39 protein-coding genes, 3 tRNA genes and 1 pseudogene (1 of these 43 running past the window's edge) are annotated in these 57,671 nt (G+C 70.3%); 23 read left to right on the top strand and 20 right to left on the bottom strand.

Annotated features, from left to right (window positions below):
* Positions 1 to 244: the 3' portion of a M14 family zinc carboxypeptidase gene (locus tag OG214_RS27065; protein ID WP_405986205.1), read on the top strand. It extends 2,357 nt beyond the left edge of the window; only the last 244 of its 2,601 coding nucleotides appear in the window; its start codon lies beyond the left edge, outside the window; the stop codon is at positions 242 to 244.
* Positions 245 to 340: 96 nt separating this feature from the next.
* On the opposite strand, the gene OG214_RS27060 is transcribed toward OG214_RS27065, so the two are convergent.
* Together OG214_RS27060 and OG214_RS27055 are read right to left on the bottom strand one after the other, a co-directional pair.
* Positions 341 to 769 (bottom strand): organic hydroperoxide resistance protein, encoded by a 429-nt coding sequence (locus tag OG214_RS27060; protein WP_405986204.1) that lies wholly within the window; start codon positions 767 to 769, stop codon positions 341 to 343.
* A gap of 243 nt (positions 770 to 1,012) precedes the next feature.
* Positions 1,013 to 2,032, bottom strand: coding sequence for an NADP-dependent oxidoreductase (locus OG214_RS27055; RefSeq protein ID WP_405986203.1), 1,020 nt, complete (start codon positions 2,030 to 2,032; stop codon positions 1,013 to 1,015).
* A gap of 149 nt (positions 2,033 to 2,181) precedes the next feature.
* Between OG214_RS27055 and OG214_RS27050 the strand changes: the two genes are divergently transcribed.
* Positions 2,182 to 2,616 carry a MarR family transcriptional regulator gene (locus OG214_RS27050; protein WP_363081663.1) on the top strand — a complete coding sequence of 145 codons (435 nt, stop codon included), beginning with the start codon at positions 2,182 to 2,184 and terminating at the stop codon, positions 2,614 to 2,616.
* Between the two features lie 115 nt (positions 2,617 to 2,731).
* Here OG214_RS27050 and OG214_RS27045 read toward each other — a convergent pair whose 3' ends face one another.
* Positions 2,732 to 3,553: a hypothetical protein gene (locus OG214_RS27045; protein WP_405986202.1), complete on the bottom strand. Its 822-nt coding sequence runs from the start codon at positions 3,551 to 3,553 to the stop codon at positions 2,732 to 2,734.
* A gap of 120 nt (positions 3,554 to 3,673) precedes the next feature.
* Here OG214_RS27045 and OG214_RS27040 point away from each other — a divergent pair, with 120 nt between their 5' ends.
* The 3 genes from OG214_RS27040 to OG214_RS27030 all read left to right on the top strand — a co-directional run bounded on the left by OG214_RS27040 (position 3,674) and on the right by OG214_RS27030 (position 7,324).
* On the top strand, positions 3,674 to 4,240 hold the full coding sequence (locus tag OG214_RS27040; protein WP_405986201.1) for a hypothetical protein: 567 nt from the start codon (positions 3,674 to 3,676) through the stop codon (positions 4,238 to 4,240).
* Positions 4,241 to 4,500: 260 nt separating this feature from the next.
* The gene (locus OG214_RS27035; RefSeq protein ID WP_363081666.1) at positions 4,501 to 5,544 is read left to right on the top strand and encodes a rod shape-determining protein; all 1,044 of its coding nucleotides are present in this window, start codon (positions 4,501 to 4,503) and stop codon (positions 5,542 to 5,544) included.
* Between the two features lie 226 nt (positions 5,545 to 5,770).
* Positions 5,771 to 7,324: a GAF domain-containing protein gene (locus OG214_RS27030; RefSeq protein ID WP_405986200.1), complete on the top strand. Its 1,554-nt coding sequence runs from the start codon at positions 5,771 to 5,773 to the stop codon at positions 7,322 to 7,324.
* Between the two features lie 63 nt (positions 7,325 to 7,387).
* Here the strand turns inward: OG214_RS27030 and OG214_RS27025 are convergent, their stop codons facing one another.
* The 4 genes from OG214_RS27025 to OG214_RS27010 form a co-directional block, all read right to left on the bottom strand.
* Positions 7,388 to 8,209 (bottom strand): hypothetical protein, encoded by an 822-nt coding sequence (locus OG214_RS27025; RefSeq protein ID WP_363081668.1) that lies wholly within the window; start codon positions 8,207 to 8,209, stop codon positions 7,388 to 7,390.
* Positions 8,210 to 8,274: 65 nt separating this feature from the next.
* Complete coding sequence (locus OG214_RS27020; RefSeq protein ID WP_363081669.1) at positions 8,275 to 9,657, bottom strand: tannase/feruloyl esterase family alpha/beta hydrolase; 1,383 nt, start codon at positions 9,655 to 9,657, stop codon at positions 8,275 to 8,277.
* 178 nt (positions 9,658 to 9,835) lie between these two features.
* Entirely contained in the window at positions 9,836 to 10,381 is a 546-nt protein-coding gene (locus OG214_RS27015; protein WP_363081670.1) for a hypothetical protein, read from the bottom strand.
* Positions 10,382 to 10,591: 210 nt separating this feature from the next.
* Positions 10,592 to 13,279 carry an NACHT domain-containing protein gene (locus OG214_RS27010; RefSeq protein WP_363081671.1) on the bottom strand — a complete coding sequence of 896 codons (2,688 nt, stop codon included), beginning with the start codon at positions 13,277 to 13,279 and terminating at the stop codon, positions 10,592 to 10,594.
* A gap of 1,032 nt (positions 13,280 to 14,311) precedes the next feature.
* Between OG214_RS27010 and hsdR the strand changes: the two genes are divergently transcribed.
* From hsdR to OG214_RS26985, 5 genes are all read left to right on the top strand, one after another.
* Positions 14,312 to 16,768, top strand: a complete 2,457-nt coding sequence (gene hsdR / locus OG214_RS27005) for an EcoAI/FtnUII family type I restriction enzme subunit R (protein ID WP_363081672.1) — start codon at positions 14,312 to 14,314, stop codon at positions 16,766 to 16,768.
* Positions 16,769 to 16,851: 83 nt separating this feature from the next.
* The gene (locus tag OG214_RS27000; RefSeq protein WP_363081673.1) at positions 16,852 to 17,451 is read left to right on the top strand and encodes a hypothetical protein; all 600 of its coding nucleotides are present in this window, start codon (positions 16,852 to 16,854) and stop codon (positions 17,449 to 17,451) included.
* A gap of 107 nt (positions 17,452 to 17,558) precedes the next feature.
* Positions 17,559 to 18,329, top strand: coding sequence for a nucleotidyl transferase AbiEii/AbiGii toxin family protein (locus tag OG214_RS26995; RefSeq protein WP_405986199.1), 771 nt, complete (start codon positions 17,559 to 17,561; stop codon positions 18,327 to 18,329).
* A complete protein-coding gene (locus OG214_RS26990; protein WP_363081675.1) occupies positions 18,329 to 19,849 on the top strand; it encodes a class I SAM-dependent DNA methyltransferase in 1,521 nt (506 codons plus the stop codon). Before OG214_RS26995 ends, OG214_RS26990 begins: the two co-directional genes overlap by 1 nt.
* Positions 19,846 to 21,000 carry a hypothetical protein gene (locus tag OG214_RS26985; protein WP_363081677.1) on the top strand — a complete coding sequence of 385 codons (1,155 nt, stop codon included), beginning with the start codon at positions 19,846 to 19,848 and terminating at the stop codon, positions 20,998 to 21,000. The genes OG214_RS26990 and OG214_RS26985 overlap by 4 nt, the downstream gene beginning before the upstream one ends.
* Here the strand turns inward: OG214_RS26985 and OG214_RS26980 are convergent.
* From OG214_RS26980 to OG214_RS26960, 5 genes are all read right to left on the bottom strand, one after another.
* Entirely contained in the window at positions 20,984 to 21,637 is a 654-nt protein-coding gene (locus tag OG214_RS26980; RefSeq protein ID WP_363081678.1) for a RadC family protein, read from the bottom strand. The two genes, OG214_RS26985 and OG214_RS26980, sit on opposite strands and share 17 nt — an antisense overlap.
* A 28-nt stretch (positions 21,638 to 21,665) precedes the next feature.
* A complete protein-coding gene (locus OG214_RS26975; RefSeq protein ID WP_363081679.1) occupies positions 21,666 to 23,378 on the bottom strand; it encodes a DUF262 domain-containing protein in 1,713 nt (570 codons plus the stop codon).
* 597 nt (positions 23,379 to 23,975) lie between these two features.
* Positions 23,976 to 24,052: transfer RNA gene (locus tag OG214_RS26970), tRNA-Ile, on the bottom strand.
* 180 nt (positions 24,053 to 24,232) lie between these two features.
* Positions 24,233 to 24,305 (bottom strand) — tRNA-Asn (locus tag OG214_RS26965).
* A gap of 5 nt (positions 24,306 to 24,310) precedes the next feature.
* A tRNA-Asn gene (locus OG214_RS26960) sits at positions 24,311 to 24,383 on the bottom strand.
* Positions 24,384 to 24,591: 208 nt separating this feature from the next.
* On the opposite strand from OG214_RS26960, the gene OG214_RS26955 reads away from it, so the two are divergent.
* The 4 genes from OG214_RS26955 to OG214_RS26940 all read left to right on the top strand — a co-directional run bounded on the left by OG214_RS26955 (position 24,592) and on the right by OG214_RS26940 (position 30,574).
* Positions 24,592 to 24,900, top strand: coding sequence for a YtxH domain-containing protein (locus tag OG214_RS26955; protein ID WP_363081680.1), 309 nt, complete (start codon positions 24,592 to 24,594; stop codon positions 24,898 to 24,900).
* A gap of 69 nt (positions 24,901 to 24,969) precedes the next feature.
* The gene (locus tag OG214_RS26950; RefSeq protein WP_363081681.1) at positions 24,970 to 26,415 is read left to right on the top strand and encodes an FGGY family carbohydrate kinase; all 1,446 of its coding nucleotides are present in this window, start codon (positions 24,970 to 24,972) and stop codon (positions 26,413 to 26,415) included.
* A gap of 497 nt (positions 26,416 to 26,912) precedes the next feature.
* A complete protein-coding gene (locus tag OG214_RS26945; RefSeq protein WP_405986198.1) occupies positions 26,913 to 28,646 on the top strand; it encodes an ABC transporter ATP-binding protein in 1,734 nt (577 codons plus the stop codon).
* The gene (locus OG214_RS26940; protein WP_405986197.1) at positions 28,646 to 30,574 is read left to right on the top strand and encodes an ABC transporter ATP-binding protein; all 1,929 of its coding nucleotides are present in this window, start codon (positions 28,646 to 28,648) and stop codon (positions 30,572 to 30,574) included. Before OG214_RS26945 ends, OG214_RS26940 begins: the two co-directional genes overlap by 1 nt.
* Positions 30,575 to 30,752: 178 nt before the next feature.
* Here OG214_RS26940 and OG214_RS26935 read toward each other — a convergent pair whose 3' ends face one another.
* The 4 genes from OG214_RS26935 to OG214_RS26920 all read right to left on the bottom strand — a co-directional run bounded on the left by OG214_RS26935 (position 30,753) and on the right by OG214_RS26920 (position 37,333).
* Positions 30,753 to 31,904, bottom strand: a complete 1,152-nt coding sequence (locus tag OG214_RS26935) for an RNA polymerase sigma factor (protein WP_405986196.1) — start codon at positions 31,902 to 31,904, stop codon at positions 30,753 to 30,755.
* 344 nt (positions 31,905 to 32,248) lie between these two features.
* A complete protein-coding gene (dnaG, locus tag OG214_RS26930; protein WP_382860353.1) occupies positions 32,249 to 34,207 on the bottom strand; it encodes a DNA primase in 1,959 nt (652 codons plus the stop codon).
* A gap of 194 nt (positions 34,208 to 34,401) precedes the next feature.
* The gene (locus OG214_RS26925) at positions 34,402 to 35,736 is read right to left on the bottom strand and encodes an FAD-dependent oxidoreductase (RefSeq protein WP_363080382.1); all 1,335 of its coding nucleotides are present in this window, start codon (positions 35,734 to 35,736) and stop codon (positions 34,402 to 34,404) included.
* A gap of 277 nt (positions 35,737 to 36,013) precedes the next feature.
* Complete coding sequence (locus OG214_RS26920; RefSeq protein ID WP_405986195.1) at positions 36,014 to 37,333, bottom strand: deoxyguanosinetriphosphate triphosphohydrolase; 1,320 nt, start codon at positions 37,331 to 37,333, stop codon at positions 36,014 to 36,016.
* Positions 37,334 to 37,661: 328 nt separating this feature from the next.
* Here OG214_RS26920 and OG214_RS26915 point away from each other — a divergent pair, with 328 nt between their 5' ends.
* The 6 genes from OG214_RS26915 to OG214_RS26890 all read left to right on the top strand — a co-directional run bounded on the left by OG214_RS26915 (position 37,662) and on the right by OG214_RS26890 (position 51,433).
* Entirely contained in the window at positions 37,662 to 38,564 is a 903-nt protein-coding gene (locus OG214_RS26915) for a DUF4132 domain-containing protein (protein ID WP_405986194.1), read from the top strand.
* Positions 38,561 to 43,678, top strand: coding sequence for a hypothetical protein (locus tag OG214_RS26910; RefSeq protein ID WP_405986193.1), 5,118 nt, complete (start codon positions 38,561 to 38,563; stop codon positions 43,676 to 43,678). The genes OG214_RS26915 and OG214_RS26910 overlap by 4 nt, the downstream gene beginning before the upstream one ends.
* Positions 43,679 to 43,701: 23 nt before the next feature.
* Entirely contained in the window at positions 43,702 to 44,883 is a 1,182-nt protein-coding gene (locus tag OG214_RS26905) for an AAA family ATPase (RefSeq protein WP_363080390.1), read from the top strand.
* Entirely contained in the window at positions 44,870 to 48,691 is a 3,822-nt protein-coding gene (locus tag OG214_RS26900; protein ID WP_405986192.1) for a vWA domain-containing protein, read from the top strand. Before OG214_RS26905 ends, OG214_RS26900 begins: the two co-directional genes overlap by 14 nt.
* Positions 48,688 to 50,544, top strand: a complete 1,857-nt coding sequence (locus OG214_RS26895) for a hypothetical protein (protein WP_405986191.1) — start codon at positions 48,688 to 48,690, stop codon at positions 50,542 to 50,544. The genes OG214_RS26900 and OG214_RS26895 overlap by 4 nt, the downstream gene beginning before the upstream one ends.
* 79 nt (positions 50,545 to 50,623) lie before the next feature.
* Positions 50,624 to 51,433, top strand: coding sequence for a vancomycin high temperature exclusion protein (locus OG214_RS26890; protein ID WP_405987627.1), 810 nt, complete (start codon positions 50,624 to 50,626; stop codon positions 51,431 to 51,433).
* 202 nt (positions 51,434 to 51,635) lie between these two features.
* Here the strand turns inward: OG214_RS26890 and OG214_RS26885 are convergent.
* Positions 51,636 to 52,076, bottom strand: a pseudogene (locus OG214_RS26885) (gamma-glutamylcyclotransferase family protein); the annotation flags it as partial.
* Positions 52,073 to 52,402: a divalent-cation tolerance protein CutA gene (gene cutA, locus OG214_RS26880; RefSeq protein ID WP_405986190.1), complete on the bottom strand. Its 330-nt coding sequence runs from the start codon at positions 52,400 to 52,402 to the stop codon at positions 52,073 to 52,075. The pseudogene OG214_RS26885 and the gene cutA, both read right to left, overlap by 4 nt.
* 231 nt (positions 52,403 to 52,633) lie before the next feature.
* Between cutA and OG214_RS26875 the strand changes: the two genes are divergently transcribed.
* From OG214_RS26875 to OG214_RS26865, 3 genes are all read left to right on the top strand, one after another.
* Complete coding sequence (locus OG214_RS26875) at positions 52,634 to 53,524, top strand: aminotransferase class IV (RefSeq protein ID WP_405986189.1); 891 nt, start codon at positions 52,634 to 52,636, stop codon at positions 53,522 to 53,524.
* Between the two features lie 218 nt (positions 53,525 to 53,742).
* Entirely contained in the window at positions 53,743 to 54,342 is a 600-nt protein-coding gene (locus OG214_RS26870; RefSeq protein WP_405986188.1) for a hypothetical protein, read from the top strand.
* Positions 54,343 to 54,647: 305 nt separating this feature from the next.
* On the top strand, positions 54,648 to 55,280 hold the full coding sequence (locus OG214_RS26865) for a class F sortase (RefSeq protein ID WP_405987626.1): 633 nt from the start codon (positions 54,648 to 54,650) through the stop codon (positions 55,278 to 55,280).
* A gap of 11 nt (positions 55,281 to 55,291) precedes the next feature.
* Here the strand turns inward: OG214_RS26865 and OG214_RS26860 are convergent, their stop codons facing one another.
* Together OG214_RS26860 and OG214_RS26855 are read right to left on the bottom strand one after the other, a co-directional pair.
* Positions 55,292 to 56,071 carry a TSUP family transporter gene (locus OG214_RS26860; RefSeq protein WP_363080373.1) on the bottom strand — a complete coding sequence of 260 codons (780 nt, stop codon included), beginning with the start codon at positions 56,069 to 56,071 and terminating at the stop codon, positions 55,292 to 55,294.
* 87 nt (positions 56,072 to 56,158) lie between these two features.
* Positions 56,159 to 57,553 (bottom strand): endo-1,4-beta-xylanase, encoded by a 1,395-nt coding sequence (locus OG214_RS26855; protein ID WP_405986187.1) that lies wholly within the window; start codon positions 57,551 to 57,553, stop codon positions 56,159 to 56,161.
* Between the last annotated feature and the right edge of the window lie 118 nt (positions 57,554 to 57,671).

Below are 57,671 nucleotides of genomic sequence, written 5' to 3'. Positions count from 1 at the left end.
GGGCCCCGGAGTGCGGGCCGATCAGTCGTACGGCACCGGCAATCCGCTGGTCTCGGGCCACTGGCGCGCGAACGGAAGCGGTACGGGCGGGCCCACGGACGCGGCGGGCAAGGCCTCGATCGTGAGCGGAACGTCCGCGCAGGGCGCGCCGGTCGTGCTGTTCGGCACCGAGCCGCTCTTCCGTGACCACCCCAAGGGAGTGTTCGCGCAGCTCGGCCGCGCGCTGCTCGCCTCCGCGAAGTAGTACCCGGCGGACAGAGCCCGAGGGCCGGACCCCGCGCGGGGTCCGGCCCTCGGTCGTTCAGGTCGTTCAGGTCGTGCTGTGCGCCGCGCTGTGCGATCAGGCGACCGACAGCTCGACCTTGATGTTGCCGCGGGTCGCGTTGGAGTAGGGGCACACCTGGTGCGCCTTCTCCAGCAGGTCCTTGGCGGTGGCCTCGTCGACGTTCGGGATGGACGCCGTCAGCTCGACCTCAAGACCGAAGCCGCCGGCCTCCGTCTTGCCGATGCTGACCTTGGCGGTCACCGTCGAACCGGAGATGTCGGCCTTCTCCCTGCGGGCGACCACACCGAGCGCACCCTGGAAGCAGGCGCTGTACCCGGCGGCGAAGAGCTGCTCCGGGTTGGTCCCGGCGCCGCTGCCACCCATCTCCTTGGGCGGGTTGACGACGACGTCGAGCTTGCCGTCGTCGCTGGAGACGCGGCCGTCACGGCCGTTCTCCGCGGTGGCGACGGCGGTGTAGAGGACATCGATATTCTGGATGCTCATACGGTGCGTTCCTCCTGTTGTACGCCGCGGCTCGCGCCCACGGACCACGACGGTCTGAGTCGAGCCTAACGGCTGGCGCTAGGTCCTGTCCGGTCGATCTTCGTGGGCCCGGAACGCCTGGCACGGCACCTCGCCGCGTTGTCGGAGTCACCCGAGTACATCCAGTACACGGGCGATCCTCCGCCTTGCGATGCACCGCGCCAGACGCCCCGGGCTGATCCACGAAGATCGACCGGACAGGACCTAGTTGTTGAGTGTGACGATCATCTTTCCGGTGTTGTCACCGCGCAGTACTCCCAGGAACGCGTCGAAGGCGTTCTCGATGCCCTCGACCACGGTCTCGTGGTACTTGAGCTCACCGGAGGCCAGCCAACCCGCGACGTCCTTGACGAATTCCGGCAGCAGTCCGTAGTGATCGGTGACGATCATGCCCTGGAGGCGCAGCCGCCTGCCGATCGCGAGGGCGAGATTGCGCGGGCCCGGGGTCGGCTCCGTGCTGTTGTACTGCGAGATCGCGCCGCACAGGACGACCCGGCCGAAGACATTGAGCGAGGAGATCGCGGCTTCGAGATGCTCGCCGCCGACATTGTCGAAGTAGAGGTCGACACCGTCCGGCGCGGCCGCCTTGAGCTGGTCCCTGACCGGGCCGTTCCTGTAATTGAACGCCGCGTCGAAGCCGTACTCCTCGACCAGGAGCTTGACCTTCTCGTCCGAGCCCGCGGAGCCGATCACCCGGGCGGCGCCCTTGATCCTGGCGAGCTGGCCGGCCTGGCTGCCGACGGCTCCGGCCGCGCCCGAGACGAAGACGGTGTCGCCCTCCTTGAGGGAACCGATCTCCAAGAGGCCCGCGTAGGCGGTGAGACCGGTGCCGCCGAGCACCCCGAGATAGGCGGAGAGCGGAGCGAGGGAGGCATCGACCCTGACCGCGCGCCCGGCCGGGAACTCCGCGTACTCACGCCAGCCCAGACCGTGCGTGACATGGTCGCCGACGGCGAAGTCCGCACTGCCGGAGGCGATCACCTCGCCCACCGCCGCGCCGTCCATCGGCCGGTCGAGCTGGTACGGAGGCACATACGACTTGGCGTCGTTCATCCTGCCGCGCATGTACGGGTCGACCGAGAAGTGCAGATTGCGGACCAGGATCCGGCCCTCACCGGGCTCGGTCACCGGCACCTCGCGCAGAGCGACATCCTCCGGCCGCGGCAGGCCATGGGGACGGGCGACGAGATGCCAGACACGGCCGGACTCGGGAAGTGCGGTCATGGAGCGGGGCCTCCTCAGTTGATTCCTCGGATTCCTCGACGGTGAGCCGGGACCGGGGCCGATGGCCTCACGGCATAAAGCTTCACCACCTGAAAGAACCATGCTCCTGAATATTTCATGTTGTCAAGCAACTGGCTATGCTCGTGTCCATGGCCACTCCACGCGCGGACCCGCTGACCCTCGAAGTAGTCGAGCTGATCGGCAGCGTCGTGGCCCGCTACTACGAGGAGTACGACCAGGCCGCGGCCGAACACTCCCTCACCGGCGCGCAGGCGCGCGTCCTGCGACTCCTTTCCCTGGAGCCCATGCCCATGCGCCGGATCGCCCGGAAGCTGAAGTGCGAGCCGTCCAATGTCACCGGCATCGTGGACCGGCTCGAAGCGCGTGGCCTGGTGGAGCGGCGTCCGGACCCCGCCGACCGCCGGGTGAAGCTCGCCGCTCCGACCGAGAAGGGGCGGGCGACGGCGGCGCTGCTGCGGAACTCACTGGACTTCGCGCGGGAGCCGCTCGCGGAGCTGTCCGAGGAGGAGCGCGGAGTGCTGCGCGATCTGCTCAAGCGGATGCTGGGCGAGAACGCGGAATAGCGCCCGCGTGCGGAAAATCGCGTACGCGGATCAGCGGATCACATGAGCGGACGGCGTAGGCGGACAGATACACGGATCAGGCACACGGACCAGGCAGACGGATCAGGTGCGGCGATCAGGAGCAGAAGATCCACAGGATGCAGGTCTCGGTCGGCTCGGGGGCCGGCGGGGGCGGCGGTGGAGGCGCCTGTGTCGTCGGGCTTCCCGAGGTGGGCTCCCCGGTGGGCCCGGAAGGACCGGTCGTCCCCGGTGTGGAACCGTCGGGACCGGGTGAGCCGGACTCGGACGGATCCGGGCTGTCCTCCCCCGTGTCATCCGCCGGGGCGGAGGATGACACGGCCGCCTCGCCGGACGCCTGCGTACCGGGTTCACCGCTGCCACCGGGTCTCGCCGAGCCGCTCGTACCGGGGTCCGCGGACGGCGCGGGTCCTGGATCGTCGGGGGCCTCGGGCCGCTCCGTGTCCCGCGGTCCGCCCTCGAAGTCGACCGGGGTCTCCTCCTTGACGGCGGTGGCGTCGTCCTTGCCCGGGGACTCCATGGCCAGCTCGGCCAGGCTCAGCGTGGCGAGCGAGAGCAGTACGCCGAAGGTCGCTATCAGCACCTTGCGCCGGCGCTTGCCGCGCGCCCGGCGCGGTTTGGTACGCCCACGAGGCCGGGACTGGCCCTTGCGGCGGCGCGAGGACGAGCCGCGCCGTCCCGGGCCCGGCTCGGGGTGGCGGCCGGTCAGTACGAGTTCGTCCAGGACGATCTCACCGTCCGGCGCGTCCTCGTACTCTCCGTGATCTTCGGTGCCTTCGCTCTCCCGGTCCGGGCGGCGGCTGTGTTGCGGCCCGGGGGATGGCGGGGCTTGCTGCCGCAGCTCCTCGGCGGGGGTGCCGCATCCGGCGCACGCCAGTGCTCCGTTGAGGTGCCGTCGGCACTGGTCGCAGTAGTCCATGGCGCCCCGCACATTATGCGGCGGCGGGGCGACGCGCATAGACGAGCCTGTGAGGGTCTTGTGTGGACTCCCGTGTCACACGTGTCCCAGGCGGCCCACGTGTACCGGCAAGATGGCGGTATGACGTCCAATGGACCGTTCGGTCCGCTCGAATTCCAGCTCGTCCTGCTGCGGCGGATGGCCGACCATCAGCCGGAGCTGGTCGACGACGCCCGCCGTGAACTGGGGGTGTCACTGTCGGAGATGCGTGAGGCGAACCGCCGCTGGCAGGCGATGGTGCGCGCGCCCCGGGGCCGCGGCGCGCTGTCCCGCTACCGCTCCGTCCTCGGCGAACCGGAGCTGACCTTCCGTCGGGCGGTCGGCGATCTGGAGTGCGACGCCCTGCTCTGGCCCGTACCGCTCTGGCCCGGACTGCGGTTCGAGGTGATGGTGGCGCCGGGCGGGGCCGTATGGAACGAATGGCTGGTACGCGCGCCGGGGGCGGCCGGTCCCGAGCCGCGTACGGCGGAGGATCTGCGCCCCTGGTCCTGCACCGTGGACGAGGTCGCGCGGGCGTTCCCGCCCGCCCGGCCGATGGAGGGCGGCGCCCCCACCAAGCTGCGGCTGGCGTTCACTCTCCCGGGCGGCGGTTCGGGCGTCGCGGAATTCACCTGGGGGCTGTTGCAGGAGTGGTCCGGGACCCGCTGAGGCGATTCGGGGCGGGCGGGGCACGACCCGTCAGCGGCACCGGACATGGCGCGGCCGGACGATCCGGACCCGCCCGTACGACCGGGCCGTACGCGTCTCCGTACGGCCCGGGGACCGGCCGCCGACGCCTGCCGGCGGGCCGTCAACTCCGTACGCCCGACCGGCGCAGCCCAGCGCGCGCCGCGCGGGCCGTCGCAGCACGATGCGAACAGGGCCGGCCGCCGCCGGTGAACCCATCAGCGCTCTCGGGAGACCCTGCCGTGACCGTCAGTCTTGAGCAGTTGCGACGCTGCCACATCGCCGTCGACCTGGGGGCCGCCAGGACCCGGGTCTTTGTCAAGGGGGCCGGGCTCGTCGTCGACGAACCGAGCGTCGCCGCCCTCAACACCCGGACCGGCGCGCTCATCGCCGTCGGCGCGCTCGCCGAGCAGATGACGGGCCGTACCCCCGACTACATCCAGGTCGTCCGGCCGGTCTCCGGCGGGACGGTCGTCGACATCGAGATGGCCCAGCGCATGCTCCGTCATCTCCTCGGCGACAAGCTCCGGCGTCAGCTCCGCCGCAAGCCCCGGCTGCGCGCCGCCGCCTCCACCCCGCACGACAGCGACCCGCTCGCGCAGCGCGCCTGCGTGGAGACCCTGGTCGGTCTCGGTGCGCGCCGGGTCGAGCTGGTCGACACCCTGATCGCCGCGGCCGTCGGCTGCGGGCTGCCCGTGGAGCAGCCCACCGCCAACATGATCATGGTCTGCGGCGCGGCGACCACCCAGGTCGCGGTTCTCTCCCTCGGGTCGATCGTCACCGCGCAGCGGATCCCGATCGGCGGCAACGCCATCGACCACGCGGTGATCCAGCATCTGCGTCACCAGCACGAGCTGCTGCTGCCCAGCCAGTCCGTACGCCCGTTGCAGCTCGCGCTCAGCGACCACGGCCTGACCACGCGGGGCCCCAGCACCACCGAGATCCACGGCCGGGACGTGGCCACCGGAGTCGCCCGTTCGGTGCTGGTGGACACCGCCGCCGTACGGGACGCGATCTACTCGCCGCTGACGGCCGTCCTCGACGGGATCGGCAAGGTGCTCAGGGACTGCCCGCCCGACCTGGTGGCCGATCTCGCGGACGGCGGGATCACGATGGTCGGCGGCAGCGCGCTGATGCCCGGTCTCGACCAGATGCTGCGCGACGCGACCGGCATGCCGGTGGCGATCGCGGAGCGCCCCGACATCTGCGCCGTACTGGGCCTCGGTGCGATGCTGGAGGGAAAGGTCCAGCCGATGGTCCTGAACCCGCTGGCCGTGGTCCGCTGACAACGGCCGCTCGACCGACAGCCGCTTCACCGGCCGCCGTGCGACCGGCCGCCGCACGACGGGCGGTCGGCCAGGGGCGTGCGGGGCGGGTGAGAAGACGAGCTGTGCGATGAGCGGAGAAGGCGGCGGGAGGGGGAAGAACGGCGGGGCGGCGCGGGAGCCGGGTCCTCGTGCCGGTGGTCCTCGTGCCGGTGGTCCTCGTGCCGGTGCCGAGTCGGACGACGGTATGGCGCCCGAGCCCCTGCTGCCCGCGCTGCTGGAGGCGGTGCTCGGCATCGGCACCGAACTCGAACTGCGACCCGCGCTCCAGCACATCGTCGACACCGCCACCGAACTGATCGGTGCCCGCTACGGCGCCCTCGGTGTGATCGATCCCGAGCGCGGCCGGCTCACCGAGCTGTTCACGGCCGGAATCAGCGACAGCGAGCGGGAGCGCATCGGACGGCTTCCCGACGCGCGGGGCGGGCTGCTCGGCCTACTCGTCCGGGACGCGCGGCCACTGCGGCTGGACGATCTGACGGCCCACCCCCGGTTCGCCGGCATGGTGCCCGGCCATCCCCCGATGCGCTCCTTCCTCGGACTGCCGGTCCAGGTGGACACCGTGGTCCTGGGCAGTCTCTCCCTCGCGGAGAAACGGACCGGTCCCTTCACCGAGCAGGACCAGGAGCTGCTGGGGGTGCTGGCCTCGCAGGCGGGCATCGCGATCGGCAACGCCCGGCTGTACGGGGCGGCCCGGCGGCGCGAGCGCTGGATCAAGGGGGCCGCGGCGGTCACCACGGCGCTGCTGCGCGGGGAGAACGCGGCCGACTCGCTGATGACCGTCGCCGAGTCGGCCCGACTGCTCGCCGACGCCTACGCGGGTGTGGTGCTCCAGCCCACCGAGGAGGGCGGGATGGAGATCGTCGCCGCGTCCACGACCGGCGACCCGGACGGGATCGTCGGCACCATCATCGAGCCCGGCTCCCCCGTACTGGTCCAACTGCTGGGCGGAGAGCCGGTGTTCATCGAGGACTCGTCGACCGATCCCCGGATGACCACCCATGTACGGTCCCGCTTCGGGCCGAGCATGATGCTGCCGCTCCAAAGCGGCGGCAAGCTGATCGGCACGCTCGCCCTGCCGCGCCGGCGCGGCGGCCGTCCGTACAGCGCGGTGGACAGGCTGCTGGCCACCCAGTTCGCCTCCCAGGCCGCGGTCGCGCTCGTACTGGCGGACTCCCGGCAGAACCGGCAGCAGCTCGCGGTGTACGAGGACCGCGACCGGATCGCCCGCGATCTGCACGATCTGGTCGTCCAGCGCCTCTTCGCGACCGAGATGATGCTGGAGTCGACCAGACGGCGCGCGGGCACACCGGAACTGGACGAGCTGCTGGGCCGGGCCGTGGACGAGCTGGACTCCACCATCCAGGAGGTGCGGACCACGATCTTCGCGCTCCAGCAGCCGCCCGCCGACGCCCCGACGAGCGTGCGCGGCAAGGTGCTGCGGGAGGTGGACGGCGCGGCGGTGCTGCTGGGCTTCCGGCCGTCGGTGCAGTTCACCGGACCGGTGGACACGCTCGTCGGCGAACCGGTGGGCCGGCGGCTGCTGGCCCAGGTACGCGGCGCTCTCGCCGCCGCGCACCGGCGGGAGGGGGTGACGGCGATCGAGGTGGAGATCGACGCGACGGCGGAGCTGCCGGACGGGCTGGAGGGGGTACGGCTGGTCGTCACGGACAACGGCGTGGGCGAGGACGGCGAGCGCGGTACGACGACGACCTGGGAGGAACCGCGCCAGGGGCCGTAGGGCGTGTTCGGGCCCAGGACGCGGAAGAGGCCGGGCCGGGCCGGCCCGTCCCGGCCCGTCCGTTCAGCGCAGGAGCGCGTGGAGCGAGGCCGTCAGCCGCGCGGCGAAGGCCTCCCGGGTGTCCGGGTCCACCAGTTCCAGGGACAGATACGGATTGAGGTCCTCCAGCTCGACGAGCAGCAGTTCCCCGTCCGGGGCCCGGCAGGCGTCCACCCGCTGTATCCCGTGCGCGAGACCGTTCCAGTCGATGAACCGCCGCGCGAACTCCAGATCCGCGGCCCCGGCCTCGTACGGCTCCAGTTCCCAGCGCCGCCCCGGGTCGGGCGCGTACAGGGCGTACTGGAAGTCCCGGTCGATGAAGTAGAACGAGACCTCGTAGCGGAACGGGATCCGTGGCTGCACCAGCACACCGTCGGGGCCGCCGAGGGAGAGCTCCGCCAGCCGCTCCCGCGCGACGAACTCCATCCCGATCGAGTCCGCGCCCAGCCGCGGCTTCACCACATAGGTGCCGGCCGCCGGCAGCCGGCCGAGGTCCTCGGCGCGGTCGACGGTCGGTATGACCGGGTATCCGGCGGCGCTCAGCTCCGCCAGATACCCCTTGCCGGTCATGTCCGCCCGGCCGGTCAGCGGGTTGTAGACCCGGACCCCCGCCGCGCGGGCCCGGTCGCGGAAGGCGTCGTACTCCTTCCGGTAGTGGAGCACGGGCCCGCTGTTGCGCACCACGACCGCGTCGAAGGACCCCATCAGATGTGCGGCGTCGAGCGGATGGCACAGCGCCACGGCGAAGTCCCGCCGCAGCCGGGAGGAGAGCCGGATGTCCTCGTCGCAGTATCTGCGGCCCTTGGCCTCATAGCCGAGATCGGTGACATAGAGAAGGGCGGACACGGTGCTCCCGGTGCGGATCGGGGAAGGGGGAAGCCACGGTACGGGAGCGTAAGGGTCCCGCGCGCTCAGCGCAGGGCGCAGCTGTTCACCACGTCACCGGAGGCGGGCCTGGGGACGGTACGGCTCGCCGGCGGGGTCGCGCCGCGCTCGACCCACCGGGTCAGCGCCTCGAACGCGCTCCGGTAGCAGGGCAGGATCGGGCGCAGCTGGTCCGGATAGGTGTCGTAGAGGCCGTCGACATGCGTACCGCCCTCGATCGTGTAGTAGCGGTGCAGCCTGGCCCGGTGCTGGTCGTCGATCATGCGCGTGTACACGTCCGAGTCGGTGGCGATCGGCAGCAGCGTGTCCAGCGAGCCCTGGAGCGTGATCATGGGTTTGCCGATCCGGCCGGTCAGCGCGACGCGCTCGACGGCCCGGTGGACGGAGCGCGGCCGGGCCGCGTAGTCGTACGAGGCGTCCGAGGCGCAGGGCGCCAGGATCTCCGCCGTGGTGGAACCGGCCGAGGCGCCTGGGCAGTTGGTGTCGTACGCGGGGTCGAACTCGGCCCGGTACACCTTCTGCGTCAGCCCCCAGTAGGCGGTCTGGTGATAGGGCCAGAGGAACTCGCTGCCCGGCGCGAATCCGGCCTCGTACATGTCGTCCGCGTCCGCGCCGCCCGTCCCGTACGCCACGGTGGTGGGCAGATAGGTGAGGAGATTGGGGCCGCGCTCCGTCCAGAGCACGCCCTCCCAGTCCACCCCGCCGTCGTACAGCTCGGGGTGGTTCTCCAGCTGCCAGCGGGTCAGATAGCCGCCGTTGGAGGTGCCGGTCATATACGTACGGCGCGGGGCGTGCCCGTACGCGCGCTGGACCGCCTTCTTGGCGGCCCGGGTCAGTTCGGTGGTGCGCCGGTTCCATTCGACGACCGCGTCACCGGCCTTGGTGCCGTCGGTGTAGAAATCGGGCCCGCTGTTCCCCTTGTCGGTGGAGGCGAAGGCATAGCCCTGCGCCAGCACCCAGTCGGAGATCAGCGGGTCCAGCGAGTACTGCTTGCGGGTGCCGGGCGCGCCGGTCACCACGAGCCCGCCGTTCCAGCGGTCGGGCAGCCGGATCACGAACTGGGCGTCGTGCTTCCAGCCGTGGGTGGCGTTCAGCCGTGAGGAGTCGGGGAAGTAGCCGTCGATCTGGACACCTGGCACACCCGAGGGGTTCAGGGTGCCCTTCGCGAAGAGCGGGGACCAGTCCGTGGAGTCGGTGTACTGGGTGCCCGCGAGCGCCGTGGACGTCAGGTCCGGCAGACACGCCACGGTCTGGAACTCCGCGCCGGGTACGGAGACCCGGTCCCGGGCGGCACAGTGCGACGGCCCCCCGCGCGCCTCCGGGTCCGGCACGGGGGCCGCCCCGGCGCTGGTCGCCGTGACCGCCAGCAGCATGGCCGCCAGCACGGTGACACCTGTTCTCAGACGCATGGAACTCCTCCGATCGGCTCGACCGGTCGGTCCGGCACTGCCATGGCGCACATCGTCAGCGCCCCATGAGAACCGGGCCATGTGGGGAGTCCATAGTTCCGAGCACGGAATGGTGGAGCCCCCACCCACCCCGGCCGGCCACCGCCCGACCCGGCCGGGTCGGCGGCGCCTGGCCGGATCAGCGACGGGCGGCCACCGTGCGGGCCAGGTCTTCGAGAGGCTCACGGGTCTCCTCCGGCGGGACCGAGCGCACAAGGCGTATGGAGATCCACTGCCCGGAGGTGCGGAAGAAGACCGATCCGTCCTCCAGATACGCCTCCTCGCCGACTCCGGAGAGCGGGCTCAGCTCATGCCCGATGCCGCGTTCGGCGTCGAGATAGTTCCGCGCGGAGTCGCCGACATAGACCTCCACCTGCGCCGAGGGACCGGACGCGAGCCCGGTGTAGGTGCAGGTCTCGGCCAGGGGCTCGGCGGGATTGAGCTTCGAGTCGGCCAGCGTCTCGGCCTCCTCCTGCGAGACGATCCCGCAGGGATCACCCGCCGCCACCGGGCTCTTCGAGGGCTCCGACGGGCTCTGCGCCGACTCCTCCGGAGGCCGCTCCACCGGCACCGTCGGGCTGGGCAGGGCATCGGCGGTCGGAGCCGGACCGGGATCCTGGCCCTGGATCGCGTCGCACCCCTGGAGTGTGAGGACCGCGACCAGGGCCAGGGGCGCCATCACCACCGCGGACAGCGGGCGGGTGCGTCCATCGGTGCGTCCATCGGTGCGTCTTCCGGTGCGTCTTCCGGCGCGGGTACGAGTACGGGTGCGCGTCATCGCTTCAGTCCCCCTGGGCAGCGTGGTCGAGGCCGCTGACAGCCTCTCCGGAGCAGGCGAAGACAGGGACGCCCCGAACTCACCGATCGGTTTCCGCCAAACGCCGACCGGGTGCGGTCAGATGACGCTCAGCCGTTCACGCACGATCTCCATGGACGGCGGCAGCAGATCCGCGCCCGTGGTGACGGTCTCCTCCGGCAGCCGGATCGTACGCAGCGACACCACCTGCGCCAGCGTGCTGACATCGATACGGGGATGCAGGGTCTCGATGGTGAGCGAGCGCAGATGGGGAAAGCTGTGCAGCCATCCCCAGCTGCGCCCCATGTCCGCCTCGACCCAGAGATGCGTCAGCCGGTCGCCACGGCACGAATTGACGAAATCGGGGGTCGTGAACTCGCCGGAGATCTTGATACGGGAGCGACCGCCGAAGCTGGACAGCGCCCGCAGTTCCCTCACGTTGGACACCGGGAAGTAGACACCGTCCTCCGCGAGGTGCGCCACGACCTCCTGGCCGTAGGTGTCGGTGTCGAACCGGTTCCAGGCCCGCACCAGTTCGTTCCGTACCCGCAGATCCTGGTGGCCGCGGTACTGGGCCAGCACGGTGATCGCGGCGTCGGTGGCGATGCGGGTGGCGGCCAGGACGGTGAAATACGCCTCGTCCGCGCTCAACCGCTCCTCCTCCGGCGCCTGTTCGCCGGCCGGTGCCCCCTCGACGCGCGCCGGCTCCCGGGGGCCCGGCAGCAGATCGAGAACGACCGGACCGACCGCCGTCAGCGCACGGGCCTGGTCGGCCGAGCGCGGTGGAATCAGCGCCGCGGCCCGCTGCTGCACCTCCGCCCGCACGGCGGGGTCCAGTTCGGTGGCGTGCTCAAGACACGCGGCGGCCAGCAGATGGAGCCGGTTCATACCGTGGGGCGAGGCGTCGTCCCGCCGGGTGAGACCGGTGAGCAGCCGGGTCCGCTCCGTCGGCCGCGCGTGGGCGACGGCCATCCTGATGACGTCCTCCCACTGGTCGAGATGGGCGTTCGCGATCAGAAAGTCGAAATCAAGGCCCTCCACGGCCGCTTTGGCCCCGAGATAGTCCTGAAAGGTACGGTGGATGAAATCCATCGAATCCGTGCTCGGTTCACGCAACAGACCGCTGCGGATGAGCAGATGACGGTAGATCTCCTCCGCAGTCCCCTGTTCCGCGACCTTCGGCATCGTCGGCAGAGCCTGGCTCAGGAGTTCGATCGCGTCGCTGCGGTCCATCTCGGAGCGGCCGTTGCGGATCATCCAGTACGCCAGTTTCTGGATCAACTGGATATGGTGCGCCTCGCTGATATGGATCGACCCGGCCTTGTAGACACCGCGCTCACGGTCACGCCGGAAGAGCAGCATGGAAAGGGCCGCGTCATAGATCTCCTTGCGTCCCTCGGGAAGATAGCCGCGGCGGTCCTGATGCAGCGCGCAGATCAGCCCGCACATCAGGGGATTGGTGGCGAGCCCGCCCAAGTCCTGTTTGGCGCGGACGGCGCGCAACAGCTCATTGGCGTACTGATCGCTGATACCGGCCGCCTTGTGCCACCGCTTGATGAACTCGGCGACATTGTCCCGGCTCATCGGCGCGAGATCGAGTTCGGCGAAGTCGTCGCTGACGAGCCAGTGCTCCCGTACGGCCGACGGTCTGGAGGTGACGAGCCAGCGGTTCCCGGGGTAGGTACCGATGAGTTCCTGGAGCCAGCGGCGGGCGTCGTTGCGGTCGTCCTCGGGGATCTCGTCGATGCCGTCGATCAGGATGAGTCCGCGCCCCGACCTCAGCACCCGGTCGAACCACCCCGGCGGCTGAAGAGCGGCGATGGGACAGTCCACCGCGGAGAGGAACTCGTCGGGCGCGGGAAGGGTGGCGCCGCCCCTGGTCAGGGTACGCAGCGGCAGCACGAACGGCACGAGTCCGTAGAGATGGAGCAGATGCTCGTCGAGCGACTTCCGCGCGGTGGAGACCGCCAGCCACTGGACGAGGGTGGTCTTCCCGGACCCGGCCACACCGCGCAGCAGCACCCGGTCGCGGCCCGCCAGCACATGGTCGGCCGAGAGCAGCGTGGGAACGGCGTTCGTGGTGTCGCCCGACGCGTCCAGACTGAGATAGGCGGTGTCGAGACGCCAGCTCTCCGGCGAACCGGACAGATCGAGGCCGAAGATGCTCAGCTTGCCGTGCTTGGCCGCGATGTACCGGGCATAGCGGTCCTCGAACGGGCCGTCCGCCGGGGACGGCGCGCGTGCGATCAAGGAGTCGATCTTCAGCGTCAGTTCCTCGATGCCGCGGCTCTGCTCCAGCAGCGTGCGGGGCACAAAGGTCGAGCGCTGGGTGAAGAAATTCAGGATGTGCAGACAAGCGGTGTTCATCACGCTCGCGTGCAGGGTGACCGCGTCGGTCGACAATCCGAGGGTGGCCGTATTGCTCTGGGATCTGAGATGCCGTGACAGTCCGAGATGACCGAGCCTCACCGCCTGTACGTCGTCCATGTCGAGCGTCCCCATGACACGCAGGGAATCGGCCACGGCATTGGCGACCGCCCGCTTCTCGAAATTGGGCAACAGTTCCTCGACACCGGTCGATTGCGCGGCCCGCCGGACCAGCTCTTCCGAGATCTTGTGCAGGTCCTTGTCCGAGAGAGTGCGTTTCTCACCGCGGAAGGAAATGAGCCCGGAGACACGGACGGGCTTGTCGACCAGTCCCGCTCCGGGGCCGGACTGGAACAGTTTCCTGATCAGCGGACTCACAACGCTCGACGCGAGACGCGCCCCGATGACGGCGGGTTCCATCTGCTCCCCGAGGTGTACGCACGGCACGTTCGGCCACGTTCGCGTCAGCGTAGGACACGGCCGGGCGGCGTACTGAGAAGTTCACCCGATGCCGTGATCCCCCCGCGTGGCGCCGGCCCCCGGGGCGGACGGTGCGCCATGATGCCGCCCGCTCATCCGCTTGTCCGCCCACCCGCCCGGAACCGCCTACGACGGCCAGGGTGCCGAGTGGCCTCCCCCGGACAGCGACCGGCCGGCCATTCGTCCAAGTGGACCAGGCCCGTCCCCCGCCCCCGGGACGGCACCGGGGGGAGACGCCGGCCCGTCCCCACCGCCCGGCACCAGGACACACACCCGCTTCCGGCCCCTCGCCGACCGGCTCCCGGAGCATGCGCCAGGTGGCGGCGAGGTTGGTCCGTGCGAGTGGAGGTGGCAGTCATACGATCAAGGAAACGCCACCACAAGGAACGATTCAGCTATCGTCCGACACGTACACCGGTCCGTTCCCCAGGTCGACAAGGAGGTCGCGAGGAATGCCCAAGCCCCCGTTCCCCGCGCCCGTTGTGAGCATCAGTCAGCCCCCGTCGCTCACCTGCCGCCCCCGCGGGACCCGGCAGACGACAGAGCGCCCCACTCTGGTCTGAACCAGTTGGGGCGCTCGCATACTGGTCGGATCGTTTCCTCGAACGTCCGTCCGCGTGGGGCGGGTGGGACTCGAACCCACGGCCGACGGATTATGAGTCCTTTGAGGATCTTGGCGGCCCTTGCTTTTCTACGCCGATTCTAGACGTTTTCCCAGCTCAGAGTGCGTGTCGTGTGCTGGTGCTCTAGAACCTTTGTCAGTCTGTTCCTGTCCTTGCGTCCCCAATGTGTCCCCAACGCCTTCACGCGGGGACAGGCCGGCGCGCACGCCAGCGATCGTTCCAGCTCGGAGAAGGACTCGAACCTCGCCGCAGCGAATTCCCCTTCCCTCGCAGTGATGTTCGGCTTCGTGGGCATCGAGCGGCTGATTCCTGTGACAGCTGTCGTGACCCTGATGTACCAATACCTTCTATGGCAAGCACAGCGGGGATGAACGAGCAAGAGACGCGTCGGGCCTTCGTCACGCCTGCCCTGATGTCCGCGGGGTGGAGCCGTGATCAGGTACGGGAGGAGTACCCGATCAACGACGGCAAGATGGAAGCGTCGGCCCGCCGGCATCGCCGAGGGCCTGCGCTGGTGGCGGACTACGTGCTCGAGTACCGCGACGACGCGCCCATCGCGGTAGTCGAGGCCAAGCGGACCAGCGTCGATGTGGCCGCAGGGATCGAGCAGGCCAAGCGATACGCGACGCGGCTCGGGCTCCCGGTGGCCTATGCGACGAACGGGCTGGAGATCTGGGAGATCGAGATCGGCGGCAACCGTCGGAAGATCTCTTGCTTCCCGTCGCCGGAGGAGCTTTGGACCCGGTACTGCGAGGACAAGGGGATCACGTCCGACCTGGAGCAGGAGTTCATGCTTGCCCCGTTCGACAACAGGCTGCGCAACAACGACCTCACTCCGAAGCGCCCGCGCTACTACCAGCGCCGTGCGGTGAACCAGACTTTGCTGGCCATCGCCCGGGGGGAGAAGCGGATCCTGCTGACGCTCGCGACTGGCACCGGCAAGACCATGGTGGCCTTCCAACTGGTATCCAAGCTCCGCCGAAGCTCCTGGAAGGGAGGTGAGAAGCCCCGCATCCTCTACCTCGCGGACCGTAACATCCTCATCGACCAGCCGAAGGACGACTACTTCGAGCCAGTGTTCGGAGATGTTGTACACAAGATCAGCGGCGGCCGAGCACAGCGAGCCCGGCAAATCTTCTTCGCCCTGTACCAGTCACTCGACAGCGAGCGCGGCGACGAGGACGCACTGTTCAACCAGTATCTGCCGGACTACTTCGACTTGATCATCGTTGATGAGTGCCACCGGGGCAGCTCCGGAAGCGAGTCGAAGTGGCGCACGATCCTGGAGTACTTCGAACCGGCTACCCAGCTCGGACTGACGGCGACTCCGGTCCAGGAGAAGGAACGCGACACCTTCGGGTACTTCGGTGCGCCCGTCTACGAGTACTCGCTCAAGGACGGCATCGAGGACGGTTTCCTCGCCCCGTACCGGGTGCGCCGGGTGCATCTGAACGTGGACCTCACGGGCTTCCGGCCCGAGCCCGGTCAGCTCGACATCGACGGCGACGAGATCCCCGACAAGGTCTACACGCAGAGGCACTTCGAGAGGTCTCTCGCCATCCAGGAGCGCACGGAGGAGGTCGCCCGCTACCTCACTGATTATCTGCGTCAAACCGACCGCATGGGCAAGACGATCATCTTCTGCGAGAACAACGATCACGCGCACCGGGTGGTCGCAGCCCTGAATCAGGCGAACCTGGACGTTGTTGCGCAGTTCCGTGACTACGTGTGCCGCATCACCGACGACGACGGTTCCGCCGGGCTGGAGCATTTGGACCAGTTCCGTAAGGACGATACGGACGAGCCCGTGATCGCCGTGACAAGCCAGATGCTGACGACGGGCGTGGACATCCCCTCGGTCCGCAACATCGTGCTCCTTCGACGGATCCGATCCATGCCCCAGTTCAAGCAAATCATCGGACGGGGCACCAGGCTGTGCCTGGACATCGAGAAGGGATCCTTCGACATCATCGACTTCGTCGAGGCAACAGCCCTCTTCAACGACCCGGAGTTCGACGGCCCGCCACTGCTTATCGTTAATGACCGGACGGACGAGCAGGGTGCACTGGTCAACAGCACCGACGAGGAGGGCACGCCGGAAAGCGAGGTCGAGGAAGTCTCCGAGACTGTGGCAGCTTTCAAGTCACAGGATGGTGGGGTGCTGCCGGGGAGTGACACTGACGGTTACACCGTCACCGATGACGATCAGGCTGACGCGATCCAGAGCAGTAAGCGCCGCATCTATGTTAACGGTGTCACGGTCTTCGTCTGGAACGACGTGCATTACCAGCTGCAGTCCGACGGCAGGACACTGAAGCTCGTCCTCTACCGGGAGATCGTGCACGATCAGGTCCTGGAGCTGAACCTGTCACCGACCGACTTGCGCACCCAGTGGGCCACTGCCAAGAGCCGCGAGGCGCTCCGCCGGCGGCTGAGCGAGCAGTACGACATCACCGAGGAGGACCTGCTCCGCAAACTGGATCATCCGGAGGCGGATCCGATCGATCTGCTGATCAACGCGGCATGGGAGCTTCCACTCGTGAGCCGGGCCGAGCGGGCGCACCGGGTGCGGCGCGAGCACGCGGACTTCCTCAGCAGCTTCGCCCCTGAAGCTCGGGTCATACTCGACACCCTGCTGGACAAGTTCACCGAGCAAGGTGCGTCTGAGCTGTCGCCGAGCGCATTGCGGGTACCGCCGTTCCGGCAGATGGGAAGGGTTACCCAGCTGGCGAGCTACTTCGGTGGGGTTCAGAGCATGCACGGAGCCATTGATGAGCTTGGCAAGCGCGTCTTCGACGTCGCATAACTCTATCTTACTTTTAGTTTCACGTAGAGGTTGAGCATCAACCTAAAGAAGAATAGGAGGATTTTGACTGCTATCCTGGCTGTGTGCTCAGCGACGACTCCGTACGTGACCGACTCTGGCGGCTGGCCAGCCGCCAGAGTGGATACTTCACAGCAGCCCAGGCCCTTGGCACCGGGTACTCGTACCAGGCACAGCACTTCCACGTCCAGCGCCGCAACTGGACCCGCGTCGACCGAGGCATCTACCGCTTTCGCGAATACGAGCATCTACCCAGTGCCGAGACCGACAGCCTGGTCCGCTGGTCGCTGTGGAGCCGGGGCCGCGGGGTCACCTCCCACTCCACTGCATTGGCCGTCCATGACCTGGGTACGGCCAACCCCTCCGAGGTGCATCTGACCGTGCCGCCGAGATTCCGGCAGAAGGATCCGGCGGTCGTTCTGCACCGTGCGGTCCTGACCGAGTCGGAAATCGAGCAGCACGAAGGTTTCCGGGTCACTACGCCAGTGCGGGCCATCGTGGAGTGTGCCGCCGCGGCCATGGATCAGGATGTACTCGACTCGGCCGTGGCCGATGCCCTGGAGCGCGGGATGTCCACCCGCCGACGCCTGCTCCATGCCGCCCAGGAGCTGGGACCTCGCGCCGAACTAGGCATGGAGCGTGCCATGAGAGCGGAGCTGTCGTAGAGGTGAAAGAGTACAAGGATGCTGCTGCGCTCCGCCGGGCCCTGGAGGCCAGGCTGAAGCGGCAGTCCGATTCGGACGGTACGGACTTGGGCCGCCTGCGTCGCCGTGTGGTCTTCGACCGGCTGGCAGCACGCCTGTCGGCCGACCCGGCGGGCGAGTGGATCCTCAAAGGGGGTGCCGCGCTGGAATTCCGGCTGCGTGACAAGGCGCGGGCGACCAAGGATCTCGACCTGGCAGTACGGGCGGAAGGGCGAGACGGCAATGCGATGCGGGACGCCCTGATCGACGCGCTGGCCGAGGATCCGGACGGCGACTGGTTCACCTTCCGTGTCGCCGCACCGGTGGCTCTCGTCTCAGACGCGGCCGGACGGCCCGCGTGGCGGTTCTCCGTGGAAGCCGGCCTGGCGGGCAAGCCGTTCGCAGGCATCCGGTTGGACGTCGCGGCACGCGGAGAGGAGGTAGCGGCCACCGAGCCGCTACCACTGTTCGGGGTCCTTGAGTTCGCGGGCATTCCGGCGCGCGCGATCGAAGCAGTGGACCGGCGGCAGCACTTTGCGGAGAAGCTGCATGCCTTCTCCCGCGACTACGGCGACCGTCCCAACACCCGAGTCAAAGATCTCGCTGATCTCGTCCTCTTGATCGAGACCGGCCTGATGCCCGACCGCGAGCTGTACGGCGTAGTACGGCATGTCTTCATCGTCCGGGCCACCCACCCCGTGCCCAGCGCCCTCCCCGACCCCCCACCTCTCTGGCGCGAGACCTACCCACCCCTAGCCGACAGACTGACCGAGACGGCACCTTCCCTAGACGCCGCACTTGATCTGCTGCGCGTCTTCTGGGACAAGGCTGTCGCCGACACCACCGGAACGGAACTCTGATGCCCACCAAGGACGCGGCCGGCCAACTGGCCATCGACGTGCCTGCCCAACCCAAAAAACAAACCCGCGCACAGCTGCAGTCGGCCATCAAGTCGGCCCGCGACATCATGCGCAAAGACGCGGGCCTCAACGGTGACCTCGACCGGCTGCCCCAGCTGTCCTGGATTCTCTTCCTCCGGGCATTCGACGTGTGCGTGGAGCAGGAGCGGGCCGCTGAGAACCTCGACTACGAACCCGCAATCGCGGCACCGTACGACTGGGCGAGCTGGGGCGCCCGAGCAGAGTTCACGGGCGACGAGTTCCTGGAGTTCGTGAATGCCAAACTCCTTCCCTACCTGCGCGGGCTGAGCAGCGACGATGAGGGCGACCCGCGCAATGTGATCTCCACGATCTTCCAGGAGATCCACAACCGGATGCTCTCCGGGGTCCTCCTGCGCGACCTAGTTAATGTCGTCAACGACATCAGCTTCGAATCTGCGGACGATATCCACACGATGGCGTACGTCTACGAGTCGATCCTCAAGGAGATGCGGGACTCCGCCGGCGACTCCGGCGAGTTCTACACACCGCGCCCGGTGATCCGTTTCATGGTCGAGCAGTCGTTTCTGAAGCTGGGCATGTCCATCCTCGACCCGGCGTGCGGGACAGGCGGCTTCCTCGTGGAGGCGTATGACGAACTGCGAGAGCTGCCCCAGTCGCAGACACAGGTCGCCCAGTTGCAGCACAACATCCGGGGCTTCGAAAAAAAACCCCTTCCGTATCTGCTCGTCATGATGAACCTGCTACTGCACGGCATCGACGTTCCTAACGTTGTACGCACCAACGCGCTGGTACGGATGCGCGAGGAGAGCAGCCCTCGCCATCGGGTGGATGTTGTCCTCACCAACCCGCCTTTCGGCGGCGAGGAGGAGAAGTCCGTAGCCGCTCGGTTTGATAAAGCTGGCGTAGCCACCCAGGAAACGGCCTGGCTGTTCCTGTTCTCAGTGATCGAGCGCCTCAAGCCCGGGGGCCGCTGCGCAATCGTCCTTCCGAACGGATCTCTTTTCGGCGGCGGCGTGGGCGCCAAGGTCAAAGCAAAACTCATGCGGGAGTGCAACCTGCACACCGTGGTCCGGCTCCCACAAGGCGTCTTCGCGCCTTACACACAGATTCCGGCGAACCTGCTCTTCTTCGAGAAGACCGGCCCAACGAAAGAGACTTGGTTCTACGAGATCCCTCTGCCTGAGGGGCGGCGGGGCTACAGCAAGACCAAGCCCATGCGGTACGAGGAGTTCACCGACTGTTCAAAGTGGTGGGGCGGCGAAGGACGGGAAGGCCGCGAGCAGAATGAGCACGCGTGGCACATCACGGCCCAGGACATCACGGCGAGCGGCTACAACCTCGACCTGACTAACCCACACGTGGGTAACGACTTGGCCCATCGGTCGCCGGAGGAGCTCGTTGATGAACTGATCAAAACGGAACAGGAGATTCTCGGGCTGCTGGGAGAACTAAAGACCGAGCTGGAGGGTGGACGATGACTGCGTTCCCTCTGACGCCACTCGGCAGCGTGCTCACCAAGTCTGACGATCTGGTCAGAATCGATCCTGGCCGTGAATACTCAACCGCTGGACTCCTCAATCGTGGGCGTGGCCTGTTCAAACGGCCGACCATCATGGGATCTGAAACGCAATACACAAGATACAACCGCCTCAAGAGCGGGCAACTCGTATATAGCAAACTGTTTGCCTGGGAAGGCGCTCTTGCCGTGGTGCCTTCCGAATTCAGTGGAATGCATGTATCCCACGAATTTCCCACCTTCGAAATCCTCAAAAACAGAGCGGACCCGAGATATATCGGGCATCTTGTTACGTGGTCGGATCTACACGACGCGCTGAGTAAGCAGACTTCCGGCATGGGATCGAGGCGTCAACGAGTCAACGTTGACCAGCTTCTCGGCACCAAGGTGCCACTGCCCGAGGACATTGGTGAGCAACGCCGTATCGCCGACAGGCTGGACGCGGCGCTCGGTCGGGCTGACGGTGTGCGCGCCCTACGCGAGAAAATGACCGGGCTCCAGGCGGACCTGACGGCTTCCCTCATCGCATCCGCTCTGAAATCTGCAACGGACACGGTCCTCATGGGTGATGTCGTCTCCTTTGAACGCACTCCCGTTGACATTAACCCTCAAGCCGAGTACCGAACAATTGGGATCCGCTCTTTCGGTAAAGGTTTCATTCGGCACCCTCCTATTATCAGCGAAGGTCTCAGTAAACTCAAATATTTCGCCTTCCCCGCCAACGCTCTCGCTCTCAGCAATCTCATGGCGTGGGAAGGCGGAATCTCCGTTACCGGGCCAGAGGACACACGTCACATCGCGTCTAACCGTTTCTTCTTCTATCTCCCGATCGCTGATCGGGTGAACACGAGCTACCTGCGCCATTTCCTCTTGAGCAGCCAAGGACTGGCCCTTGTCTCTTCCGCCTGCTCGGCGGGGGCAGAGCGCAACAGGACACTCGGCCGCAAGCGGTTTGAGAACCTAACGTTTCCCCTGCCGCCCCGCCCCATACAGGATCGGGTCGCCCGCACACTCGATGCTCTCGACGAGCAACTGAATGCCGCCTACTCCGAGCCGGCTCTCAACGCGCTCAGGCCCTCGATCCTCAACGCAGCGTTCACTGGTCAGCTGTAACCCGGCGCCACCCGTCGTCCGTCACCACCACGTGGTCCAGGAAACGCAGCCCGACCGCCGCTGCGGCCTCGCAAAGGCGAGTGGTCGCACGGCGGTCGGCGACGCTGGGTGTGGGGTCGCCGGTGGGGTGGTTGTGCGCGACGCCGAACGACGTGCCGCCAGAGGTCAGGACGAGAGCCAAGGCGTCCCGTACGGGAATGAGGCTGCGGTCCGTCGCACCTTCGGTGAGACGGACCGTACGGAGTACCGCGCACGAGGCGTCACAGACCACGACGACGACCCGCTCGTGGCGCAGCCCACGTAGCAGTGGCGCGGCAACGGCAGCGAGGTCGGCCGTCGTGGCGATACGGCGGCGGTCAGCGGCGCCAGTATCGATCGCGCGACGGGCGAGGTGGAATGCGGCTGCGACACGGACGGCCTTGGCCGGACCCACTCCTGATAGCGCGACAAGCTCCTGCGGATCGGCGCGGGCCAGCCCTCGGAGCCCACCATGCGCTGCGATCAGCTCGCTGGCCAGCTCTACCGCATCACGTCCCTGTCTCCCGGAGCCCAGGAGCAGGGCGAGCAACTCCCTGTCGGCGAGCGCCTCCGCGCCCAGCTCCCAGAGTCGCTCGCGTGGCCGGTCGCCAGTGGGCATGTCGGTGACTCGCATCTACGGCACCCGCTCAGTCCGCAGAGTCCCGGTCAACCGGCTCCTCGGCGCTGTCCCCGATGCTCTCGGCCTCGTCGGGCACTGCCACGTACTCCCCGACTCCTTCCGCCGACGTGCCGATGAGCTGCATGAGCCGTTGATGCAGCGTCTCGGAACGGGCTTGTTGGAATCCCTCGTAGTCGTCCCGCAGGGCGGCCTCGAAGGCCGTGTCATCGACGAGGCAGGTAGCGAGACGCGCTCGAATCGTGGCCCTCCCCTGCGTCTCGCAGAGATCCTTGAGGTACACCGACGGCGGCTGATCGCTGATGTAGATATTGGTCACCGAGCTGAGCATGATCAGGTTGGCGCAGACGTTGGCCCGGTTCTGGCCCAGTCCTTGCCTCTTCAAGAACGCTCGCGGAAAGAAGTGGTGGAACTCCTTGTCGTTCTGCCACGACAATGCCTTGTCCGTGTCAATGCGCCGGCCATGGCGCAGGTCCACGGGGTGCGCCTCCGCAAGCAAGAGACCGAGCAGCTTCGATGGCGCGTTGGTGGTGCGGAACTGGCTACGCCGCCACAGGACGCTCCGGGGGAGACCTGCGCCGACCTCGATGTCGGCACTCTCGCCTTGAGCGAAGGCACCCACCGCCTCGCGGTCATCGGCCATCTGCCGAGAGTTCCACCCCTTGAAGTACTCGCCACTGGCGGTCAGCCAGAACCACCGCTCGATGGCATCGAACTGGGCAGCCGAGGGCTTGGGCAACTGCCTGAAGGTCTCCACCAAGACCGCGAACTGGTTGTAGTAAGGCAGGGCGTTGGCCCGAGGGGTGCGAATCTGTGTGGTCAGGAAATCGACAGCGAGTTTGGCGGCGGCGCCTGCCGACTCCACAGCGCATTCCAGCTCCTGACGCGACAGGTCCCGCATCCGGTTCATGTCCTCGCGGGAGAAGCCGAATCCGGCCGCGGCCGAGATCGTGCGAAGCATCGTCTTGGTGTCGACCCGGCCGTAACGCTTCTGGTCGAGCACACCAAGGAGAGCGTCGATCTCGTCCTTCAGGTCGAACTCTGGACTCCAGGTCGCCGCGCGCATGAGGTCGACGACCGTAAGTGGCGTCGCCGTGCTGTTGATTCGCTCGAAGACCTTGGCGACTTCGGAGGATGGCATGCCTCGCAGCGTGATGACAGCGATCTGGTAGTTCGAGAAGCGGTTGTAAAGGGCCTTGGCACGCTCCTGAAGCTCTTCAGACCCGGCCTTAGCAGCGCGGTCGGCGTACTCGAACCCGTCGGACAGCAGGCGTAGCGGCATCACATGAGCCGGCGGCTCGTCGAGCGTCGTCTCGTGTCGGAACTCCTGTTGCTCCAGGTCGTAGACGATGTTCCAGAGACTTTCGGGGTCGTCGCGAGGCTCCCAGTGGAGGGCACCACAGACTGTGGCCAAGCGTTGCTGGCCATCCAGGATGTAGTTCACTGGATACCCGTGCCGTTGCTCTCCGACAGCGAGGCCGCCAACGGTGCGCTCGCTGGCCAACTGCTCGGTGCTCTGCCAAAGCAGGACGCTGCCGATGGGATAGTTGCGCGACACGGAGTCGAGCAGGTCCAGGATCTGCTGCCGGGTCCACACGAAGTTCCGCTGAAACTTCGGCAGTACGACATCGCCCTCCAGCACCCGGTCCACCACGGTTACCAGCCGGGGCACGTTGGAGTCCGGGTCTTGTGCCTTGTTCCTCTGACCAGCAACGACCGCCATACGGAACCCCCTTCTGTCAGCGTGCGGCCAGTCTACGAGACCCCTCTGACATCACGGCCGCCTCGGCACTTTGGGAGCCGCTACCCGCAGTATGGCGTGAGGACGCGTCCGGGCTGCCCCCACTGCGGTCATGGACAACTGAACGCCAGCGGCCGACAGGCAGCGGCACAGCGAGGGTGTACTTCCCCCGGTGAAGACGCGCCCGACAGGGTCCGGACCTTCGCGGCTGGCCGCGGTGCTGGTGGCGCGGTGCAGGGGCACCCCTACCTGGCCAGGAGCGTGGTGTCGGGCCGTTTTCAGTTCGGGCAGTTAGTGGGCTGGGCCGGGCAGACCCAACCATCGCTGCCGCCCACCCGTGCCGGATCGCTTCCCACAGATTCCAGGACGATCCGCGATCGAGAAGCCGACGAACGCAGCGTAGACGGCTATTTCGCGCGGTCTCACAACGCGATGAAGAATGTCCCGATTTGAGGGAACCCGTGTCCCCAATCGCGTCCTCACGATCATGAAACCGTGACACGCAGGGCCGCCAGGTCCGGGGAATCTCCGAGTGCGTCGGTTAATGTGCAGGTCAGAACGTTCCTGCACGCCGACGCCTGGTGGGGCGGGTGGGACTCGAACCCACGGCCGACGGATTATGAGTCCGCTGCTCTAACCGGCTGAGCTACCGCCCCTAACGGCGCGTCGCGCACATTTGTGCGCGCCGTCTGCCGCAGCATAGCCGCTCATACGATCTCCTGCCTCGGATGGTCGGCATCGCCCTGACCTTGAGGACTTCGCCGCACGCCGCCCGGTTCCAGGAATGGCGTAGAACAGACGAAAAAGGACCCCGAGGGGTCCTTCTCGCTCTTCTGCTCCCCCGGCTGGACTCGAACCAGCAACCCTCCGGTTAACAGCCGAATGCTCTGCCAATTGAGCTACAGGGGACCGCGCTCCCCCGACTGGACTCGAACCAGTAACCTGCCGGTTAACAGCCGGCTGCTCTGCCAATTGAGCTACAGGGGATTGCTGCGTGTGCACCGAACGTACCTGCCCGGGGCCTCCCGGGCGGCGCGCGCTCGCCGCGACACATACATTAGCGCAAGCAGGGGGGTGTTCCGCCAATCGCTATCGACCCGGGTCACGCCGGGTGATCCCGGGCCCCCACGGGGTAGGCGGAGGGCAGAGACCGACGGTCCGCCGCCGACACCGGGGACCGGGACATCAGGGAAGGGTGGCAGCCATGCGGTACCGCCTCACGTTCATCGCGGGACTGGCTTGCGGATATGTGCTCGGCACGCGCGCCGGACGCGAGCGTTACGAGCAGCTCAAGAAGTCGGTGCGCGAGGTGTCCCAGAACCCGGCCGTGCGCAACGCCGCCGAGTCGGCCGCCCAGACCGGCCGTGAGGTCGCGGGCAAGGCGTACCACTCGGTCAGCGCCGTGGTGGGGGACCGGGTGCCCGACTCCGTCGCCCACCGGGTGCGCTCGCTGCGGGAGCGGAGCCAGAACGGCCAGGACGACTGGGGCACCAGCAACACCTGACCGGTCCTATACACCCTCGTCCGTCCCGGCCGCCCCCGCCGCGCCGCGCGTGCGGCAGAATCGGGTGTCATGGGAATAGTCGCCGGGTTGGACAGTTCGTCCGGATTCACACGTGTCCTCGTCTGTGACGCGGACACGGGTGCCGTGCTGCGGCAGGGTTACGCGCCGCATCCGGTCGATCCGAAAGCCACCGAGGTCGACCCGCAGGCCTGGCTGCTCTCCCTCGGCGAGGCCGCGTCCGGCGGTCTGCTGGAGGGCGTCCAGGCCATAGGCGTCTCGGCCCAGCAGCACGGCATGGTGGCGCTGGACCAGCAGGGCAATCTCGTACGGCCCGCGCTGCTCGGCAACGACAAGCGGGCGCAGGTCGCCGCCGCGGATCTGGTCGACGCGCTGGGCGGGCGGCAGGCCTGGGCCGAGGCGGTCGGATCCGTACCGCAGTCCAGCCAGCTGGTGGCCAAGCTGCGCTGGATGGCGCGGAACGAGCCGGAGGCGGCGCAGCGCACCGCGCTGGTGCTCCAGCCGCACGACTGGCTGGTCTGGCAGCTCCTCGGCCGGCCGGCCCGCAGGACCACCGACCGGGGCGCCGCGTCGGCGACCGGCTACTGGTCCGCGCGTACGGGCTCGTACCGGCCCGATCTCGTGGAGCTAGCGCTCGGGCACCAGGCCGCGCTGCCCGAGGTGCTCGGTCCCGCCGACGCCGCGGGGACCACTCCCGAGGGGCTGCTGATCTCCGCGGGCACCGGCGAGACCATGGCCGCCGCCTTCGGGCTCGGGGTGGCCGTCGGGGACGCCGTGGTGTCGCTGGGAGCGTCGGGCTCGGTGATGGCCGTGCACCACGAGGCGCTCGCCGATCCGGCCGGAATGATCACCTCCTTCGCGGACGCGACCGGGATGCATCTGCCCGTGGTCCACACGCTGAACGCCGTCAGGGCCCTGCGCGGTACGGCCGAGCTGCTGGGGACCGAGGATCTGGCGGAGCTGTCCACGCTGGCGCTCAAGTCCACACCGGGCTCCTCCGGCCTGGTGTTCCTGCCGTATCTGGAGGGCGAGCGGACCCCTCAGCTCCCGCACACGGCGGGCACGCTGACCGGACTGCGGCGCGAGTCGATGAAGCCGGAGCATCTCGCGCGGGCCGCGTTCGAGGGGATGCTCTGCTCGCTCGCGGACGCGATGGACGTGCTGCGCGGGCGCGGGGTGGAGGTGCGCCGGGTGTTCCTGCTGGGCGCCGCCGCCGAGCTGCCCGCCGTACAGGCCCTCGCCCCGGCGGTCTTCGGGGCGCAGGTCGTCGTACCGCAGCCCGCGGACTACGCGGCGCGCGGCGCGGCGCGGCAGGCGGCGTGGGCGCTCGGGGTCTCGCGCGGGTCGCTCGGCCCGCACAACCCGCCGGCCTGGCAGGGCGCGGCGGCGCAGATCTTCGAACCGGGCGAGGACGCGGCCGTCGGCACGGCGGTACGGCAGCAGTACCGGGCGACGCGCGAGCAGATCCACCCGGGGGCGTTCGGCCACGCGATCTGAGCGGCGGACCCCCGCCGCGCGGGCGGGACACGGTGGGCTCCCCCGGCGATGGTGTCCGCGGACCTGACCGTCGCGCGGACCGCCGACGCTCCTTGATCGTCGTGCCGGCCGCCGTCGTGTTCGTGTACGGCCGCCCTCGGGCCCTGACCGTCGTACGGACCGCTGTCGTGCCGGCCGCCGTCGCGCGGACCGCTGTCGTGCCGGCCGCCGTCGTGCCGTACGGCCCGCTCCCGGACCGCCCTGGTCCGGGCGTCTCCGGGCGTCCGCGGGCCCGTACGCCGCGTTCCGGGATCGACCCTGGGCCCCCCGGCCCCGGCCCTCCCGTGGCGGCTCTGGCGGGCCCCTGCGCGGGTCGGCGCACGGGCCCGCGCGCCGACCCGTTCTTGACTCGCCCTTGGACATAAACCCGTGGGGCTCCGTGGGGGACGTACCGCAAGATGGGGTCTGACCCCCGATCTTGCGGACCCCGCCCCGCCGCCGAACCCGAGAGACTCCGCGTGCTGCTTCGACTTCTGCGAGCCCATCTCGCCCCGTACAAGAGACCCATAGCCTTGCTGGTGGCACTCCAGCTCCTGCAGACGTGCGCCAGCCTCTATCTGCCCACCCTCAACGCCGACATCATCGACAACGGTGTGGTGAAGGGGGATTCGGGCTACATCCTGAAGTTCGGCGGCATCATGATCGCCGCCAGTGTGGTCCAGGTCATCTGCAACATCGGTGCCGTGTACTACGGCGCGCGGACCGCCTCGGCCCTCGGCCGGGACGTACGGGCCGCCGTCTTCGATCGGGTGCAGAGCTTCTCCGCGCGTGAGGTGGGTCACTTCGGCGCCCCCTCGCTGATCACCCGGACCACCAACGACGTCCAGCAGATACAGATGCTGGTCCTGATGTCGTTCACGCTGATGGTGTCCGCGCCCATCATGTGCGTCGGCGGCATCATCATGGCGCTCGGCCAGGACATCCCGCTCTCCGGGGTGCTGCTCGCCGTCGTGCCGCTGCTCGGTATCTCGGTCAGCCTCATCGTCAGGAAGATGCGGCCGCTCTTCCGCACGATGCAGACGCGGCTCGACACCGTGAACCGGGTGCTGCGCGAGCAGATCACCGGCAACCGCGTGATCAGGGCCTTCGTACGGGACGACTACGAGAAGGACCGCTTCAAGGAGGCCAACACCGAGCTGACCGATGTCGCGCTCTCCACGGGCCGGCTGATGGCGCTGATGTTCCCGACCGTGATGACGGTGGTGAACCTGTCGTCGATCGCCGTCGTCTGGTTCGGCGCGCACCGCATCGACAGCGGCGGTATGGAGATCGGCGCGCTGACCGCGTTCCTCGCGTATCTGATGCAGATCGTGATGGCGGTGATGATGGCCACCTTCATGTTCATGATGGTGCCGCGCGCCGAGGTGTGCGCCGAGCGCATCGAAGAGGTGCTGGACACCAGGTCGAGTGTCGTACCGCCGGAGAACCCGGTGACGGCGCTGCGCAGACACGGGCATCTGGAGATCCGGGGCGCGGAGTTCCGCTTCCCCGGGGCCGAGGAGCCCGTGCTGCGTGATGTGTCCCTGGTCGCCAGGCCCGGTGAGACGACCGCGGTCATCGGCTCGACCGGCAGCGGCAAATCGACGCTGCTCGGGCTCGTACCGCGGCTGTTCGACGCGACGGACGGGGCGGTGCTCGTCGACGGCGAGGACGTACAGCGGCTCGAACCGGCGCTGCTGGCGAAGGCCGTGAGCCTCGTACCGCAGAAGCCGTATCTCTTCTCCGGGACGGTCGCGACGAATCTGCGGTACGGCAATCCCGACGCGACCGACGAGGACTTGTGGCACGCGCTGGAGGTGGCGCAGGCGAGGGAGTTCGTCGCCGCTCTGGAAGGCGGGCTGAACGCGGCCATCGCACAGGGCGGTACGAATGTCTCCGGCGGCCAGCGGCAGCGGCTCGCGATCGCGCGGACGCTGGTGCAGCGGCCGGAGATCTATCTCTTCGACGACTCGTTCTCCGCGCTGGACTACGCCACGGACGCGGCGCTGCGCGCGGCGCTGGCGCGGGAGACCTCGGAGGCGACCGTCGTGATCGTCGCCCAGCGGGTCTCCACGATCCGTGACGCCGACCGGATCGTGGTCCTGGACGAGGGCCGGGTCGTCGGGGAGGGCCGCCATCACGAGTTGATGGCACAGAACGAGACATACCGGGAGATCGTGCTCTCCCAGCTTACCGAGGCGGAGGCTGCCTGATGAGCGGTCCTGGTGGACGCATGATGATGGCGGCGGGACCGGCCCAGCGGTCCACGCACTTCAAGGAATCGGGCAAGCGGCTGCTGCGGCTGCTCGCCGTGGAGCGGACCACCCTGTGGTGGATGCTCGCGGCCGGCGTGCTGAGCGTGGCGCTGTCGGTGATCGGACCGAAGATCCTCGGCCGGGCCACGGATCTGATCTTCGCGGGGGTCGTCGGCCGGCAGACCTCCGAGGGCGCCTCCAAGGCGCAGACGATCGAGGGACTGCGGGCCAAGGGGGACGACGGGCTCGCCGATCTGCTCTCCGGGGTGGACTTCACCCCGGGCCAGGGCGTCGACTTCGGCGCGGTGGGCGAGGTGCTGCTGGTGGTGCTGGTGATCTATGTGGCCGCCGGACTGCTGATGCTGGTCTCCACCCGGCTCTCGATCCGGGTCATCAACAACACCGTTTACCGGATGCGTGAGGACGTCCAGGCGAAGCTGTCTCGGCTGCCGCTGTCGTACTTCGACAAGCAGCCGCGCGGCGAGGTGCTCAGCCGGGTCACCAACGACGTCGACAACATCTCGCAGACCTTGCAGCAGTCGATGGGCCAGCTCATCAACTCGCTGCTGACGATCGTCGGTGTGCTGGGGATGATGTTCTGGATCTCGCCGCTGCTGGCGCTGGTCGCGCTGGTGACGGTACCGCTGTCGGTGTTCGTCGCGGCGAAGGTCGGCAAGAGGTCGCAGCCGCAGTTCGTCCAGCAGTGGAAGGTCACCGGCACGCTGAACGCGCATATCGAGGAGATGTACACCGGGCACTCGCTGGTGAAGGTCTTCGGGCGGGCACACGAGTCGGCCGAGCTGTTCCGCGAGCAGAACGACCAGCTCTACGAGGCGGGCTTCAAAGCACAGTTCAACAGCGGGATCATGCAGCCGCTGATGCTCTTCATCTCCAACATCAACTACGTACTGATCGCGGTCGTCGGCGGACTGCGGGTGGCCTCGGGCACCTTGTCGATCGGCGATGTGCAGGCGTTCATCCAGTACTCGCGGCAGTTCTCGATGCCGTTGACTCAGGTCGCGTCGATGGCCAATCTGCTCCAGTCCGGGGTCGCCTCGGCCGAGCGGATCTTCGAGCTGCTGGACGCGGTGGAGCAGGAGCCCGACGCCCCGTCCGTGGAGCGGCTGCGCAAGTCGCGGGGGCAGGTGGCGATCGAGCATCTCTCGTTCCGGTACGAGCCGGAGAAGCCGCTGATCGAGGATCTGTCGCTCTCGGTGGAGCCGGGGCAGACGGTCGCGATCGTCGGTCCGACGGGCGCGGGCAAGACCACGCTGGTGAATCTGCTGATGCGGTTCTACGAGGTGACCGGCGGCCTGATCTCCCTGGACGGGCTCGACATCTCCCGGATGTCCCGGGCCGAACTGCGCGCCAAGATAGGCATGGTCCTCCAGGACACCTGGCTCTTCGGCGGCACGATCGCGGAGAACATCGCGTACGGCGCGTCGCGCGAGGTCACCCGGGAGGAGATCGAGGAGGCGGCGCGCGCGGCCCACGCCGACCGTTTCGTCCGTACGCTCCCCGACGGCTACGACACCGTCATCGACGACGAGGGCTCCGGGGTCAGCGCCGGTGAGAAGCAGCTGATCACCATCGCGCGGGCGTTCCTCTCCGACCCGGTGATCCTGGTGCTCGACGAGGCGACCAGCTCGGTGGACACCCGTACCGAGGTGCTGATCCAGAAGGCGATGGCGCGGCTGGCGCACGGCCGTACGAGCTTTGTGATCGCACACCGGCTCTCCACGATCCGGGACGCGGATGTAATTCTGGTGATGGAGAGCGGCGCGATCGTCGAACAGGGCACGCACGAGGAGCTGCTGGCGGCGGAGGGCGCGTACGCGCGGCTGTACGCGGCACAGTTCGCGCAGGCGGTGGTGGAGGTCGACTGAGGACGGGCGGCTCAGGACGGGCGGCTCAGAACAGCCGTGTGAGATCGGGCGGCTGGGATCGGCGGCGCGGTCCGCGTTTCGGGGGGGGCCGCGCCGCGTTTCGGGCCGGGAGCGCCTCGTATCGGGCCGGCGGCGCCGCGTCCGTATCGCCTTCGGGTGTACGGGCGCGGCGCCGCTCTCAGTCGAGATATCCCCGGAGCTGGTCGGCGTAGGCGTGGTCGCGGAGTTTGCCGAGGGTCTTGGACTCGATCTGGCGTATTCGCTCGCGCGTCACACCGAAGATCCTGCCGATCTCCTCCAGGGTGCGGGGCCGGCCGTCGGCCAGTCCGTACCGTAGCTGGACCACCTTGCGTTCACGCTCGCCGAGAGTGGAGAGCACCGCCTCCAGATGCTCGCGCAGCAGCAGGAAGGCCGCGGATTCGACCGGGGACGCTGCGTCGCCGTCCTCTATCAGATCGCCGAGCGCGACATCGTCCTCCTCGCCCACCGGGGCGTGCAGGGAGACCGGTTCCTGGGCGAGCCGCAGCACCTCACCGACCCGCTCGGCGGTCAGATCGAGCTGCTGGGCCACCTCTTCGGCGGTCGGCTCGTAGCCGCGCTCCTGGAGCAGTCGCCGCTGGACCCGTACGACGCGGTTGATCAGCTCGACCACATGGACCGGGACCCGGATCGTACGGGCCTGGTCGGCCAGCGCCCGGGACATCGCCTGCCGGATCCACCAGGTCGCGTACGTCGAGAACTTGTAGCCGCGGGCGTAGTCGAATTTCTCGACCGCCCTGATCAGGCCGAGATTTCCCTCCTGGACGAGATCGAGCATGGTCAGTCCGCGGCCGACATAGCGCTTGGCCACGGAGACGACGAGCCGCAGATTCGCCTCGATCAGCCGCCGTTTGGCCATCCGGCCGAGCACGACCAGCCGGTCGAGGTCCAGCGCGAGCCGGGAGTCCAGATCGGTGGAACGGCTCAGCTTCTCCTCGGCGAAGAGGCCGGCCTCGACACGGCGGGCGAGGTCCACCTCCTCGACGGCGGTGAGCAGCGGGACACGGCCGATCTCCCGCAGATACTGGCGGAAGAGATCGGAGGAGGGCCCGCCCGTGTCGGCACGGCCGCCCCGGCGTGCCGGGGGCTCGGGCACGAAGGGCACCTCCACGAGGTCCTCGATCAGGGGCTCCGGAGCCAGAGGCAGGGCCAGGGGCTCCGGAGCCAGGGCCGGCGCGGCTGTCGGTGCGGCGGCCGACATGGCCGCCGGCACCGTCTCCGGGTGGTGGACGGCGCGGCTCTGGGACGGCACCGCCGCCGCGAACTCGCCGGGAGGCACACTTGGGGGCACGGTCAGGGTCGAAGTCGGGGTCCGGTTCTGCACGGGGGGCGACCTCCAGGGTGATCGCTGCCGGTTCGGGGGCGTACGGCAGCGGGACGGAGGTGGCGGGGCCGTGCTCCGTCCCGTACACGATGAGCGGATCCGCGGGGGGTGAGGCGCCCACCGTCGGCAGGCCGGCCGCGCTCCGAAGAACTCAGGCACCGCAACCCAGTGTGGGGTACGACACATGACTGTCACGAGGGGCGTGCGGCGACTTTCTGCGTCCCGTACGTAACCGTGCCGTTACCCAGGGGTCGGGGAGGGGGCCTCTACGCGCGGTGGCACGAGGAACTGGGGCCTGTCCGGGACAGGGCCTAGAGCGCGTCGGCGCCGCGGTTGCGGAGGGACTGGCCGTACTGCTGGAGCACCCACAGTTCGTTCTGCACGGCGGCGAGATGGTCCGGCGCGGCGTGGGTGCCGAGCCGGGTCAGTGTGCCGGTGACATCGCGGACCCGGCGGTCCACGGCGCGCAGCCGTACCTGGACGAGCTGCTCCCCCGCGTAGGTCTCGTCGATCGTCTTGCCGTGGAACACCTCCACGGCCAGCTCGGTGACCATGGCGCGCACCGAGTCGTTCGGCGCGGCCTCGCGGACCCGGGCCAGATACTCGGGTGCCGAGCGCAGGCCCTGCTCGGCGCCGCCCGCCTCCGCTATGGCACGGCGTACGGCGGCGTACGGCGGGGCGGTGAACTCGTCCTCGCCATAGGCGTCGAAGGCCGGGGAGACCAGCTCGGGCCGCTGGAGGGCGAGCTTCAGCAGCTCGCGCTCGGTGCGGTGGGCGGGGCTGCGGAGATTGAGCGCCGGTCCTGAGAGACCGGGACCGGAACCGGACGGGCCGGGTCCGCCCGCGCCCTGCCGGGGCCCGCCCTCGTACGGCTGGTTCTCGTACGGCCGGCCGGCGGCGCGGGAGCCGGGCGGCGCGGCCGGGCCCTTGCCGCCGCGGTCGCGTGCCCAGCGCGCCACCTGGGCGACGCGTTTGACGACGAACTGGGTGTCCAGGATGCCGAGGATGCCCGCGAGCTGGACGGCGACCTCGTGCTGCGAGGCGCCGTTCTTGATCCGGGCGACGATCGGCGCGGCCTCGTCGAGCGCCGCCGCGCGGCCCGCCGGGGTCTCCAGGTCGTAGCGCGAGACGATCTGGCGGATCGCGAACTCGAAGAGCGGTGTGCGCGGTTCGACCAGGTCCTGTACGGCCTCGTCGCCCTTGGCGAGCCGCAGCTCGCACGGGTCCATATTGTCCGGGGCGATGGCGATATATGTCTCTGCGGCGAACTTCTGGTCGTCCTCGAAGGCGCGCAGCGCGGCCTTCTGGCCCGCCGCGTCCCCGTCGAAGGTGAAGATCACCCGGGCGCTGCCGTTGTCCATCAGCAACCGCCGGAGGATCTTGATGTGGTCGCCGCCGAAGGCCGTACCGCAGGTGGCGATGGCGGTGGTGACCCCCGCGAGATGACAGGCCATCACATCGGTGTAGCCCTCGACCACGACCGCCCGGCTGGACTTGGCGATCTCCTTCTTGGCCAGGTCCACGCCGTAGAGCACCTGGGACTTCTTGTAGATCGCGGTCTCGGGGGTGTTCAGATACTTCGGACCGTTGTCGTCCTCGCGCAGCTTGCGCGCACCGAAGCCGACCACTTCGCCCGAGATGTCGCGGATGGGCCACATCAGCCGGCCGCGGAACCGGTCGATCGGGCCACGGCGGCCGTCCTGGGAGAGACCGGAGAGCAGCAGCTCCTTGTCGGTGAAGCCCTGACCGCGCAGATAGCGGGTGAGATGGTCCCAGCCCGCCGGGCTGTAGCCGACGCCGAAATGCTCCGCCGCCGCCTGGTCGAACCCGCGCTCGGCGAGAAACGCGCGGCCGGTCTCGGCCTCGGCGCCGCCGAGCTGCTCGGCGTAGAACCGGGCGGCGATCCGGTGCGCCTCGACCAGCCGGGTGCGCTCGCCGCGCTGGCTCGCCGGGTTGTAGCCGCCCTCCTCGTACCGGAGGGTGATGCCCGCCTGGGCGGCGAGCCGCTCGACCGTCTCGGAGAAGGAGAGATGGTCGATCTTCATCACGAAGGCGATGGTGTCCCCGCCCTCCTGGCAGCCGAAGCAGTGGAAGAGACCCTTGCTCGGACTGACCTGGAAGGAGGGGGACTTCTCGTCGTGGAAGGGACAGAGCCCCTTGAGATTTCCGCCGCCCGCGCTGCGTAGCTGGAGGTATTCGGACACGACGGCGTCGATCGGGACGGCGTCCCGCACCGCCTTCACGTCGTCATCGTTGATCCTGCCTGCCACGCGTGAATACTACGGGGGCCGGCGGACGGTGCTCGTCGGCTGTGGACAGCCGCGGGTGGCCGCCCGCGGACGGTTGCGGGTGGACGGCCGCGGACGGTCGGGGGTGGGCGGTCGCGGACGGTTGCGGGTGGGCGGTCGTGGACTCGTGGGGCGGTCGCCGTCGGCCGCCCGCGGACGGCGACCGGTCGCTGTTCTCAGCCGTGCCGGCTCCCGGGAGTGGTGCCCAGGGAGCCGAGCGGGACGCCCGGGTCGGCGAGGGCGTCGGGGTCGAGCCGCTCACCGGAACGGATCAGACGCTGGATGTCCTCGGTGACGTCCCAGACGTTGACGTTCATCCCGGCGAGCACCTTGCGGTCCTTCAGCCAGAAGGCGACGAACTCCCTCTTTCCGGCGTCGCCGCGTACGACCACCTGGTCGTACGAACCGGGCGGCGCCCATCCCGAGTACTCCAGACCCAGGTCGTACTGGTCGGAGAAGAAATACGGAACGCGGTCGTAGGTGATGTCCTGACCGAGCATGGCGCGGGCGGCGGCCGGGCCTCCGTTGAGGGCGTTGGCCCAGTGCTCCACCCGTACCCGGGTGGCGGAAGGACCGGCACCCGGGCCGGAGGACGGGAAGTCGGGCGGAAAGGCGGGCGGAAAGGCCAGCGGGAAGGCGGCCACGTCACCGGCCGCGTAGATGTCCGGGTCGGAGGTGCGCAGCGCGCTGTCCACGGCGATACCGCCGCCCTGGGCGCGGTCGGCGAGATCGAGACCGGCGGCCTCGGCCAGGACCGTACGCGGGGCGGCGCCGATCGCGGCGAGCACATCGTGGGCCGGGTGCTCCTCGCCGTCGTCCGTACGCGCCGACAGGACCATGCCGTCCTGGCCGGTGATCTCGGTGAGCCGGGCGCCGAAGTGGAACCGTACGCCGTGCTCCTGGTGCAGCTCGGTGAAGAGCTGGCCCAGCTCGGGGCCGATGACATGGTGGAGAGGGGTCGGCGCGGACTCGACGACGGTGACCTCGGCGCCGTAGCCACGGGCGGCCGACGCGACCTCCAGACCGATCCAGCCCGCGCCCGCGATCACGAGATGGCCGTTGTCCCGGCCGAGGGCGGCGAGCGTCTGGCGCAGCCGGTCCGCGTGGGCGAGCCGGCGCAGATGGTGGACGCCGGCCAGATCGGTACCGGGGATGTCGAGGCGGCGCGGTTCGGCACCGGTGGCCAGCAGCAGTTTGTCGTACCGCACGGAGGTGCCGTCACCGAGATGCACACACCGCAGATCGCGGTCGACGGAGGTGACGGTCTGGCCGAGATGGAGCTCGACCTCGGCCTGGGCGTACCAGGCGCGCTCGTGCACGAAGACGCTGTCCCGTGCCTCTTTGCCGGTCAGATAACCCTTGGAGAGGGGCGGACGTTCATACGGGTGGTCGCGCTCGTCACCGATAAGGATCACCCGGCCGGTGAAACCCTCCGAACGAAGGGTTTCCGCGGCTTTCGCCCCGGCCAGCCCACCGCCGACGATGACAAAAGTCTGATGTGCGTCGACCACTTGATGCCTCCTCTTCGCGCTGCCGCCATCTGCGAGCGTCCCGCACGGAGCGTGATGGCGAAAGGGGGAGCGCTCCACGGGCGTGTATCACTGCTGTGATCCGGCTACTTTCGTACAGGCGCGGACCTGGAGCGGTGAGGCATGAGGGGGCGCATGTCGCTGGTCCACGACCGGCCCGCTCGTGGGGGGCGGGTGGAAGGGACAGAGCAGGTGGGACGGGGGGCAGGTGGGACGGGGGGACGGGGGTGCCCAGGGCTCGCCCGTCAGGCGCGGCCGGTCAGGCGCGGCCGGTCAGCTCCGCGTGCAGGGAGCGCGCCGCCGCGTCGGTGAAGGAGGCGATCTGGTCGACGAGGACGCGCTTGCGCGACCGGTCGTCGGCGGCCGCGTCAAACAGCGCGCGGAACTGCGGATCGAGCCCCTCCGGCGCGCGGGCCGTGAGCGCCTCGGCCAGCTCCGCCAGCACGATCCGCTGGTCGGCGCGGAGCGCCTCCTGTTCGGCGCGCCGCATGACATAGCGATCGGCGACGGCCTTGAGGACCGCGCACTCCAGCCGGGCGCTGTGCGGGACGACCAGTTCGGCGGCGTACCGGGTGAGCGGTCCCGCACCGTACGCCTCGCGGGTGGCGGCCTCGGCGGCCAGACAGAACCGGCCGATGAGCTGACTGGTGGCGTCCTTGAGACGGGACTGCGCCACGGCGGAGCCGTCGTAGCCGCGCGGCCACCACTCCTGCGCCATGAGCCGGTCGAGCGCGTCGGACAGTTCACGGGAATCGGTGTCCCGTGGCACATAGCGGCCGATCGCCACCGCCCAGATCCCGCGCCGCTCGTCCCCGGAGCGGAGCGCGGCGGGCACGACATGGCCGGCGTGCAGGCCGTCCTCGAAGTCATGGACCGAGTACGCCACGTCGTCCGACCAGTCCATGACCTGCGCCTCGAAGCAGGTACGGTCCGCCGGCGCACCCTCGCGGGCCCAGGCGAAGACGGGCAGGTCGTCCTCGTACACCCCGAACTTCAGCGAGTCCGGCCGGGTGGGGTGGGCCCCGCGCGGCCAGGGGTATTTGGTGGCGGCGTCCAGGGTGGCGCGCGTCAGATTGAGACCGACACTGACCGGCTCGGCCGTCTCCGTGAACCGGACGAACCGTTTCGGTTCGATACGGGTCAGCAGCCGGAGCGACTGGGCATTGCCCTCGAAGCCGCCACAGTCCGAGGCGAAGTCGTTGAGCGCCTGTTCGCCGTTGTGGCCGAACGGCGGGTGTCCCATGTCATGCGCGAGACAGGCCGCCTCGACGAGATCGGGATCGCAGCCGAGCGCCGCGCCCAGTTCGCGGCCCACCTGGGCGCACTCCAGGGAGTGGGTCAGACGGGTACGGGGGCTGGCGTCCCACTCCTGGCTGCGCGAGCCGGGGGTCACCACCTGGGTCTTTCCCGCCAGACGGCGCAGCGCGGCCGAGTGCAGCACACGCGCGCGGTCGCGCTGGAACGCGGTGCGGCCCGGCCGCTTGTCGGGCTCCGGGGCCCAGCGCTCGGTGGCCGCGTCGTCGTAGTCACCCGTCGGCGGGGCGAAGTGCGGCGGGGTGGTGCCCGTAATGCCTGTCATGCACCGAAGGTAACCGGAACGGGTGGCGTACGGGGGTCCGCGGAACGGCGGGTGGGTGTCCCGGGGCCGCCATGGAGACCCGGTCAGCCGCTGCGGAGACACGGTCGGAGGGAGGCGAGTGGGGGGGAAGTGGGGGGAGGCGAGTGAGAGAGGCGCGTGGGTGGGAGGCGCGTGGGTGTGCCGATCATGACGGGGCCCTGATCGCCGGGCCGTCGCGCGGTGGAGACGGAGGTTTTCCACAGGCTCACGGATCGCTCGACGGCGTTGTCAGACCGGTCTCCTACTGTGATGCCCGTTCGGAACCGGAAGGTCGGGGAGGGGTCCTGCCATGGGCTGGATCGAAACGTCGGGCGGGTATGCCGTCGCGCTGGACGGCACTCGGGTGCTGTGCCGCAACGCCGCGGGCCGCACGCTGAAACAGGTGCCGTCGAAGCTCAAGGACGACGCCGAGGTGGTACGGCTGCGGCAGTTGGCCGAGTGGCTGGAGCGGCATGAGCGGGAGTGCCGGGAGCAGGTGGACATCTGGCTGGTGCGTTCGCTGCCGGTCCCGGTGGCGCTGCTGGCGAGGGTGTGGCCGGACCCCGCCTGGCGGTCGGTGCTGCGGGATCTGGTGGTGGCGCCGGTGGCCGCGGACGGTTCGGCGGACACCGCGCGCGCCGGGTTTCTGCGGGACGCGGATCCGGTGCGGGGGCTGGGGATCGTCGATCTGGACGGTGATTCGGTCCGGCTGGATCCGGCCGAGGTGGGGACGGTGCTGATTCCGCATCCGGTGCTGCTCGAAGATCTGGCGGAGCTGCGGGAGTTCGCCGCGGAACTGGGCGTGGAGCAGGGCGCCGAGCAGCTCTTCCGCGAGGTGTGGCGGCGGCCGGAGCCGGCCGAGGACGCTCCCGAGGGCACGGCCGCGCAGGACTGGCGTGCTTACGCCAATGGGAAGTTCGCACAGCTCCGGCACGCCACGACCCGCGCTGTCTCGCTCGGTTACCGGGTGCGCGGGGGCTATGCGGTGTGCCCGCTGGTGGAGGACGGCCGGTCGCTGGAGGCGGCGTACTGGGTGGGGGACGACTATCCGGACGGGGAGACGCTGACCGGTTCGCTGGAGTGGCGTGACGCGGCCGGGCGGCGGCTGCCGCCCGCCGAAGTGGGGCCGGTCGCCTGGTCGGAGGGCGAGCGGATGGCCGCGCTGGTGTACGCGGGCCGTGTGGTCGGGAACGACGAGGAGGGGGCGCTGTGAACGGGCGACTGGCGGGCGGGACGCCGGACGGGACTCTGCCGGACACGGAGGCAGGGGACGCGAAGACGGACAACGGGCAGGCGCAGGACGGGCAGACACGGGACAGTCGGGCGCAGGACGGGCAGGCGCGTGAGAAGGACCTGCTGGAGGCCGGGGCGGTGCTGCCGCTCGGCGGCGCCGAGGGCGACGCGCTGACGGCACGCGCGTACGGACATCCCGCGCTGGACGAGCGCGCGGTGGTCCGGCTGGTGCCCGCGGCGATCGGGGCGGCGGAGGATCTCGCCCTGGAGTATCTGGGGTTCGGCCCGGCCGAGGCCGCCGAGGTCGGCCGGGTCAAGCGGCAGTCGCTCGGCTTCCCCGCCTGGGCACTCGTGCACGACCCGGCCAACGGCCATCACGCGCTCGCCGTGGTCAAGGAGATGGAGCGGCTCGCCCGGCAGGTCGCCACCAAACCGGGCCTGGCGAAGGAGGGGTTCGACGAGATCGGCGAGCGGCTGGACCGTTCCGTACCGCACTTCCTGCCCACCTTCTACGAACAGGTGGCGCGGCTCTTCCTGGCGGTCGAGTCCCGTCAGCAGGCGTCCGTGTTCTTCGGCAAGGCGCGGGCGGCCGAGCAGCGGCACGCGCTCGCGGTGGACGAGGAGCGGCTGCGGGAGGTCTTCCTGGAGTTCGCCGGGGCGGGCGCGCTGAGCGGCAAGGCCCTGCGCGAGCACGCCAAGGGACTGACGGACCGGCTGTCGGCCGAGGAGGCGTACGGCCAGTTCAAGGCGGTGTCGCTGGAGCGGTGCGCGGCGGGACTCGCCCCGTACGCGGGCATGCTGGAGGATCTGCGGCGCCTCGCGAAGGGCGCGGGTCTGGACGCGGCGGCCGAGGAGCGGGCGCTGCTCGCGGAGATCATTCACACCGGCCCGATGAACCGCGCGGCGGCGAGCTTCTGGAAGTCGGCGCTGCCCGCGCTGAGCGCGGTCGCGGCCGAGGACCACGCGGTGCGGGAGCGGCTGCTGAGCCTGTTTCCGGCCACGGGCGGTGACAGCCATGAGGAGTTCGACGCCTCCTGGCTCGCTCTGCTGGACCGGTGCGGGGCGGTCGGTCTGCTGATCGACGGGACGGTCCCGGCCGCCGAGTGGCTGTCCTCATGGGCCGGATACCGGCAGCGCGGCTGGCGCGGCTCCAAGCGGCTTCCCGCCGAACTGGCCCTGGTGGAGCGGCTGGCCGAGCGGCTGGTGGCCGACGGCACACCCGTACGGCTGCTCGGCGGCCATGGCATGCGCGTCACGGCCGATCTGGACCTGCTGGACGCCTGTCTGGCCTGGGGCGTGCCCGTCGACGGTCCTGCGGAGGGCGCCTGGAGTCTGCATCTGGCCGACTGGCTCGACGACGACCAGGAGGGGCGCAGGGATCTTGTGGCGCTGACCTCCGACCCCCGGTTCGCCCCGCTGATCCGTACCGGTGTGGAGCGGATCGCCGAGCAGGGCGATGCCACGGAGCGGCTCCACGGGATCGTCGCCCATCCCGCGCTGCGCGCCGCGCTCGTGGGCTGGCTGGGCGATCGGGCCGATGATCTGGCGCGGCCCTTCGGGCTGCCCGAGCTGGACGGGCTGCTGACGCGGCTGGCCCTGTTCTCCTCGCCGTCCGTGCTGGCCACGGCGCCCGAGGCGGTGGCGCGGATCGCGGAAGTCTCACCCGCTCCCGCCCTGGCGAGGACGTTGCGGGCGGGCATCCTGGACGAGCTCGGGTGGCCCGCGCTGGAGGAGGCGCTGCCGGCACTCGGAAAGGTCGACGCCAAGGGTTCGGGACAGCGTTACGGCAACTACAGCGACAAGTGGTACCGCGTCAGGGACGCCTGGCCGGCCCTGCTCGTCCGGGTCGGCACCCAGGTCGCGGCGGTCGGGCCCCTGGACGTGGCCGACCAGCGCACCCTGCCCCTGCCCGCGAAGTCGGTCCAGACCTGGGACACGATCGCGGTCCGCTATGTCGGCGGCCAGTGGCTGATCGCCAACGGCATCGGGGACGACCGGCGGGCCCTCTGGTCGGGCCGTCCGAGCGAGCTGTTCAAGCCCACGGGCGAGCTGAACGACCACTGGACCGATTCCCAGGTGCCCTCGCTCGAACTGTCCGACGGCGGTCGCTGCTACGGCGGCCGGCCGGTGTACGCGGGGGACACGTCGTTCGCCGGGGAGCGCCGCCAGGTGGCCTCCGACGGTATCTCCGTCTGGGTGCTGCACGAGAACCAGTGGTGGGAGTACGACCCCGAGTCGGCCCGCAGAGGCCGGATCTCGGTGCCCGCCTTCTTCGATTCGGCGCTGGCAGAGGGCGGCGTACGGCTGCTGGAGCGGGCCTGCCGGCTGCTTCCCGTGCGCCCCGGCCTGGAGTCCTCGCCGTTCGGCACGAAGGACGGGCTGCTCGGCTGGTGGGTGACGTACGACCCCAAGGAGCGGACGCTCACGGCCTGTTCGGTGGACGGCAGCCGCAGCCCCGCCGTGCCCGTGCCACCGGGCGCGCGCCTCGAACACCTCGGCAACGGCCTTCCCGTACCGCCGCTGCGGCTGCCGGGCGGCGCGGTGCTGCATCCGCGTGAGACACGTGGATTCTCGGCCTCGGTCGCGCTGTACGACGCCGAGGGCATCCAGCTCGCCCAGGTGGAGGAGGGCGACCGGGGAGGCGCGTACGCGGCGGGCACCCCGCTCGTGGCGCCGCTGGCCCACTGGCACGCGCTGCGGCCCCGGGACGAGCGGGGTTCCGCCGCGCTGCGCGCGGTGACCGGAAAGGACGCCCGGGAGCTGCTGGCCGCGGTCGCCGAGGGGACGAGGGCGACGACGGCCGTGCGCCGGATCCTGCCGGACATCACCCACCCGGGGCTGCTGGCGGGTGTGGCCGGGGTGGTGGCCGAGGCGGCCCGCCACGCCCAGCGGATCGGCACGCTCGCCGAGCGGGCCGCGCGCGGACGGCTGGGCTCGGACGGACCGCGGGAGCCGGAGGCCGAGCACGCCAGGGACGAGATCCTGAAGAAGGCGTGCGACGGCTTCACCCGGCCGACGTACCGGTACTCGTACCATCCGCGGACACTTGGCAGCAGGACGATCCTCGAACAGATCCGGCTGCTGTCCCAGGTGCTGGCGCCGGACGCGGTCCCGGGCCACGTGGCCCTCAAGGACCCCAGCGAGGGATGGGTGACGTTGTGCGGGGCCGGGATGGCGGCGCTCGCGGTGCGCGCCGTGTCGCCCGCGGTCTCCGGCGAACACCGGGCCGCCCTCGTGGAGTTCCTCGACTCGGCGCTGGCCGTGGAGAGCGGTGGCGACGCGCTCCTGATCGATCCGCGCGGACGGCTGCGGGCGGTGGAGCTGAAGATCGCCGGGGAACACGAGGACAAGCGCGCCGGTGAGATACGACACGCGGGAGACCGGCGGCTGCTGATCCTCGGCCGGCTGCGGTACGAGGAGAAGGAGACGTACTGGCACTGCGTCGAGTACGACCCGGCCGGGGCCTTCGGCGGGTGGGACGGCTGCGTGGTCGTCGAGTCCGAGGTGCTGGGCGCGGCGGACGACCCGGTGCGGGCACCGGCCGTACGGCGGCTGCTGGAGCTGGTGCGGACGCGGGGGCCGCTGCCGTACCGCCCCGAGCAGGCGGTGGACTTCGCGGAGCGGGTCGGGATCACCCCGGTGGCGGGCGCCCTGTTCCAGCTCGGTTCCACCGGACTGACCTCCTATCACACCCACGACACGGTGTCCGCGGAGTATCTGGAGCCGCTGGGCGCGAAGAAGGCCGAGGCGCAGGTGGGGGCGGCCACACTGATGGCGCTGAGCATCGAGGAGCGGCGCGCGTTCACCGCCCTGCTGCTGCCCGGTGAGCCGGAGCGGGTGGCGGATCTGTGGACCACGGGCTTCGCGGCGGAACCGCTGGCGGGCGCCTGGACGGCGGTACGCGGCAGGCGACGCCCCACCCCGGCCTCGCTGATCCGTCCGATGGTGGCCGAGATGGGCGGCGGCACCGCCGTGGATGACGCGCTCAACCCCGAGTGGCAGTCCTGGCTGACGGGCCGTACCGAACAGCGGTTGACCGACGGTGAGCTGGAGACGGCGGATCCGCGTCTGGCACTGACGGGGGCCAGGCTCGGCGCCACGGTCGGCGCGCTGCGCTGGCTCGCCTACCGGCTGCCGTACGGCGACCCGCTGCGGGCCGTCCTGCCCGCTACGGCGCGGAAGCTGCGGGAGCGGCTGGCCGATCCCGGTCTGCTGCTCGATCTGGGGGTCAGCAGGGACTCCGCGTATGACGCCGTGTCACCGCGGCTGCGCGAGGCCTTCGGACTGGCGCCCAAGCGCGGCGGCGACGAGAAGGAGATCACCGAGCTGTCGTCGGCGCTGGTGCTGACGCCGACGCGGTACGGACGGGACTGGGACTCGGTCTGGGTACGGCCGGCGGCCCTGCTGCCGGCGGCCGGCGGTCCGGGGACAGGAGAGGCCGGACCGGATGAAGCCGCACCAGGCGAGGGCGGATCAGGTGAGGGCGGATCAGGTGGGGCCGCGCCGGGTGAGGGAGGTCCCGACCATCCGGATCTGAAGCTGCTGGCGGCGACGGCGGGCGCGGCTCCCCCGCTGGAGGCGCTGCGGGCGCTGCTGAGCGAGGAGTTCATGGAGCTGCTCACGGCGGACGGTCCGCCGGGAGCACCGCAGAACCCGCTGGGCAGTGTGCCGAAGCTGGTGGGCGAGGTGGCGAAGCGGTTCGGGCTCTCGGAGGACGCGGCGGCGCTGTATCTGATGCTGCTCGCGCTGCCCGATCCGACCGACCGTCAGCAGGCCGCGTGGACGGAATGGAAGCCGGCCCGGCTGAAGAAGGCCCGGACCGAACTGGCCGCCACCGATCTGGTGGTGGAGGCCAAGCGCGCGCGGGCGGGCCGGACGCTCTTCCTGCCCGGCGGCTGGCTGGAGCAGCAGACACCCCGGCTGCCGTCGGAGAACTGGAAGACGGCGCTGGTGCCCTGGGACCAGCCCGGTTTCGTGGTGCCGGACCGCCCGGTGCCCGCGCTGTTCGAAGCCGCGTGGCGCCGGGTCGTCGAGGGTGATGTACCGGGGTTCGAGGAGTTCCAGGGCCGTGGCGTCCGAGGAGGCAGGCGATGACGACGAGGAGAGGAGCGGCGGGTATGGGAACGGGCGCGGACGCGTTGGCGCGGGAGACTGCGGACTCGGCACAGGCGGGGCCGGGGCGGCAGATCGAGCTGCCGGAGGACCGTTACGCGGCTGAGCTGGCGTTCCTGGAGTCGTACGACAACGGCCCCAGGCCGCCGAGCTGGCGGCTGACGCCCCGCGCGGTGGTGCTGTTCGTCTGCGGCACGGACGGTGAGCCGCTCCGGGCGCCGGACGGCGGACAGCTCGTGATCTCACGGAAGTTCGTGGGGGACCGCGCCCTGGTGGAGCGGTGTGTGGTGACGCTGGCGGGTGAGCGCGGGCTGCTGCTCGTCGGTGAGCCGGGCACCGCCAAGTCGATGCTCTCCGAGCTGCTGTCGGCCGCGGTCTGCGGCACCAGCACGCTCACCGTGCAGGGCACCGCGGGCACCACGGAGGATCAGCTCCGCTACGGCTGGAACTACGCGATGCTCCTCGCCAAGGGGCCGAGCCGGGAGGCCCTGGTGCCCTCCCCGGTCCTCACGGCCATGACGCGCGGCGCGGTCGCCCGGATCGAGGAGGTGACCCGCTGTCTGCCCGAGGTGCAGGACTCACTGGTCTCGCTCCTGTCGGAGCGCCGGATGTCGGTGCCCGAGCTGGCGGGCGGGGAGGGCGGCGACGGCACGGTGCACGCGGTGCCCGGCTTCACCCTGATCGCGACCGCCAACCTCAGGGACAAGGGCGTCTCCGAGATGTCCGCCGCCCTGAAGCGGCGGTTCAACTTCGAGACGGTCGGGCCGATCGACGACCTCGACGCGGAGACGGCGCTCGTGCGCGGCCAGGCGACGGCGGCGCTGGTGCGCGGCGGGGCCGCGTTCTCGGTCGACGACACCGTGCTCGAAGCGCTGGTCACCGCGTTCCGGGATCTGCGGACGGGCCGGAGCGCGGAGGGCTGGGAGATCGAGCGCCCTTCGACGGTGATGTCGACGGCGGAGGCGGTCCATGTGGCCACGTCGATGGGGCTCGGCGCGGCGTATCTCGGCGACGGCCGGGATGTCGTCCGTACGCTGCCCGGCCATCTGCTGGGCACGGTGCGCAAGGACGATCCGGCGGACCACGCGCGGTTGCTGGGGTACTGGGACGGTCCGGTGCGGCGCCGGGCGGAGGCGGGCGCTCCGCTGTGGCGGACGCTGTGGGAGCTGCGCCATGAGCTGGGCTGAGCGGGGCGACGGGACCGACCGACGGGGCGGGCAGGACGACGGGAACGGGCCGGGCGAGGGGAGCGGGCCGGATGACGAGGGCGTGCCGGACGAGGGGAGCGGACCGGACGACGGGGGCGTGCCCGGCGCGCTGGCCGGGCTCGCGGGGTGCCGGGAGCCGTATCTGATCGGGGTACGGCATCACTCCCCGGCGCTGGCCGCGGCCGTACCGGCGATGCTCGCGGAGGCGGCGCCGGAGGTGCTGTTCGTCGAGCTGCCGGAGGAGTTCGCGTCCTGGCTGCCGTATCTCGCCGACCCGGCGACAGTGCCGCCGGTCGCCCTGGCGGGCAGCCGGGGCGATGGCTCGGGCGGGCTGGTGTTCCTGCCGTTCGCGGAGTTCTCGCCGGAGCTGGCGGCGATCCGCTGGGCGCGCGACGCGGGGGTGGAGGTCGTGCCGTTCGATCTGCCGCTGGCGGCGAGGGACGAGGTACCGGAGGAGACGCGGGAGCCGGGGCCCGACCAGTTGACGGCGGGCGGGCGGGACGTCGCGGCGCGGGGGAAGCGTGTCGTGGCGCGGGGGACGCTCTCCGCCGCGCTGCGGGCGCGGGCGGGTGGACGTCCCGGGGACGATCTGTGGGACCGGCTGGTGGAGGCGGCGGCACCCGGTTCCGGCGCGGAGGCGCTGCGGCGGGCCGCGCTGCTGGTCGGCTGGGCGCTGCGGGCAGATTCGGGCCCGGTCGATCCGTACGATCTGCGGCGCGAGGCGAACATGCGGAGCAGGCTGGCCGAGCACGAGGGCCGGCGTACGGCGGCGGTGATCGGCGCGTTCCACGCACCGGCCCTGCTGCCTGTCCCAGCGGGCGATGGGAACGGTACGGCCGCTGTCGGCAAGCCCCGTTCGGCGGGCGGCGGTGTCCGGGGCGGGCAGGGCGTTGTGACCTCGCTCGTGCCCTACTCGTACGCGCTGCTGGACGAGCGGTCGGGGTATCCGGCGGGGATCAAGGACCCGGAGTGGCAGCAGGGGGTGTACCGCGCCGCGGGCGATCCCGCACTGCTGGACGATCTGCTGACGGCGACCGCCGTCCGGATCTGCGCCGGGGTACGGGACGCCGGGCACCCGAGCGGACCGCCCGACGCCCGTGAGGTGGTACGGGTCGCCAGGGACCTGGCCGCGCTGCGCGGTCTGCCGGCGGCGGGGCGCGGGGAGCTGGCGGAGGCGGCGCAGACCGTGCTCACCCAGGGGCAGTTGTTCGGGCGGGGCCGGGTCGTGGCCGCCGCGATGGAGAAGGTCCTGGTCGGTGCCCGGCAGGGCAGGCTCGCACCCGGGACGCCCCGCTCGGGCCTCGGCCCGGCCGTCGAGACGCTGCTCGGCACGCTGTCGCTGCCCACTCCCGCCGCTCCCGAGCGCCGGGAGCTGCGCCTCGACGCGCACCGCGGCGAGCTGGACCGGCGCCGTGAGCTGTGTCTGCGCAGGCTCGCGGTCTGCCGTGTCCCGTACGGCGAGGAGACCGAGGTGGCGGGCGTGGGCGACGCCGCCGCGCTGACCACACGCTGGGCCGTGGCCTGGTCGCCGTCGACGGCCGCGATGCTCGATGTCGCGGGCGTGCACGGGGTGACGCTCGATCAGGCGGCGGCCGGTGTGCTGCGTCGCCGGTGGACGGCGGAGCGCCGGGCGGGCGGCCCCACGGCCGCCGAGGCCCTCGCGGGGCTGGAGGAGTCGGCGCGCTGCGGGCTGCCCGCGCTCGCCGCGGAACGGCTGGCGGAGACCGCCGGACTGCTGCCCGCCTCCGGCACACTGCCCGAACTGCTCTCCGCTCTCGCGCTGTTGGACCGGATCGGCTCGGGACATCTGCCGGGGCTGCCCCCGGAGTGGGAGCGGGCCGCGCTCGACTCGGCGTACGAGGAGCTGGCCGCGGCCGGGGTCCGGGCGCTGGACGGGCTCGCGGGCTCCACGGACCCGGTGGACGCGCGGGCGCTGGTCTCCCTGGCGGAGCGGGCCTCCTCGGCGCTCGGCGGCGGCTTGCGGCTCGACGCGGCACTGGCCCGGCTGGATGCGGAGGGGACGGCGCTGATCCGGGGCGCGGCGGGCGCGGCCCGGGTGCTGCTGGGACAGCGGGACGCGACCGGGTTCGGCACCCGGCTGGCATCCCGTGTGGACAGCGCGACAACACCCGAGCTCCGCACGGACCTGGCCGGTTTTCTGAGCGGCGTACTGCTCGCGGCGGGCCCGCTGCTGGAGACCGGCGCCGCGCTGGACCCGCTGCTTGAACGTGTCGAGGCGCTTCCCGACCGCGCTTTCCTGGACCGGCTGCCCGCTCTGCGCGCGGGCTTCGACACCCTCTCCCCCGCCGCCAGATCCCGTCTGCTCGCGACCGTCGAGGACCGCACGGGCCTCGCCACGGGCACGCTGCCCGCCGCTCTGTCGGACCCGGCGGCCCTGGCCCTCCTGGCCTCGGCGGATCTGGCGGGCCGGGAGGCCCTGGCGGCACGGGGACTGGCACCGACACGGGACACGCCGTCGACAACCCCACCGGCACCTGTACCTGCACCCGTTCCTGTGCCTGCACCCGTTCCTGGTCCTGGTCCTGCATCAGCACCGGCACCGGGATCGGGATCGGCTCGGACCCCGGCGGCCGACGGCGGCACAGTCACCTGCGCCGGCACGGCCGACGAGACCGGTACGGGCATCGCGCGCTCGGGGGACCTCGCGCTCGGTCCCGGGGAGCGGTGGCGGCTGCTGCTCGGGCGGGGCCGGGGGCTGAGCGGACAGGCGGCCCGGCTGGCCGGGGCGCTGGACGAGCTGTACGGATACGGGCGCGGCGAGGGTTCGCGGGGCGATGAGCGGCACGAAGGCGGCTCCGGGAGCGGGGACGGGCCGTCGTATCCCGATGTCCGGGCCTGGTCGGAGGAGTTGTCCGCGCTGTTCGGGCCCGGTGTGCGCGAGGAGGTCCTCGCGGCCGCCGCCGACGCGGGCCGGATCGACGCGGCCCTGGAGCTGGACCCCGCCTCGGCACGGCCGTCCGTGGAGTTGCTGCGTACCGTCCTGTCGTACGCCGGCGGTCTTCCCGAGCGGCAGCTCGCCCGGCTGCGGCCCCTGGTGGCGCGGCTGGTCGCCGAGCTGACCGAGGCGCTCGCCAACCGGATGCGGCCCGCGCTCACCGGGCTCTCCCATCCCCGCCCCACCCGGCGCCCCGGCGGCCCGCTGGATCTCGCCCGTACGCTGCGCGCGAATCTGGCGACGGCCCGCCGGGATCCGGACACGGGAGCGGTGACGGTCCTGCCGGAGCGGCCCGTCTTCCGTACGCGCGCCCGCAAGTCGGCCGACTGGCGGCTGGTCCTGGTGGTGGATGTGTCGGGCTCGATGGAGGCCTCGACGATCTGGGCCGCGCTCACCGCCTCCGTGCTGGCCGGTGTCCCGGCGGTGAGTACGCACTTCGTGGCGTTCTCCACCGAGGTGCTGGATCTCACCGACCAGGTGGACGACCCGCTGAGTCTGCTGCTGGAGGTCCGGGTGGGCGGCGGTACGAATATCGCGCGCGGGCTGCGCCACGCCCGTGAGCTGGTGACCGTACCGTCCCGCACGCTGGTCGTGCTGATCAGCGACTTCGAGGAGGGCGGCCCGGTCTCCCCCTTGCTCTCGGAGGTACGGGCGCTGGTCGACGCGGGATGCCATGTCCTGGGCTGCGCCTCGCTGGACGACGAGGGACGGCCGCGCTATTCGGCGGGCGTGGCGGGCCAGTTGGTGGGGGCGGGGATGCCGGTCGCGGCGCTGAGCCCCTTGGAGCTGGCCCGTTGGGTCGGCGAACGTGTAGGAGGTGCGCACCGATGACCGATGCCACGGCGGTACTGCCGCCGGTGACCGCCGCGGTGGCCGCCGCCGCTCTCGATCTGCTGCCCGCGCGGCTGCGTAAACGCGTGGACGGGGCGGTGGCGAAGGCCGCCGGATGGCCGGTGGAGCCGCATCCGGACGGTGTGCTGGTACGGGTCGCGGACGACACGGCGGTGACGCTGAGGGTCACGGCCGGGATCGTGGCCGCCGACGATCACGCCGTGTGCAGTTGTCTGCTGGCCCCGGCCTGTCTGCACCGCGCGGCCGTGCTGTCGAGCGCGCCCCTCGCGATGGACGCGCCCCTCGCGACGGAGGAAGGGAAAGAGGAGGAGAAGGAGGAAGAAGAGAAGCAGGAAAGCGGCGAGCGTGACGGGAAGAGCGGGGAGAGCGGGGAGAGGGCCGGGGCCGGCTCGCCCCCGGTCGTCGGCGAAGCCGCCCTCACCCCCGTCCAGTCCACCGCGCTCGACGCCCTGCGCGATGCCGTGACGGCCGTTCTTGTCGCGGGCATCGCCGGTTCCGGTGCGGTGCACCGCGCCGAGCTGCTCCATGCCGCGCACTCGGCGCGGCTGGCCGGGCTGCACCGGCCCGCCGCCACCGCCGTCAGGATCGCGCGGCTGCTGGCCGAGGCCCGTTCCGACGATCCGGCGTTCCGGCTGTCCACGCTCTCCACGGAGCTGGCCGAGCTGCTGGATCTGGTGCGCCGGCCGGCCGAGGCCCTCTCCCCCGCGCGAAGAAGCTATCGGCCGGAGGGACCGCTCCGGCTGTACGGGCTGTTCACCGAACCGGTGGTGACGGCTTCCGGGTACGCGGGCGCCACCGTGTACGCCCTCGCCCCCGATGGGACGCTCCGTACGGTCTCGGACGTCGCTCCCGGTGGTCCGGAGCGTGCGCTCCAGGCGTCGGGTACGCCGGTGCCCGGCGGTTGCGCCCTTCCGCTGCGGGAGTTGGGCGACGGCGGCGGGGTGATCCTCACGGCGCCGACCGTCTCACCTGACGGCAGGATCGGTGGCGGCGGGCAGGTCCGTTCCGTACGGGCCGGCGGCGCGGGTTGGTACGAGGCACCGCTCGCCGCCCTCTGGGAGCGGCCACCGGCCGGACAACTGGCGGCGGCGCTCAGCCGGCTGTCGGAGCCGGCCGACACCCGCGCGGCGGGCGGCGATCTGCTCTTCCTCGACGGTATGTGCACCGAGGCGGGCTTCGCCGTGTCCGGCGGTCCCACGCTGCGGCTGTCGGCGCCGGACGAGCGGCCTGAACTGCCGTACGCCGAGAATCTCCGGCTGCTCGCCGGACGCCCAGGACTGGCGCTGCGGCTGATCGCCCGGGTCGTGCCGGACCGGCCCGACCGTGTGCATGTGCTCGCCGCGTCCTGGACGGGCCATGACGGGGAGTCGGTACGGGCGGATCTGGGGCTGCGGCGGCTCCACCGCTCGGACATACCGGCCGTACCGGTCCCGGCGACGGCTCCGGCGGGTGCCGGGGGTACGGGCGGTGCCGGGGGTGCGGCGCCCGCCGTGTCGGTGCCCGCGGCGCCGCCCGCGCTCCCGGTCGAGCTGGATCTGCTGCGCAGGGTCGTGGACCGCGCGGTCGCGGGAGGCCGTGCGGTGACCGCCGTGTCGGCGGACGGCGAACTGCCGCGCCGGCTCAGGACCGTGGGCCTCACCGCGGGCGCGGAGCTGGTCCGGTCCCTGGCGGAGGCGGCGGCGGACCGGCGGCACGATGTCCTGGGGCGGCTGCTGCCCGCCGACCCGAGGGGCTTCGCCCTGGCGTGGCTGGCCGCGGCGGTGTACGTGTCGGCTGCGGCCGAGTCGTTGCTGCTGGCGGCGTGGACGCCGGACATGCCCGCCGCGAACTGATCGGCGTCGCCGATCGTCATAGAGAGTGAAGAGCGCGATCCAGTCAGGGGGGACCATGCCACTGCCGAAGCTGCCACGCCTGCGTGTACCGCGCCCGCGTGCGCGGAGGCCGCGTGTGCCCGGGTCCCGTGTGCCGGGGTCGCGTGTGCCCGGGTCCCGTGTGCCGGGGTCGGCGTGGCTGCCCTGGTCGTCGGCGCGGTTGACTCGGTTGCCGCGGCGGCCGTGGTGGCCCCGGGACCGGCGGGGGCGGCGGCGTGCCGTGCAGACGGTCATGCTCGGGTGTGTGCTGGCACTGATGCCCGTGACCTGGATGCACGCGGTCGCGGACAGCCGTGTCCGTACGGTCGCCGATGTCCCGGCCGGGGACGTCGCCGTGGTCTTCGGAGCCGGGCTGCGGGCCGGCCGGCCCGCGCCGTATCTCGCGCACCGCCTCGACGCGGCGGCGGAGCTGTACAGCACGGGCAAGGTGAAGGTCGTGCTGGTCACCGGGGACAACAGCCGGGAGGAGTACGACGAGCCGGACGCGATGCGGACATATCTTGTCGAACGGGGTGTGCCGGACGGCCGGATAGTCAGCGACTACGCGGGGTTCGACACCTGGGACTCCTGCGTACGCGCCAGAAAGATATTCGGCGTCGACCGGGCGGTGCTGGTGACACAGGGCTTCCATGTCCGGCGCGCGGTAACGCTCTGCCGCGCGGCGGGGGTCGAGTCGTACGGAGTCGGGGTCAGCGAGCGGCGGGACGCGACCTGGTACTACGGCGGCATACGGGAGATGTTCGCCTCGGGCAAGGCGGCGGCGGAGGCCCTGCTGCGGCCGGATCCCATGTTCCTCGGCCCGACCGAGACAGGGGTCACCGAGGCGCTCGCGGCGGGCCACGGCCGCTGACGCCCGCCGCGGATACCGGAGTTCAAGGTGTCCGCGGTACAGGTGGAACGGCACACACGGGCGCGGACGCCGATGCTGACACGGGCGCCGACGCGGATGCCGACGCCGACGACACCTCCGGAGCCGTCTGATGCGGTCGCCGGTGCTCCGGTCCGGCCTGGCGAGCGGGTGAGTACGGAGCACGTGGATACGGACTGACATGGGCCAGCCAGTCACCGCCCGCGATCAGCCGTCCCCGCGCCCGTAGTTCACGTGCCACCCGAGGCGCCGCGAAGTACACCCAGGCACTGACCGCGGTGCCACCGGCCGACAGGACGTCGAGGGCCACCCGTTCATACACGTTGGCCGGGTCGCCGGGCGCGAAGTACTCCTCCAACTCGTCGAGCACGGCGAGCAGTTCACCGTACTGCCCCGGCTTCGCCGTGATGAGTTCGCCCACGACCGTGCCGGAGGCCTCGACCACATACGGATAACCGGGACCGTCGTACAGCAGCGCGCCCTCCAGACGCGCCGGTTCCTCATGGGCCGTGCGGCCCCGCAGACACAGGTCGTAGTTGGGCTCGCCCGGCCGGAGCGTGCCGTACACGAAGAACGGCAGCTCCCTCTCGGCCTCGGCCCCCGCCGTATCGGTCACCGCCCTCATGGCGCGACGGTCTCCTCACTGACCCAGGCCAGATACTCCGCGCTGCCGCGCACCACCGGTGTGGCGATGATCTCCGGTGTGTCGTAGTCGTGGACGCCCTTGAGATGAGCTTCCAGGGCGTCGTAACGGGAAGCGGTGGTCTTGAAGAGGATCTGCCACTCCTCGGCGGTCTCGACCTCGCCCTTCCAGCGGTAGACGGAGGTGACCGACGCGGAGATCTGCGCGCACGCGGCGAGCCGGGCCTCGATCACTCCACGGGCGATCTCCTCGGCCCTGGCAGCGCTGTCGATCGTCGTCAGCACGGTCAGATACTCGGCAGGGGGCACGGGCGGGCTCCTTCGGGACGGGGTAGACGAGGTAGGGGCGAAGCGGGAACGGCGCGCGGGACATGAGCTGCTCAACAGGCGGTAGTACAGCACCGCGGGCATCTCCGCCGCACCACCGCACACCGCACACCGCACACCGCACACCGCACCATCGGAACCGGATGGAACCGTGGCTTCCGGCGTCCTGACGTCCTGACGTCCCTGGTGGTACCGCGTCGTACGGTGATGAGCATGACGACTGCCACACCACATCTGCTGATCGAGGTCGACGGCCGGCCCGCCACCGAGGCCGATCTGCGCCTGCGCGCCCTGGACACCTACGGGCACTTCACCGCCATGCAGATCAGGGACGGCCGGGCGCGTGGGATGGACCTCCATGTCGCCCGGCTCGACGGAGCGACCCGTGAACTGTTCGGCACCGGTCTGGACGGTGAGCGTGTACGGGCGGCGCTCCGCCACGCGCTCGAAGGGGTACGTGACGCCTCGGCCCGGGTCTATGTTCACTGGCACCCCAGGCCGGACGCCGCAAGCACCGCAGACGCAGACGCAGAAGACACCGCAAGCACCACAGACACCCCGAACACCACAGACAGCCGCCCCCGCATCGGTGCCGGCGCCGGGGGCGGCACGACCCTGATGGTGACGGTACGGCCCCCGGTGGCCCCGGACGGCAGCGCGAAGCGCCTGATGTCCGTCCCGTACCAGCGCCCCGTTCCGCACCTCAAGCATCTCGGGGGCTTCGCCCAGATCCACTACGGCCGGCTCGCCGAGCGCGCGGGTTTCGACGACGCGCTGCTCACCGGCCCCGGCGGAGTGGTGGCGGAGAGCGCCGTCGCCAACATCGCCTTCTGGGACGGCGGTTCCCTCGTCTGGCCGGATGCCCCGGTCCTCACCGGCATCACCATGGCCCTGCTGGAGCCCCGCCTCCTGGCCGCCGGTCTCCCCTCGGTCCGGCGCCGGGTCACCCTGGCGGACCTCCCCCGGTACCGCGCCGCCTTCCTCACCAACTCGCACGGAGTCGCCCCGGTGGCCGGCGTCGACGAGACGGTCTTCCCTGGTGACGCTGCGCTGCTGAAGACGGTGACGGAGCTGTACGAGGGTGTGGAGTGGGACCGGGTCTGAGCGGTGCCGGCACGCGTCCCGGTCACCCATTCGGCGCGTGGCGGACAACTCATCGGAGTGATGGCACGTCAGCGGCCTTGACCTGCGAAGACGTGGACCGGCAGACGGGCCGCGCCGGGCCCGGCCGGCGAATCTGACCGGACATCAGCAGGCGTACGCCCCGACGGGCGCCTTATCTCAGAGGTGACGACCACCGCGCTGCCCCGGAGGACCACCTCATGCGCCCCACCGCCCGACTGCTGACCGGTACCGCCCTGGCAGCCGCCTCGATAGGTCCGACCTCGCTGTACGCCGCGACCACCGCCACCGCCAGGGCCACCGTCACGGCCCCCACCACCGCCACCACCGTCACGGCCGCCACCACCGTCTCCACCGCCTCCGGTGCGATAGCCGCCGACGACGGCGACCGTCTGGAACTCTCCCCGAAGGTCGCGCGTCCCGGCTCCCTCGTCTCCGTCCGCACCGACGTCTGCCGCGAGGGCACCGGCAGAGGTGAGGCACGGTCGGCGGGCGCCGGGGAGTTCCGGCTCGAACGCTCGACGGACCAGGAGGTCCTGGTCGGGCGGTTCCGGGTGCCGCACGAGATCAGACGCGGTTCGTACCGCGTCGGTGTCCGGTGCGCGGACGGCAGGGTGGTCACCCGGGAATTCTTCGTGGAGCACGGCCGTGAGCCGCGCGGCCATGTCAGATCGGGGACCGGCGGCAGCGTCGGCCCCGACGTCACCCAGATCGCGGTGGGGGCGGCCGTCGTGGCCGCCGCCGCCGTCGGCGGGACCTTGCACCTGCGCCGCCGGGCGAGCGGCGCGCAGGATCGCTGACGGGCCGGTCTCCACGGCCCCGGTCCCGCCTTGTGTCCCCGCCCCGGTCACGCCCACGGCTGACCCGGGCGGGGAACCCCCATCCAGGTTCCCCGCGTACCCGGGGAACCTTTCACCGAAGGACTGGATTCATGAGCTTCTACCGCGGCGGCCGTCGCCGCTGCAAGGACGACTGCGACTTCGACTACAACTACGACAGCAAGTACGGCTACAACTACCAGCAGGGCTACGGCCACTACTGCAGCAGGCACCGGGGCGGCTCGGGCTGGACGATAGCCATAACCATCTGTATCGGTGTCTGGCTGATGGGAAACGGCTCCAAGGAGGTCACCCCGCCCGAGCCGGCCGCCTCCGAGGCCTTCGGCGGCTCCGGGTCCGAGTCCCGATCCACCTCCAGCTCGGGGTCCGGCTCCGGCTCAGGGTCCGGCGCCGGGTCCGGGTCCGGGTCCGGTCACCGCGTCACGCAGGCCGCCGCCCCGATGTCGTCCGCCGCCCCTGTCGCCCTGCGCATCCCCGGGATCAAGGTCGACACCCCGCTCCTGGGGCTGGGACTGGACCGCGAAGGCGGTCTGCACGTACCGCCTCAGGGAGTCCGCAATGTCGCGGGCTGGTACAAGGACGGCCCCTCCCCGGGTGCCAAGGGCACCGCGATCATCGCCGGCCATGTCGACAACGCGCGGGGACCCGCCGTCTTCTACAAGCTCGGCACCCTCAGAAAGGGCCAGCGCATAGAAGTGGCCCGCGCGGACGGCCGTACCGCCGTCTTCTCCGTCGACGCCCTTGAGGTGTACGACAACGCCGACTTCCCCGAGCGCAAGGTCTACGGGTCCTCCGACCGGCCGGAGCTACGGGTGATCACCTGCGGGGGCGGCTTCTCGAAGAAGACCGGCTACAAGGGCAACGTCGTGGCGTACGCCCATCTCACCGGCGTCGAATGACTCCATACCGCTCACGCGGTCCACTGGTCGAACGCGAGCTTCGCGACCAGCGAGAACACCACCACCAGCAGTACCCCGCGCACGAATTCGCTGCCCTTGTCGAGCGCCATGCGCGCGCCGAGCATCCCGCCCGCCAGATTGAAGACCGCCATCAGCGCCGCGAGCTTCCACATCACCGTGCCCTGGTAGGCGAACATGGCGAGCGCCCCGGCGTTGGTGCAGACGTTCACGATCTTCGCGGTGGCGGAGGCCGTCACCAGATCGAGGTGGAGTACGGCTGTGAGGGCCAGCACAAGAAACGTTCCCGTGCCGGGTCCGATCAGCCCGTCGTAGAAGCCGATCCCACCGCCGACCAGCACGATCGCCATGACCGCACGCACCCGTGTGACGGGGCCGCCCGCCTGTGTCCGTCCGAAGGACGGCCGCAGCATCACAAAGGCCGCCACCCCCAGCAGCACCACCATGATCACCGGCCGCAGCACATCGCTGCTGATCCCGGCCGCGAAGAAGGCTCCGGTCATCGAACCGGCGAGGGCCGCGAGGCCGATCCGTACCGCCGTCCGGACATCGACCGGAGCCTTCCGCAGATATGTCACCGCCGCGCCCGACGTACCGACGATGGCGACCGCCTTGTTGGTGCCGAGGATGTGCGCGGCGGGGATATGGGGAAAGCCGAGCAGCATCGCGGGCAGAAGCAGCAGCCCGCCGCCGCCCACCACGGCGTCGATCCAGCCGGCCCCGGCGGCGGCGAGGCAGAGCAGGACGAGCGCGGTCAGCGATATGTCGGGCACGACCGTGACCCTATATACCGGCGTTCCCGCCCGTGCTCGTGCCCTCGCCGCCGCCCCTACCTCTGCCCCTGCCCCTGCCCCTGTCCGCTACGACACAGCGGCCGTGCAGGCGGCCCCGTTCAGGGTGAAGGCGCCCGGCGCGGTGTTGCCGCCGCTCCACGCGCCGTTGAACCCGAAGGTGACCGAGCCGCCAGGAGCGATGGCCGCGTTGTGGGCGGCGTTGACGGCGGTGGCCTGTGCCCCGGACTGGCTGACGGTGGCGTTCCAGGCCTGGGTCACGCTCTGGCCCGAGGGCCATGTCCAGTGCAGGGTCCAGCCGTTGACCGGCGAGGTCCCGGTGTTCCTGACGGTCACACCGGCGGTGAAGCCGGTGTTCCACTGGCTCTGGACGGCATAGGCCACCGCGCAGCCGGTGGTGGGGGTGGGATCACCCGGGTCACCCGGGTCACCGGGACCTCCGTCACCGGTCCAGCCGAGCGCCTCCGCGATGCCGTAGTAGGCCGGCTTGGGCTGGAAGCCCGCGTCGTACGGGGTGGCCGCGCCCTCGCCGGGGAAGACGTCCGGGATCCAGGAGTCGGAGTCGGTGAAGCCCCAGACGGTGACGCCCTCGCAGCGCGCCACGGCGAGGCAGGCGTTGGTGACGGCCTTGTACTCGGCCTTCTGCTGGGTGAGCTTGGCGTCGGTGGCGGGCAGCGTCATCCGGATGTCGAGTTCGGTGACGGCCACCTCCACCCCGAGGTCGGCGAAGCGCTGGAGATTGGCCTGGAGGGTGGACGGTACCTGGCCGAGGATGAGATGGCCCTGGAAGCCGACGCCGTCGATCGGGACGCCCTGTGCCTTGAGCCGCTGCACCAGGGAGTACATCCCGTTGCTCTTGGGGCCCGTGCCGTCCGTGTTGTAGTCGTTGATGTACAGCTTGGCGGCGGGATCGGCGGCGCGTGCGGCACGGAAGGCGTCGGCGATGTACGACTCGCCGAGCTGGTTGTAGAACTTGCTGCCCCTCATGGTGCCGTCTTCGTTGAGCGGCTCGTTGACGACGTCCCAGTGGTCGATCCGCCCCCGGTAACGGGTGACCTCGGTGGTGACATGGTCGGTCATGATCGTGCGCAGCTCGGTGTTGCTGAAGGACCCGTTGGCGAGCCAGTTGGGCATCTGGCTGTGCCAGACGAGCGTATGCCCGCGCACCCGCTGCCCGTTGGCCTCGGCGAAGTTCACCACCCGGTCGGCACCCGCCCAGTCGAAGCTGCCCCGGTTCGGCTCGACCGTGCCCCACTTCATCTCGTTGGCGGGGGTGATGGAGTCGAACTGGGCGCCGGCGAGGGCTCCGTACGTACCACTCAGCTTCGAGGACGTGACGGCGGTGCCGTAGTAGACGCCCTTCGCCGCGGCGAGGTCCCGCAGGACGGGGTCCGCGGCGTGCGCGGGGGCGGCGAGTCCGACGACGGCGACGGCCGCCGCGGTCAGGGCCGAGACGGCTGCCACGACTCCGGATAAGATCCGAGGTTTTCTCACGATCGTCCCTCTCTCATGTGATTTCGGAAAGTTCACAGAAAGTTTCGAGAGCGCTGTTCGGAACGTAGAGGCGGAGGTGGTGTTCGTC

The organism is Streptomyces sp. NBC_00872 (genome assembly GCF_045161915.1).
Classification (GTDB): domain Bacteria; phylum Actinomycetota; class Actinomycetes; order Streptomycetales; family Streptomycetaceae; genus Streptomyces.
The sequence above is the reverse complement of the archived record's forward strand: the minus strand, read 5'-3'. Positions and strand labels throughout refer to the sequence as shown.

Bases quoted from the DNA above. Each gene is read 5' to 3' on its own strand.
- OG214_RS27060 (WP_405986204.1), bottom strand. From the start codon at position 769: ATGAGCATCCAGAATATCGATGTCCTCTACACCGCCGTCGCCACCGCG.
- OG214_RS27055 (WP_405986203.1), bottom strand. From the start codon at position 2,032: ATGACCGCACTTCCCGAGTCCGGCCGTGTCTGGCATCTCGTCGCCCGT.
- OG214_RS27050 (WP_363081663.1), top strand. From the start codon at position 2,182: ATGGCCACTCCACGCGCGGACCCGCTGACCCTCGAAGTAGTCGAGCTG.
- OG214_RS27045 (WP_405986202.1), bottom strand. From the start codon at position 3,553: ATGGACTACTGCGACCAGTGCCGACGGCACCTCAACGGAGCACTGGCG.
- OG214_RS27040 (WP_405986201.1), top strand. From the start codon at position 3,674: ATGACGTCCAATGGACCGTTCGGTCCGCTCGAATTCCAGCTCGTCCTG.
- OG214_RS27030 (WP_405986200.1), top strand. From the start codon at position 5,771: ATGGCGCCCGAGCCCCTGCTGCCCGCGCTGCTGGAGGCGGTGCTCGGC.
- OG214_RS27020 (WP_363081669.1), bottom strand. From the start codon at position 9,657: ATGCGTCTGAGAACAGGTGTCACCGTGCTGGCGGCCATGCTGCTGGCG.
- OG214_RS27010 (WP_363081671.1), bottom strand. From the start codon at position 13,279: ATGGAACCCGCCGTCATCGGGGCGCGTCTCGCGTCGAGCGTTGTGAGT.
- hsdR (WP_363081672.1), top strand. From the start codon at position 14,312: ATGGCAAGCACAGCGGGGATGAACGAGCAAGAGACGCGTCGGGCCTTC.
- OG214_RS26990 (WP_363081675.1), top strand. From the start codon at position 18,329: ATGCCCACCAAGGACGCGGCCGGCCAACTGGCCATCGACGTGCCTGCC.
- OG214_RS26985 (WP_363081677.1), top strand. From the start codon at position 19,846: ATGACTGCGTTCCCTCTGACGCCACTCGGCAGCGTGCTCACCAAGTCT.
- OG214_RS26980 (WP_363081678.1), bottom strand. From the start codon at position 21,637: ATGCCCACTGGCGACCGGCCACGCGAGCGACTCTGGGAGCTGGGCGCG.
- OG214_RS26975 (WP_363081679.1), bottom strand. From the start codon at position 23,378: ATGGCGGTCGTTGCTGGTCAGAGGAACAAGGCACAAGACCCGGACTCC.
- OG214_RS26950 (WP_363081681.1), top strand. From the start codon at position 24,970: ATGGGAATAGTCGCCGGGTTGGACAGTTCGTCCGGATTCACACGTGTC.
- OG214_RS26940 (WP_405986197.1), top strand. From the start codon at position 28,646: ATGAGCGGTCCTGGTGGACGCATGATGATGGCGGCGGGACCGGCCCAG.
- OG214_RS26920 (WP_405986195.1), bottom strand. From the start codon at position 37,333: ATGACAGGCATTACGGGCACCACCCCGCCGCACTTCGCCCCGCCGACG.
- OG214_RS26915 (WP_405986194.1), top strand. From the start codon at position 37,662: ATGGGCTGGATCGAAACGTCGGGCGGGTATGCCGTCGCGCTGGACGGC.
- OG214_RS26905 (WP_363080390.1), top strand. From the start codon at position 43,702: ATGGGAACGGGCGCGGACGCGTTGGCGCGGGAGACTGCGGACTCGGCA.
- OG214_RS26900 (WP_405986192.1), top strand. From the start codon at position 44,870: ATGAGCTGGGCTGAGCGGGGCGACGGGACCGACCGACGGGGCGGGCAG.
- OG214_RS26895 (WP_405986191.1), top strand. From the start codon at position 48,688: ATGACCGATGCCACGGCGGTACTGCCGCCGGTGACCGCCGCGGTGGCC.
- OG214_RS26875 (WP_405986189.1), top strand. From the start codon at position 52,634: ATGACGACTGCCACACCACATCTGCTGATCGAGGTCGACGGCCGGCCC.
- OG214_RS26870 (WP_405986188.1), top strand. From the start codon at position 53,743: ATGCGCCCCACCGCCCGACTGCTGACCGGTACCGCCCTGGCAGCCGCC.
- OG214_RS26865 (WP_405987626.1), top strand. From the start codon at position 54,648: ATGGGAAACGGCTCCAAGGAGGTCACCCCGCCCGAGCCGGCCGCCTCC.